Genomic DNA, 56,373 nt, shown 5'->3' with positions numbered 1-56,373 from the left:
CTGACGCTGCGTGACTATCAGCCGGGCGTCGCTGCCCGACCGCAGGCTGCCGGCACCCTGACCGTGCTGCCCGTTACCGCGCCGCAGCCGGTAAAAGCCGGCGAGCTTTGCGTCGCCAACGGGCACTACGTGCTGGATACGCTGGCTCGCGCCTGCGACGGCTGCCTTAACGGCGAATTTGCGGCGCTGGTTACCGGGCCGGTGCACAAGGGCGTGATCAACGACGCGGGTATCCCGTTCAGCGGCCATACCGAGTTTTTCGCCGAGCGCGCGGGCCGTGCCCGCGTGGTGATGATGCTGGCGACGGAAGAGCTACGGGTCGCGCTGGCGACCACGCATCTGCCGTTAAAAGACGTCTCCGCCGCTATTACCCGCGACAGCCTGCATGAGGTGATTAACATCCTGCATGCCGATCTGCAAAGCAAGTTCGGTCTGGCGCAGCCGCATATTTTTGTCTGCGGCCTGAATCCGCACGCCGGCGAAGGCGGCCATATGGGACGTGAAGAAATTGACGTTATCATTCCGGCGCTCGACGAGCTGCGGCGCAGCGGCATCCAACTGACCGGCCCGCTGCCGGCGGACACGCTGTTTCAGCCCAAATATCTTCAACATGCCGATGCGGTTCTGGCGATGTATCATGACCAGGGCCTGCCGGTACTGAAATACCAGGGCTTCGGGCGAGCGGTGAATATCACGCTTGGCCTGCCTTTTATCCGCACCTCCGTTGACCACGGCACCGCTTTAGAGCTGGCCGGCCAGGGCAACGCGGATGCGGGCAGCTTTATTACGGCGCTTAACCTCGCCATTACCATGATTAAGAGCAGTAATGAATAATCGCGTCCATCAGGGCCACTTCGCCCGCAAACGTTTTGGCCAGAACTTCCTTAACGATCAGTACATTATTGACAGCATCGTTTCCGCCATCCACCCTCAGCCCGGCGAAGCGGTGGTCGAAATCGGCCCCGGTCTGGGCGCGTTAACCGAACCGGTTGGCGACAGGCTGGAAGCGATGACGGTGATCGAACTCGACCGCGATCTGGCTGCTCGTTTGCAGACCCATCCGTTTTTAGGGCCAAAGCTGACGATTTTCCAGCAGGACGCCATGACCTTTGATTTCGCAGCCTACGCGCGTGAGAAAGGCCAGTCTCTGCGCGTCTTCGGCAATCTGCCCTATAACATCTCTACCCCGTTGATGTTCCACCTTTTCAGCTATACTGATGCGATCCGCGACATGCACTTTATGTTGCAGAAAGAGGTGGTCAACCGGCTGGTTGCCGGGCCGGGCAGCAAAGCCTACGGTCGCCTGACGGTAATGGCGCAGTATTACTGCCAGGTGATCCCGGTGCTGGAAGTACCGCCGGAATCCTTTACGCCTGCGCCGAAAGTGGAGTCCGCCGTGGTTCGTCTGGTGCCTCACGCCACGATTCTGAATCCGGTGCAGGATCTTAAAGTCCTCAGCAGGATCACCACCGAAGCGTTCGGCAAACGCCGTAAAACGTTGCGCAACAGCCTTGGCCATCTGTTTACGCTGGAAGCGCTGCAGGAGATGAATATCGATCCGACGCTGCGCGCGGAAAACATCTCCGTAGCCCAGTACTGCCAGCTGGCCAACTGGCTGTCTGCGCATCCTCAACAGACGCCGCAGGAGAGTTAAACATGGATACGCCCCGAGTTTGTGTGCATGTACAAAGCGCTTATATTGCGTCGCAATCCGCGCCGGAAGAGAACCGCTACGTTTTTGCCTACACCATTACCATTCGTAATTTGGGGCGTCATGCCGTTCAACTGCTGGGCCGCTACTGGCTGATTACCAACGGCAACGGCCGCGAAACGGAAGTCCAGGGCGAAGGCGTTATTGGCGAACAGCCGCACATCGCGCCCGCTGGCGAATTTCAGTACACCAGCGGTGCCGTGCTGGAAACCCCTATGGGCACCATGCAGGGACACTATGAGATGATCGACAGCGAAGGCGAAGCTTTCCGCGTGGCGATCCCCGTGTTCCGGTTGGCCATCCCCAGCCACATACACTAATTCTGATTGCGATCCGGGCGCTGGTCCGGCGCTGAGGTTCGGATTGTTGATGAGCACTTACCTGATTGGCGATATTCACGGCTGCTACGATGAGCTTCGTTCACTGCTGGACCAGGTAGCTTTCGATCCTGCCCGGGACAGCCTGTGGCTGACGGGCGATCTGGTTGCTCGCGGCCCCGCTTCGCTGGAAGTCCTGCGCTACGTTCGCTCATTGGGCGATGCGGTGAAAGTGGTGCTGGGCAATCACGATCTGCATTTATTGGCCGTGTTTGCCGGCATCAGCCGCAACAAGCCAAAGGACAAACTGACGCCGCTGCTGGAAGCGGAAGACGCCGACGATCTGATTAACTGGCTGCGCCGCCAGCCGCTGATCCAGGTCGATGAAGAGAAGAAGCTGGTGATGGCGCACGCGGGCATCACGCCGCAGTGGGATTTGGCTACGGCGCAAAGCTGCGCCCGCGAGGTCGAGGCGGTGCTCTCCAGCGATACCTATCCGCTGTTTCTGGATGCAATGTATGGCGATATGCCCAACAACTGGACGCCGGAGCTGACCGGGCTGGCTCGCCTGCGCTTCAGCACCAATGCGCTGACCCGGATGCGCTTCTGCTTTCCTAACGGTCAGTTGGATATGATCTGCAAAGATACGCCCGATTCGGCGCCCGCCCCGTTAAAGCCGTGGTTTGCTATTTCGGGGCCGGTATCGCGCGACTACACCATTGCGTTTGGTCACTGGGCTTCGCTGGAAGGAAAAGGCACGCCGGAAAATATTCTGGCGCTGGATACCGGCTGCTGCTGGGGCGGCGCGCTGACGATGCTGCGCTGGGAAGATAAAACCTGGTTTACTCAGCATTCCAACCGCGAGCGTGCGCTGGAACAATAACGAAAAAGGGCGGAGATTATCCGCCCTTTTTGTTAACGTCGATCCAGAATTTCAAAGCAGTAGCTGTGCGTGTTTTTCTCGTCAGCGTCGTGAAATTCGCTAAAGGTCGATTGCCACTCGTCCGGCTCGTAGTCCGGGAAAACCGTATCCCCTTCCACTTCCGCATCAATATGCGTCAGATACAGACGATCGGCCCGCGACAGCAGCTGCTCATAGACGCGGCCGCCGCCAATTACCATGATCTCTTCCACTTCACCCGCCGCTTTCAGCGCTTCCTCAATGGAAGTGACCCAGCTCACGCCTTCCGCGTCGCCCTGCTGGCTGCTGATCACAATATTCAGCCTGTCCGGCAGCGGACGGCCGATCGACTCAAAGGTGCGACGTCCCATAATGACCGGTTTGTTCAGGGTGTGCTTTTTAAACCAGGCCAAATCGGCTGGCAGATGCCACGGCATGGCATTTTCCATCCCGATAACGCGGTCGGTCGCCATGGCTGCAATCAGGCTTATCATCTGAGAATACTCACAAGGTGTAAAATTGGCGCCATCATACGGAAAGGCGAAAGTTTCGTCGATAGCAAAACCAGGCGAATTAAGTAAAGGTTTATCGACGGCGTGTTATTTATTAGCGCTTCAGGCTAAAATAGCCACGGCAAACCCTTTGGGGTTTCTCTCTTCTGCTGAATTCTGAGAACACCATGTTAGAAACCAGTTTACTTATCGTCACTATTGCGACGCTGGGCATGCTTTCGCCCGGCCCCGATTTTTTTCTGATTATCAAAAATGCCGCGCGCTATCCACGCCGTGCCGCGCTGATGACGGCGCTTGGCGTTAACTGCGCCGTGGCGACGCATATGGCCTATTGCGTCGCCGGGCTGGCGGTGGTGATCACCACCACGCCGTGGCTGTTTATGCTGCTGAAGTATGCCGGGGCGGCTTATCTGATCTACGTCGGTATTCAGGCGCTGCTTTCACGCGGCGGCGGTAAGATGGATCTCAGCAACGTTGCGGCGGAAAGCACCTCGTTAAAGAAAGCCTTTATGCAGGGCTACCTTTGCAATCTGCTGAACCCGAAGGCCACGCTGTTTTTCCTGTCGATGTTTACGCAGGTGCTGAACGTGCATTCCAGCCTGGGCGAGAAAATTTGGTATGCAGGCATTATTATCACGCTCTCTTCCATCTGGTGGCCGACGCTGGTGGCGCTGATCCAAAGCCCGCCCGTACGCCGTGGCCTGGCCCGTGCGCAGAAGTTGATCGACAGGCTGCTGGGCACCGTGCTGATCGCTTTCGGCATTAAAGTCGCGCTCTCCTGATTATCAGGAAAGAAGCAAAGGCCCGGTTGGCATTGTTGCCAACCGGGCCTTTTTACTTTGCGACTTTAGCGACAATACGGCAGCAAAAATACCCGCTTCCCACGCGTCGGACGGGCTAAGATCGCAGGCTTATTCCACGATGGGTTACCTGACGAGCTTTCCGGCCGGCGTCGCCTGACGTTTAAACTCGTCTTTCGCTTTTTGTAACTGTCGCATAAAGCTCTCATCAGCATGCAGACGCGCCACGATAGCCCCGCCGACGATGCGCGCGGCGTTAACATCGCTCTGCCAGTGATAGCCGCAAATCACCCGGCTCTGGCCCATTTCATAGCCGCGCCTGAGGATTTCATCCTGTCTGTCGGGGTTGATTTCCGTCAGCACCAGCGCCGTAGCCCAGCCAATGGTCGTATGCCCGGAAGGATAAGCGCCGTTGGTAGACAGCTCCTGCTGCTGATCGGTGCGGCAGGTCGGTTCCTGATAAAAAGCAAAGGGACGAATGCGCATATAGCGAATTTTGGCGCTGCGGGTGGCCAAATCGCCGGCGTCCTCACGCATTTTCATCACCAGCCGATAAAGCTCCGGCGTTTTGCTCTTGCTGATTTCTCGTCCGAACGCGCCGGAAAAAGCCGCGGCCACGCCATCGCCTGCCACATGCGCATCTTGCCATGCCTGCTTGCCTCGGGGCGTATCGCGCAGGCTTTTGCCCAGCTCGTATTGCGCTTTGTCGTTGAGAAACTCGATGCTGTCCGTAGCAGGCGGCGGGGGCAACAGCCTCAGGCTGTCGGGGGATTGCGCCTCCTGCAGGAAATAAAAGTCAGGTTGCGTGGTGACGTCTTTCGCCGCAAAGGCCTGCGAAAAAAAGGCCATGCAGGCCAGAGCTATTAAGCGTTTTTTCATTGTTTCATCCCTGATGTTGAGTAAAAGCGCCGACGGTTCGGCAACGGGACAAGCCTATAGCATTTTTTGACGAATCAACTTTAAAGGCGTCACAAAACGGGTTATTGGGGCGGAAACACGGCGGAAATAAAAAAATCCCCGCGGTGGCGGGGATTGGAGGAAGAGAACGCTTTAAGCCTGTTTGATCTGCGCGTGCATTTCCTGCACGGAAATCACCTGCTCGGTCGGATCGGCATTCAGCGACATAGCCGTTGCGAAACCGCCGTTCAGCGTGGTGTCGTAGTGCACCTTGTACTGCAATGCGCTGCGGCGGATCAATTTGGAATCCTCAATTGCCTGGCGTCCGGCCGTGGTGTTAACAATGTAGGCATATTCCCCGTTTTTCAGGCGATCCTGGATATGTGGACGGCCTTCATGCACCTTGTTAACCAGACGCGGATTGATGCCCGCTTCGCCCAGCACTACCGCCGTGCCGTGAGTGGCGTCCAGTTCAAAGCCCAGTTTTTGCAGCTTGGCGGCCAGATCCACAATACGCTTTTTGTCGCCTTCGCGAACGGAGAGCAGCGCGCGGCCGCTTTTCTTCATATTGCTTTGCGCGCCCAGCATCGCTTTCGAGAAAGCTTCGGCAAAGGTGCGGCCCACGCCCATGACTTCGCCGGTGGAGCGCATTTCCGGGCCAAGGATAGGATCGACGCCCTGGAATTTATTAAACGGCAGCACCACTTCTTTCACCGAGTAATAAGGCGGGATCACTTCTTCCGTTACGCCCTGCTCAGCCAGCGTTTTGCCCGCCATCACGCGCGCGGCGACTTTCGCCAGCGGCACGCCGGTGGCTTTAGAGACAAACGGCACGGTACGCGCGGCGCGAGGGTTAACCTCAATCAGATAGACTTCGTTATCTTTTACCGCGAACTGCACGTTCATCAGCCCGCGCACGCAAAGCTCAAAGGCCAGTTTTTCGACCTGCTGACGCATCACGTTCTGGATCTCTTTACTCAGCGTGTAGGCCGGCAGTGAACAGGCCGAGTCGCCGGAGTGCACGCCAGCCTGCTCGATGTGTTCCATGATGCCGCCTATCAGCACGCGCTCGCCGTCGCAGATGGCGTCAACGTCCACTTCCACCGCGTCGTCCAGGAAGCGATCCAGCAGCACCGGCGCATCGTTGGAAACGGAAACCGCCGTCTGGAAATAGCGCTTCAGGTCAACTTCGTCATAGACGATTTCCATCGCCCGGCCGCCCAGCACGTAGGAAGGACGCACCACCAGCGGATAGCCGATAGCCACCGCTTTTTCTACCGCCTGTTCCAGCGCCGTGACCGTTGCGTTGGCCGGCTGCTTCAGGCCCAGGCGATCCACCGCCTGCTGAAAACGCTCGCGGTCTTCGGCGCGGTCAATTGCATCCGGGCTGGTGCCGATAACCGGTACGCCTGCGGCTTCCAGCGCGCGCGCCAGCTTCAGCGGCGTCTGACCGCCATACTGCACGATCACGCCTTTTGGCTTCTCGATACGCACGATTTCCAGCACGTCTTCCAGCGTGACCGGCTCAAAGTAAAGACGGTCAGAGGTATCGTAATCGGTAGAGACGGTTTCCGGGTTGCAGTTAACCATAATGGTTTCATAGCCATCTTCGCGCAGCGCCAGCGCGGCGTGTACGCAGCAGTAGTCAAACTCGATGCCCTGACCGATACGGTTTGGCCCGCCGCCCAGCACCATGATCTTGTCGCGATCCTGATTGGGATTGGCTTCGCACTCTTCTTCATAGGTGGAGTACATATAGGCGGTGTCGGTAGAGAACTCTGCCGCGCAGGTATCCACGCGTTTGTAAACCGGGTGCAAATTATACTGCTGGCGCAGCTTGCGCACTTCGGATTCGGCTACGCCAGCCAGCACGGCCAGGCGCGCGTCGGCAAAGCCCTTACGCTTCAGCGTGCGCAGGAAGTCGGCAGTCAGGCCGTTGATGCCTTCGCGGGCCACCTGCTCTTCCAGGCGCACCAGCTCTTCGATCTGCACCAGGAACCAACGGTCGATGTTGGTCAGGTTGAAAACGCCGTCCACGGACATGCCCGCGCGGAACGCGTCGGCCACGTACCAGATACGGTCACAGCCGGCATCTTTCAGCTCACGGCGAATAGTGGTCAGCGCTTCCGCATCGTTCAGGTCGACTTTCGGGTCGAAACCGTGCGCGCCAACTTCCAGGCCGCGCAGCGCTTTCTGCATTGATTCCTGCAGGGTACGACCAATCGCCATCACTTCGCCCACGGACTTCATCTGCGTGGTCAGACGATCGTTGGTGCCCGCAAATTTTTCAAAGTTGAAGCGAGGGATTTTGGTGACGACATAGTCGATGGAAGGCTCAAACGAGGCCGGCGTGCGGCCGCCGGTGATATCGTTCATCAGCTCGTCCAGCGTATAGCCGACGGCCAGCTTGGCGGCGATTTTCGCAATCGGGAAGCCGGTCGCTTTAGAAGCCAGCGCTGAAGAGCGGGAAACGCGCGGGTTCATTTCGATAATGATCAGACGACCGTTTTCCGGGTTTACCGAGAACTGGACGTTGGAGCCGCCGGTTTCCACGCCGATTTCACGCAGTACCGCCATCGAGGCGTTACGCATGACCTGATACTCTTTGTCCGTCAGCGTCTGCGCAGGCGCTACGGTGATGGAGTCGCCGGTGTGGATGCCCATCGCGTCAAAGTTTTCAATCGAGCAGACAATGATGCAGTTGTCGTTTTTATCACGCACCACTTCCATTTCATACTCTTTCCAGCCGATCAGCGATTCATCAATCAGCAGCTCGTTGGTTGGCGACAGGTCCAGACCGCGCTCGCAAATCTCTTCAAATTCTTCGCGGTTGTAAGCGATACCGCCGCCGCTGCCGCCCATGGTAAAGGAGGGACGGATAATGCACGGGAAGCCGACGTCTTCAGCAACCTTCAGCGCCTCTTCCATAGTGTGGGCGATACCGGAACGCGCGGTTTCAAGGCCGATTTTCTTCATCGCCTTATCGAAACGCTGGCGGTCTTCCGCTTTATCAATGGCATCCGCCGTGGCGCCAATCATGGTGACGTTGAACTCTTCCAGCACGCCCTGACGCTCCAGCTCCAGCGCGCAGTTCAGCGCGGTCTGGCCGCCCATGGTTGGCAGTACGGCATCCGGACGCTCTTTCTCAATGATTTTGCGCACCACTTCCCAGTGAATCGGTTCGATGTAGGTGGCATCGGCCATTTCCGGGTCGGTCATGATGGTTGCCGGGTTGGAATTCACCAGGATAACGCGATAGCCCTCTTCGCGCAGCGCTTTACAGGCCTGCGCGCCAGAGTAGTCAAATTCACAGGCCTGGCCGATAACGATCGGACCCGCGCCCAGGATCAGGATACTTTTTATGTCGGTACGTTTTGGCATTCTTTCGCTCCTGATTATTTATTTGAACGGTAGGCTTCGATCAGTTCGATAAAGTGATCGAACAGCGGTGCGGCGTCGTGCGGGCCCGGGCTGGCTTCGGGATGGCCCTGGAAGCTGAACGCCGGCTTATCCGTGCGATGAATGCCCTGCACCGTGTGGTCAAACAGCGAGGTATGGGTAATACGCAGGTTCGCTGGCAGGTTGTTGTTGTCTACGGCAAAACCGTGGTTTTGCGCGGTGATCATCACGGTATTGTTATCGTGATCTTTCACCGGATGGTTACCGCCGTGATGGCCCAGCTTCATCTTCACCGTTTTCACATCGCTGGCCAGCGCCAGCAGCTGATGGCCCAGGCAGATGCCGAATACCGGGATCTCCGTGTCCAGGAAAGTTTTAATCGCGGCGATAGCGTAGTCGCAGGGTTCCGGATCGCCAGGGCCGTTAGAGAGGAAGATCCCGTCCGGGTTCATCTTCATCACTTCTTCCGCTGGCGTTTGCGCCGGGACAACCGTCAGGCGACAGCCACGATCCACCAGCATCCGCAGGATATTGCGCTTCACGCCGTAATCGTAGGCCACCACGTGGAAAGGCAACTCTTCTTCTTTCTTTGGCGCAGGCAGGCCGTCCAGCGTCCAGCTGCCCTGTAGCCACTTGTAGGTTTCCTGCGTGGTGACTTCTTTCGCCAGATCCATACCCTTCAGGCCTGGAAAAGCTTTTGCTTTTTGCAGCGCCAGCTCGGCATCCGGCGCGTCGCCTGCGATGATGCAGCCGTTCTGCGCGCCTTTTTCACGCAGCAGACGGGTCAGCTTACGCGTGTCGATATCGGCAATGGCGACGATATTCAGACGTTTCAGGTAAGCGGAAAGCCCCTCTTCATTACGGAAGTTGCTGGCGATTAACGGCAGGTCGCGGATAACCAGACCTTCGGCATGAACCTGAGCAGATTCTTCATCGGCGATATTGGTGCCGACATTACCGATATGAGGATAAGTGAGAGTAACAATCTGGCGGGAATAGGAAGGATCAGTGAGGATTTCTTGATAACCGGTCATTGAAGTGTTGAAAACAACTTCACCCACTGCCGTTCCTGTTGCCCCGATGGCCCGACCGTGGAATTGGGTTCCGTCTTCCAGAACCAATAGCGCTGACTTAATCAAAACATCCTCCAGAGAATAAACAGTCACATTATTTGCATATTAATTCAGGATACACCTTTAGATCAATGCAAAACCTGCCTGCCTGCTCGATTTTTGGCAAATTGCGCGCATTCTAATGATCGCCCCCGCTGATGTCTACCCTGAGCCGTAGTTTTTCATAGTTTTTTGCGCCACTGGTGTAAAAAGCTGATGATATCCACCAAAAACAGTAGCTATCGCGGCAATAAAAACGGTTGCCTGACGAAATGAATGGGAAAAATCCAGATAGACTGAAAAATAATGGACCAAATGGTCAAAATTAATAACGCAACCCTATAAAAATGCAGAAAACAGCATAAAATACACCTCTAACACTAAAAATAACCCAAGAAGGATTTATATACAAAAATAAAAAAGGGTAGAAAAACTACCCATTAAAAACAATAAATTATGAATGCTTCTTCATTTTTTATGATAAAGATTTATCGATATTAAGCACGCTTCTCATATCAAATAGACCCTCTTTACTCACAAAAACCCAGCAGGCAGCACGAATAGCGCCTTTAGCAAACGTCATGCGGCTTGAGGCCTTATGCGTTATCTCTACACGTTCGCCGATATCCGCAAACAGCGCCGTGTGCTCGCCAACAATATCGCCTGCCCGTACGGTAGCAAAACCAATGGTTTGTGGCTTACGTTCGCCGGTGTGCCCCTCCCGACTGTAGACCGCATGCTCTTTCAGATCCCAGTCCATGGCATCCGCTATCGCTTCGCCCATCGCCAGCGCGGTGCCGGAAGGTGCATCAACTTTATGGCGATGGTGCGCTTCAATAATTTCGATGTCCGCATAATCGCCCATCACCTGCGCGGCCTGCTCCAGCAGCTTCAGCACCAGATTGACGCCCACGCTGAAGTTGGCGGCAAAAACGATGGCTATCTCTTGCGCAGCCGCGCCGATCGCCGCTTTACCGGCCTCGTCAAAACCGGTGGTGCCGATGACCATCGCTTTTTTGTGCTGACGACAAAACGCCAGATATTCCAGCGTGCCTTCGGGACGGGTAAAGTCGATCAGCACATCAAATTCATCGGCAACCAGCCGATCGCTGACCTTCACGCCCAGCGTGCCGGTTCCGGCCAGCTCGCCCGCGTCGATGCCGACTAAAGAAGAGCCGTTACGCACCAGCGCCGCTCCCACGCAAACGCCTTCTGCTTCGTGGGCGGCCTGAATTAACTGACGCCCCATGCGTCCCGCTGCGCCAACAATAGCCAGACGGATCTGTGCCTCATTCATAATATTTCCTTTAAGTCTGTGCATACAAAACGAAGACAGGTTAACGACGCGCCAGGCTCTGCGCCACCCCAAAAGCGGTCGGATAAGAATTTTGTGCCGGGCCGGAAAGATTATCAGCGAAACCAATCATTCAGGCCCGGAAAAGAAATGAAAACCGCACCAGGGCACGCCTGTTTACCGGAAAGGGCCGTCTTTGATCCAGTCCGCTTTTTCTTTTACGGCAATCGCGGATAGGCATCGGCAATCCTGTCGCCGGTGAAATTCGCAATCCAGCCTTCCTGATTGTCGAAAATACGGATAGCGGTAAAATGCGGCGACGATCCCATATCAAACCAGTGCGGCGTCCCCGCAGGAACTGAGATGAGATCGTTCTTTTCACAAAGGATTTGATAAATATGTCCGTCCAGATGCAGACAGAACAGACCCGCGCCCTCAACGAAGAAACGGACTTCGTCTTCGCCATGCGTATGTTCGGAAAGAAACTTTTCCCGCAGCGTTTCTTTCTGCGGATTGTCCGCGCGCATACTGATCACGTCCCAGCTCTGGTAGCCTTTTTCCGCCACCAACCGATCGATAGCATGCTGATAAGCGTTAATAACCGCTTCCGGCTGCGGATCCATGCCTAAATCGCGATCCGCCTGCCAGCGCTCAAAACGCACGTTTTTGCTACTCAGTTTCTGACGGATCGCTTCTGCATCGGTACTTTGCCAGATGGGCGTTTTCGCTTCGCTGTCGGTAAAAATGGTCAGTGCACTCATACAAACGACTCCAGAGTAAGGTGATCGAACCGGTTGATCTGAGGATGATGGCTGACGTCGTCCGCTTCATCACGAATTAACTGCACGGTATACCAGCCCGCTTCCCGAGCCGCGTCCAGCTCCTGACGAATATCTGACAAAAACAACAGCTCGGCCGGCGCCAGTCCGATATCTGCGGCAATATTGCGGTAGGAGGCCGTTTCGCGCTTGGCCCCAACGTGCGTATCGAAATAGCCGCTGAATAACGAGGTAATATCACCCTCGTCGCTGTAGCCAAATAATAATTTCTGCGCGGCTACCGAGCCGGATGAATAAACATACAGCCCGATCCCGTCTTTCTGCCAGGCTTTCAGCGCAGGCAGCACGTCTGGATAGAGATGGCCGGTAAAGCTGCCGTTAAGGTAGCCGTCGCGCCAGACCATGCCCTGCAACGCTTTCAGCGCGGTGGATTTGCGATCTTCGTCCATAAAGCCGAACAGCACGGTGATTAAATCCTCTACCGTGGCCTGCGGCTGCGCAATTTCATCACGCAGATCGCTCAGCGCCTGCGCCACCTCTTCCCGGTGCTGAAAAGCGGCAATAAAGGGCGCCAGATTTTCGCGCGCATACGGGAAAAGCACGCTGTGCACGAAACGAATATCGCTGGTAGTGCCTTCAATATCGGTGACAATGGCGCGGATCATTGGGCCTCCAGAAGCCGACGTTGTAATTCACACTGGAAAAGGAACTCCAGCCCTTCAAGATGGCGACGCGCTTCATTCACGTCTCTGCCCCAGCAGGTCAGACCGTGGCCGCGCAGCAGGAAACCATAGCGCAGCGGCTGGCCTTCCGCGTAGTGCTCAATACGTTTCGCCAACGCCTCAATATCCTGATCGTTATCGAACAGCGCAATAGCCACGTCTTCCAGATGCGAGCTTTGCCCGGCCAGGGTTTTCTGCATTTCATAGCCTTGCAATACTAATGCGGCTCGTTTCTCAACTCTTGAAAGAACGGTCGCATTTACCGTATGAACGTGCAGCACCGCGCCCGCTTCGGGAAACAGACGATAGATCAGCGTATGCAGGCCCGTTTCTGCGGAAGGCCTGCGGCCGGAGGGCGCATGGTTAGTGGCGATGGCGACCTGAATAAAGTCCTCGCGGGTTAGCGAACCTTTGTCTTTGCCGGATTCACTCAGCAGGCAAAACTCGCTGTCCTGCCGCACCGACATATTGCCGCCGGTGGCCGGTGCCCAGCCCTTCGCGCCGATCCAGTGGCAGGCCGCCACCAGCTGCTCCAACTGCGATGTTGTCATAGCCTTCCTTTTCAACCGTTAAGCACGGCATAACCTTAGCGTTTAGACGTCTAAGCGTCTCGATTGCCAAATACTAGCATCGACGCTATAGTGGCGGCAACGGGCTAAAACACCTCCATAGCGTTCCGCAAGGGTTACCGATCATGAGCCAGACGTCGATTACGCCTGAGAGCAAACTCCCCGCTCTTGGCACCACTATTTTTTCGCAAATGAGCGCGCTGGCACAGCAGCATAACGCCATTAATCTTTCCCAGGGCTTCCCGGATTTCGATGGCCCGGATTATCTGAAAGCGCGTCTGGCGCACCACGTCAGCGCTGGCGCTAATCAGTATGCACCGATGACCGGCGTGCAGCCGCTGCGGCAGGCGATAGCGGTTAAAACGGCGGAGCTTTATGGATATAAACCTGATGCCGATAGCGAAATCACGGTGACGGCAGGCGCGACCGAAGCGCTCTATGCCGCCATTACCGCGCTGGTGCGGCCGGGGGATGAGGTGATCTGTTTCGATCCCAGCTACGACAGCTATGCGCCGGCGGTAACGCTGGCTGGCGGCATAATGAAGCGCATCGCTTTGCAGCCGCCGACTTTTCGCGTTGACTGGCAGGAGTTTGCTGCGCTGCTCTCGCCCCGCACCCGACTGGTTATCCTCAATACGCCGCACAATCCTTCCGCTACCGTCTGGCAAAAAAGCGATTTTTCCTCGCTGTGGCAGGCGGTGAAAGCGCAGGAAATCTATGTGCTGAGTGACGAGGTGTACGAGCATATCTGCTTTGCCAAAGAGGGCCACGCCAGCGTGCTCGCCCATCCGCAGCTGCGTGAGCGTGCGATCGCCGTTTCTTCTTTTGGCAAAACCTTTCATATGACCGGCTGGAAGGTCGGCTATAGCGTAGCGCCGCCCGCCCTGACGGCCGAACTACGCAAGGTGCATCAGTACCTGACCTTTGCCGTCAACACGCCCGCGCAGCTGGCGCTGGCCGATATGCTGAACGCCGAACCAGAGCACTACCGCGAGCTGCCGGGGTTCTATCAGGCGCGCCGTGACCGTTTTGTGCAGGCGCTGGCGAAAAGTCGCCTGGAAATCCTGCCGTGTGAGGGTACCTACTTTCTGCTGGCCAACTACAGCGCCGTTTCTGATTTGGACGACGTCGCCTTTTGCCGGTGGCTCACCAAAGAAGTGGGCGTGGCGGCGATCCCGCTGTCGGTTTTCTGCGCCGGGCCTTTCCCGCATAAACTCATCCGTCTGTGCTTCGCCAAACAGGAAGCCACGCTGGATGCGGCAGCGGAGCGACTATGTCAGCTTTAAACCTGAGCGTGCTACAGCAGCCGCTGGTCTGGATGGACGGCGAAGCCAACCTGCGTTTTTTTGACGGGCTGCTGGCGGGATTGACGGATCGCGATCTGATCGTGCTGCCGGAGATGTTTACCACCGGTTTTGCGATGGAGGCGGCAAAAAGTTCGCTGCCGGAAGCACGCGTCGTGGCCTGGCTACAGGAGAAAGCCCGTGCGGCGGACGCCATGATTGGCGGCAGCGTCGCTGTTCAGACGCCTTCGGGCGCGGTCAATCGCTTCCTGCTGGCGGAGCCGGACGGCACGCTGTATCGCTACGACAAGCGGCATCTGTTCCGCATGGCGGGCGAGCACCAGCATTACCTGGCGGGCGAAAAGCGAGAAATCATAGCGTTTCGCGGCTGGCGCATTCTGCCGCAGATTTGCTATGACCTGCGCTTCCCTGTGTTTTCCCGCAACCGCAATGATTACGATCTGGCGCTGTATGTCGCCAACTGGCCGGCAGCGCGCGCGACGCACTGGCAGGCGCTGCTGCTGGCGCGGGCCATTGAAAATCAGGCCTACGTAGCCGGCTGCAATCGCATCGGCAGCGATGCCAACGGCCATAGCTACAGCGGCGACAGCCGGATTATCAGCCCTCAGGGCGAAATCCTGGCGGCTGGCGAGCCACATCAGCCAGCTATCGTTAACGCGCAGCTGTCGCTGGAAACCCTGCGTGAATACCGGGAGCGTTTTCCGGCCTGGCGCGATGCGGACAAGTTCAGTTTTTAGTTGAGCCGTGCAAAAAGTGCAGGATTTAACCCGCTTTGCTCTGCTGGTAACGGTGCTGTTTGCAGCATACTGGCTATTATATTTTCCGATGTAGTTAACACAGGATATTTAAATAAATACCCCTGCGGTTATTCAGAAAGATAGCGGGTATCACCGATTTTTTTAAGCGTGTATATCCCGTTATCGTAATGCACCACGGTTAAACTGGCGTTGCCAATGCTTTCTCCATGATAAGCCTGCGGCGTCAGAAAAGTTAACAGCGTTGGAATAGCACTGCCGTGAGAAACCACCAAAGCGTTGCCGCCCCCTTTTGCCTCCGTCTCTTTAATTACTTGTTTTACGGCTGATTTTAATCTTGCCACGATGGCGTCATAATCTTCCGCCATGCCGCTTTTGTCATTTTTAGCAATGGCGTCAGCTATTTCCCGATCGCGCATTTTCTGCGTAAAAGCGTCCCAGGTTGACCAGTCCTTTTTAAATTCAATACCCGCTGCGGCAAACAGCGGCTGCCAGAGTTCAGCATCATCCCGGCCTTCGTAACCGCCGTAGCCCCACTCTCTGAGCGTTTTTAGTTCGGTTAAAGCGGGCCGGACGTTTTGATTTTCTTCAAGTATTAGCTTTGCGGTTTCGCGCGCCCTTCCGGCATCGCTGCTAAACGCCGTGGTAAAACGGAGTGTTTGCAATCCCTTTCCGGCCTGTCTGGCCTGTAGAATACCCTGTTCCGTCAGGGGAGAATCACTCCATCCCTGTACCTGCCCCGTGGTGTTAAATAGCGTTTTGCCATGACGAACCAGGTAAATGTCGATCTCTTTTGCTGTTGCCTGTGTTGAAAAAACTGCGCATAACAGCGGTAAAATCAGTAAATTCCTTTTCATGATACTATCCCTCAGGTTGAATATAAGAATATTGCCAGCGCTGTCAGACCACAGATTAACGCAACGGCCGATGATGCGTTTTCAGTATATTTTCCAGCCGGTGATATATTTCGATAAATTCTTCGCTTAATATTTTAAAGTTTTCAGCGCTCATTAACTGATCCTCAGCGTGTACAAGGATTAGCGAAAGCGCCTCGCTGGCACCGTTCATCTCAGCCTTAACCAGCCCAGCATGAACCCGATGTCCGAGGTTGTAGCTCTTTTTACCGCTTTCTATTAGCGCCTGAGCCTGGCGATAATCGCCTTTTTTCGCTGCCTGAACAGCCTCAATAAATGACGATCGCGCCTCACCAACGTGGCAAATCATCTCAAAACAGAGTTCTTCCATTTCCATCTTATTTTTCTTCCAGAATAGCTAATGCCTGTAACAGTATTTTTTCGCCGTTCATCGTGCCGTAATCCATCGTATCAATCACGCGTACGGGAATATCCCTGGCGACGGCCTGTACTTTATCCAGTAAAAAGCGGATCTGCGGGCCAAGCAGGATAATATCGGCGGCGGCCATATTTTCGCCTAGCGCCTGTTCGGGAATGGCTTTAATCGTGACCTCAGACTGCAATTTCTGCGCGGCTTCGGTCATCTTTTTTACCATGATACTGGTGGACATCCCGGCCGAACACATCAGAAGAATGTTTTTCATTTGTGGCTCCTTTTTATTTAGTCCAGAATTTTACCGTTACTTTTAATCACCCGCTGGTACCAATAAAAACTGGCTTTTTTATAGCGCGAGAGCGACGCTTCATTACGGTTAACATAAACAAAACCATAACGTTTTTTATAGCCATTGCTGGTACTCATTAAGTCTATAAAAGACCAGGGGTAATAGCCGATAACCGGAACGCCATCACCCATGGCCAACCGCAGCTGCTGTAAATGTTTTTGCAGATAATCAATACGGTAGTTATCGGCTATTTCACCTGCCACCAGGCTGTCGCAGGCGCCCAGGCCGTTTTCAGTAATCATCAACGGCAGCTGATAACGGTCATACAATTTACGACAGGCAATCCGTAAGCCAACTGGATCGATCTCCCAGTCCCAGTCATTACGCTCCAGATAAGGGTTGCGGTCGCCGGCATAAAGGCCGGGAAAACGAGGGTAGGTAAAACCGCCTTTTTTTCCGTCAGGATTAAAGCCCGGCTGGGCCTCTTCGCTCTCTTCGGGACAATATTTTGCGACATCGCTTTGGTAATAGTTAAAGGCGATAAAATCGGGGCGGGCCGCACTGATGGTCGCCAGCTCGTCTGCCGATAGCCGTATATCAATTCCTCGCCGCGCCATAAAGCTGACTACCGCCGGGTTTTGTCTGCCCAGGCACAGGAGATCGAGTGGATAAAAAGTTCTGAATTCATCTTCATTCAGCGCGGCCAGCACATCCTGAGGCGCGCAGGTCGCCGGATAAGCCACGGCATAACCGATGCAGGGGCCGATTTTTGCCGTTGCCAGCAGCTGACGGCAGCGCGTTATCACGCTGGCATTCGCCAGTGCCATAATGCGGCTGACCTGAAAACGCCAGGCCTCTACCTTGACGCCATCCGGTACACCGCCGATTAAATCGGGATAGAGCACCACATTGTTGGATTCACAAAGGGTCATAAAGGAGCTGACCCTGTCGCCAAAAGCAGTAAAGCAGATTTCGGCAAACCGGGTGAAATCCTCAATCATCTGCTCGCCATACCAGCCGCCGTAAGCCTCCTGTAACGCCTGGGGATGATCAAAATGGTAGAGCGTAACCAGCGGCTCAATCTCATTTTTCTTTAGCTCATCAATGAGCCGATTGTAAAAATCTATACCCGCCGGATTAAGCGTGTGCCCGTCGGGATAAATACGCGTCCAGGCGATGGAAAAACGGTAGGATTTCAGACCCAGCTCCCGCATCAGCGCAATATCTTCGCGGAAGCGATGGTAATGATCGGAGGTCACGGTCGTATCGTGATAGCTGTTAGAAAAGTTTTTTCTGTCCTGAATGGATTCGCCTTTGCCATCCTCATCAAAAGCGCCTTCAACCTGATAAGCAGCCGTGGCGGCTCCCCAAAGAAAATCTGTGGGAAAGTTTTTCATTGCGCTATGTCCTTATTTTGTTGCTGCTGCTCCTGTTGATAAAACTGCTTATCGGCAATGCGGAAGAAGGGATAATAGATAAGCATGGAGAGGAGAATAATCATAAGCGACCATAGCGTGGTGGAAAGGCTGCCGCCGGTCATTAAAAAACCAACAATAAAAGTTGGCGTGGTCCAGGGAAGATTCGCCACGTGCGGCATAGCAATAATGCCGTGCTGCATAAAGAAATAGGTCAGGCCGGCAATCAGGCCAGGCGTCAGTATAAAGGGCAGCATAAACAGCGGATTAAAGCAGACTGGCGTACCGAAAATAACGGGCTCGTTGATATTAAAAATGCCCGGCCCTACCGCCATTCTGCCCAGTTTTTTAAAATACTGGCTCTTCGCCGTCAGCGCCATTAGCAATACCAGACCCAGCGTTGCGCCGGTGCCGCCGGCCCAAATCATCGCATCGGTGGCGTTGGTCGCCGCAAACATCACCTCTTCTCCGGCCTGAAACGCTTTTTCATTCAGTGCGCCGTTTTGCATCAGAAAAGGCATGGCAACGCCAATCACCACCTGCGAGTTAATACCGCAGAAGAACACCAGCGCACAGAGCATATGGTAACAGGCATAGCCGGGCGCTGAATTCAGCACCCAGGTGACGGGTGTCATTACACGGGAAATAATGGCGTTAATATTAAAGTGAAAAATCACCACCAGCAGGCTGAAAATGGCCAGCAGAAACAGTGCGGGCAGCAAAGACGTGAAAGATTCGCTGACTGCATCAGGTACGCCGTTCGGCATCCGTATCGCCAGTTTTTTGTCTTTAAAAAAGGCCAACGTTTTTAAGGTAATAAAGCCAATCAGAATAGCGCTGATTAAACCTGGCGTGCCCAGGCCTTCGATGTTTAGCAGATAATCCCCGCTTGCCGCCTGCTGATACTGACTGACGATAAACAGGCTGACCGAGGTGGCAATGCTGACAAAGATATCCTGCTTATATTCCAGCGCGCCGTAATAAGCTATGCTGGCCGCCGTCAACAGTCCCATGATCCCCGTAGTGGCATTAAAGATGGTGTTAAAAAAAGGTGCGGCCGGGGCCATAAAATTTGCCAGCGGTGCATAGGGAATATTGGATAACAATACAGAAGTGCTGCCTATGATCAGCAGCGCCATACAGGCACACATCGCATTACGGATAACGGTTAGCGCGCGATTACTGCCCACCTTTGCAACCGTGGGCATCAGATGTTTTTCAAGAAAATGATTCAACTGGCTCATTGCTGTTTTCCCTTTTAGCATGAGTGATTGCGCGGGACGGTTACAACCCAACCCTGCTGACCCGCAATCCGCCGAGTATAGCGACGGCCCTGCCGCTTCCCTATACGGAGAACTGCCGTAGCCAATGCGGCAAAATAACCAGGCGCGCTGCTCCGCCACTGTTCAGCGGCATTACGCTTCCCCTGTCCGGTATTGCCACCGTTTCATTTTTCCTCGGGCGAGGCTGCCTGGAGCAGACCCAGCAGCGTTGAAAAGGTGGGCTTTTCACCCAACCGTTTTAACTTTTCTTCATCACACATTAATGTCACCAGGCTTTCATGCAGCGCCTGTAGAGGATCCTTTTCACCTTTACGCAGGCAGAGCATAAAAACGTAGCGTATGCTCTGCTTTTCCCATTTAATCGGCTTTGGCAACACCGCTACCGCCACAAAAGTCTGCTCGCCACAGGGATAAAGTGGATGAGGAAAAGCAACAGCATTGCCAAATTCAGTGGCAGAAAGCGCTTCCCTTTCTATTACCCGCTGAAGAAAATGCTCTTTGTCTGCCAGGTAACCACTCAGCCGCTGGCAAAGTTCCTCAATAAGCGCATAGCGTTCCGTACTTTGTAAATCGGTAAAGAAAAGCGCCGGATGAAAATAGCGTCGGATTGGCGTACGCGGCAGGCGCAAATCTTTTAGCTGGTTTTCCAGTTGATTAAGCTCGCGATCGCCGAGAAAACAGCTCACGCGCAGCAGAGGCACGGGGACGGCGAAAGGAATGTCGATAGTAGAAAGAACGATGTCGTAGCCCGTGAAATCGATCTGATTTAATTCATACAGCTGCACAACTTTAACCTTGCCTGATTCGTCCCGAAAACGCTGCCTGAGGGTGTAAAGTAACAGCTGCGAACTTCCCTGGCCGCTGGCACAGACAAGAATAATATTATATTGCCGCTGTCTGCCACAGCGCTCCAGCGCCAGCGCGAAATGTACGGCCAGATAGCCGGTCTCCGCCTCGTTTACCGCCAGCCCGGTTTCCTGCTGGATAATTTTCCCCGCCAGCACGGCAATTTCAAAAGCGCTCAGGTTCTCCTGTTTGATCTGCTCAAGCAAAGGATTATGGATTTTAAGATCCCAGCACAGGCGATCCAGCATGGGGATAAAATGCAGCAACAGCAAACTGCGCAGCTCGCTGTCGTCGGCCAGATTGATGCCAAACCGGGCTGCTATGCCGGCGGTAATTTTTTCGTATAGCCTGCTGATATCCGGTGAGGTAAAAACGGGCGCGTCCGGCTGTAGATGCCGCTTACCAGCCAGATGAATGGCCGTGAAATAGCGTTCTTCACAAGGCAAAGAAAGTGAAAATTCCTGCTCAATCGCCGCGATCAGCTGTTCCGCGAGCCGATATTCTTCACGCCCCTCCAGCGCGGCGAGATTTTCCGTCGATAACGGTTTATAACGGCACAGTTTGACGCGCATCAGCGCGATTTCAAGATGGATAACTAAATTTTGAAAGCCGGTTTCGGTCAGCGTTATGCCATGCTTTTCCAATATCCGATGCAAAATAGCAACGATTTTTTCACGGCTGCCGTTTTTTTGTAAAGGGTGAGAAGCCGGTACGCCATCCTGTTGAAATAAAGCGGCATCGTCATAATATAAATAACGCGCCATCGCCTGACGCAGGTTTAATTCGCTTCCTTCTACCCTTATCCCGCAGCCTGAACGTCCTTTGAGCGTCAGATTAAACGGCTTTAGTGCCAGGCGAACCTCTTTCATAGCGTCATTCAGCGCAGAGCGGCTTATATAAATTTTGTCGGCCAGCTCATCCAGTTTGATATAGCCCTCGACAGAAAGTAAGGTGCGAATAAGATAACGGACTCTTTGCGCATAGCGCACCGGCACGTCAAAATAATGGCGATATTCGGCCTGGCGGAACGCTGTTTTCAGCTGCTGATATTTTTTTTCATCTTCTATTTGCAGCCGATACCCGACGCCAGGCCGGGAGAGTAACGTGATGCCGTTTTCTGCCAAATCCTTTCTGTAATTGAGCAAATCGCTTCTGAGCGTCCTGGGCTTAATTGCTAACGCACGGCAAATTTCCACGCTGCTTAACGGTTTTTCCGCACGCTGCAACAATGCCAGCAGCTGAAAAATTCGCGAAGGGTAATGTTTCATCATCCTTGAAGCCAGCATTTCAACTGGCCGATCCCTGAATTATATAGCTGAAATATCGACCGCCAAGGTTAGTGCATATCGCCTCGATAAACGCCGCATCGGGTCACATAATTTATCAGCCCGATCGACTTTCCTGCACGCTTACCGTTCCTTTAACACTGTTAAACACAATATTCAGCAGCACGGCGACCACACAGGCAGCGCTGATGCCAGAATGGAAAATCGTTCTGACCCAGTCAGGGAAGCGGTCGTAAAAGGTCGGCATCACGATAGGGATCATGCCAAACGCAATGGCCGTCGCCACCACCACCAGGTTCATATTCTCTTTATAATCGACCTTTGCCAGCGTACGGATACCGGATGCCGCAACGGTACCGAATAATACCACCCCCGCGCCGCCCAACACCGGAGCCGGAACGGCCGCGACTATCCGCCCCAGCACCGGCAGACAGCCAAGCAGTACCAGGATCGCGCCGCCCGCCGCCACCACATAGCGGCTTTTGATGCCGGTAATGGCCACCAGGCCAATGTTCTGGGCGAAGGCGCTCTGCGGAAAGGAGTTAAACAACGGCGCGAGCGCGCTGGTCAGCATATCGGCCCGCAGGCCGCTGGCGATGCGGCTACTGTCCACCTCCGTGCCGACGATATCGCCAATAGCAATTAGCCCGGCGGTGGTTTCGGTGAGCAGCACCAGTACGATCAGCGTCATCGACAGAATGGCCGCCATGTCGAAAACCGGCAGCCCAAAGCTGAGGATGCCGGGCAGCGCCATCACGTCGCCATGCAGCACGCCTGCGAACTGCGTTTTACCGCCAGCCACGGCAAACAGCGTGCCCAATACCATAGCCGCCAGCACGGCCAGCCTTTTTATCGCGGCGTTGCCTACGCGATGAAACAGCAGCACCATCCCCAGCGTCAGCGCGGCCAGCCCGATATTGCCCGGCGAGCCCCATTCCGGCGCGTGAGGATTACCGCCCATTGCCCAGCGGGCGGCGACCGGCATCAGCGATAAACCGATCACCGTAATCACCGTGCCGGTCACCACCGGGGGAAAGAAGCGAATGATATGGGCAAACAAAGGGGCAATCAGCAGGCCAATCAGCGAAGAAGCGATGACAGCGCCGAACACCACCGGCAGTCCGCCGCCGCCGGTCACTAACGTCACCATCGTCGCCACGCCCGCAAAAGAAACGCCCTGCACCAGCGGCAGACGCGAGCCGAAACCGGGCACGCCCAGCGCCTGGAGCAGCGTGGCGCAGCCGCTGACAAACAACGCTGCCGTCACCAGCATCCCCAGTTCGGCGGCGTGCAGCCCGGCCGCCGAGCCGATGATCAACGGCGGCGCGATAATGCCGCCGTACATCGTCAATACATGCTGCAATCCCCAGGCAAAAGATTTGCCTGCCGGGTAACGCATATCTTCTGGCCTGACGCTCATGTTGACCCCTCGCTGCTGCGCTCACCGCAAAGGCGGTGCTGGTTATTAATCTCTCCTCAACATCATTCAGGCTGCGGCCCGCAGGATAAAAGGATCAGCTGCCGCGATAGGTAGACCACGACCACGGCGAAATCAGAAAAGGAAGATGGTAATGGCTGCCCGCTTCCGGCAGCACGAAATCGATTTGGGCGCTGACGTAGAGCGCGTCGCGGCCATCAGCGGCAAAATAGTCGCCGATCTCAGCAGTTAAGCGGTAATGGCCCGGAGCCAGCGGCTCGGGCGTTAAGTTTTTGATGCGGCCATCCGCATCGGTATCGCCCTGCGCCACCGGCAGCCAGCCCTGGCTACTGTTCTGCTCCAGCGAAACGGCGACGCCAATCGCCGGTTTACCCAGCGCGGTATCCAGGATATGCGTGGTGATGGTGCTCATTGAACTCTCCTGTGCAAATGTAGCTGGGTTAGCGAAACGTCTCTTTTAAACGCAGCAGGGTGATTTCCCGCAGCTGATCGAGCGCTTCCTGCTGCTCCTGTTGCGGGTCGTTGGCGAGGCGTCGATGCAGCTCGGCCAGCATCTCTCCGGCGCTTCGTCCTTTGGCGCGGATCAGGAAAACCCGGCCGAAACGCCGTTCGTAAGCGGCGTTTCCTGCCCGCAGCGCTTCTTTCAGATCGGCATCGGCCTCCTTAACGCTGCCCTGCTCGCCGCTGGAAAGCGCGGCCTCTTTGCCGCTGCCCTGCGCCTTCTCACCGATGCGTGGATGCGCGGAAAGCGCCTTGTCCAGCGCCTGAGCGTCCCAGCCGCTCGCCAGCCGCTCGCCGGTTTTCAGCAGCTCGTCCAGCGATGCGAAAGGCCGCGCGGCCACCAATTCGTCCACCCAGCCGGCCAGCGCGACGCAGTGGGCAATCTGCTTTCTGGCCTCGGTGACCGGGGCCTGATTAAATTGTTCAGGCGACACGCTGACCTCCCGTGCTGTCCGCTGCCAGCGCTATCTCGCTTACCGCTTTAGTCCAGGCGCGAACCGCCTGCGCCACGTCTTCCACCCTGACCGACTCCGCCGGATGATGGCTGATGCCGCGATCGCAGCGGACAAACAACATGCCGACCGGCCAGTGCTCCGCCATAGCAATGGCGTCGTGACCAGCACCGCTGGGCAGCGAAAGCGAGCGGCCCTGCACCGCCGTTACCGCCTGGCTCAGCGCCGCCTGAAGCTTTTCGTCGCAGCGCGTCGCCGGGATCTGGTAATACTCTTCGGCGCTGAAGCTTAAGCCGCGGCGCAGCGCTATCGCTTCCGCCTGGGTCAGCAGCACCGACAGCAGTTCCGCCAGCGCCCGATCTTCCGGCCCCCGCACGTCCAGACTCAGCGCCACCTCGCCAGGGATCACGTTGACCGCGCCGGGCTGGCACTGGAGCGTCCCAACCGTTGCCACCAGCTGCGGCCCATGCTTTGGCGCCGTCTGTTCGATAAACACCATCCATTCCGCCGCCGCGGCCAGCGCGTCCTTACGGTGCGTCATCGGTACCGTGCCCGCATGACCTGCCTCACCGACAAAGCAGCAGTTCAGACGACGCGCACCGTTAATTGCCGTAACCACGCCCAGCGCCAGGTCTTCCTGCTCCAGACAGGGGCCTTGCTCTATATGCAGCTCCAGATAGGCGACGATATCTTTTACCTCACGTGCCGCCTCGCCAATAGCCTGTGCATCCAGCCCAACGTCGGCCATCGCCTGCGCCACGGTAATACTGTTGCCGTCGGGGTGGCTGACCCAGCTTTCCGGCCAGCTGCCGGTCAGGCCACGACTGCCCAGCAGCGTGATGCCGAAGCGCGTTCCTTCTTCGTCGCCGAAGCCGACGATTTCCACCGCCAGCGGCAGCCGCAGATTTTGCCGGTGCAGCGCCTGCACGGCTTCAATCGCGGTCAGCACGCCAAGCATCCCGTCGTAGCGGCCCGCATTGCGCACGGTATCCAGATGCGATCCCAGCAGCAGCGCGGGCGCATCGGGCTGCTGCCCCTCATAACGCCCGCAGATATTGCCGACGCCGTCCTGCCAGACGCGCATCCCCGCCGCCGCCATCCATTCTCCTACCAGCCGGTTGGCCCGGAGGTGTTCAGGCGACAGATAGACGCGGGTGAGCGCGTCCGGCGTTTCGCTGATCGCCGCCAGGCGATCGCAGCGTGCCATCACCCTGGCCGCCGCCTGCTGCGCGGCGGCAAGATCCATCAGTTCCATCAGCGGCTCCCGGCGGCGTAACGATCCCAGGCCGCCTGCATTGCCGCGCCCTGAGGCGTTTTATAACCCAGCCAGGTCAACACCGATTCCAGCGCGCTCAGCGTCTGCATCACGCAGTCTTTACGGGCGTTATAGCCCATGGTGCCGATACGCCACACCTTGCCGTGCAGCGGGCCGAACGAGGTGCCGATTTCAATGCCGAAGTCCTCAAGCATCAGCTTGCGCACCTGGTCGCCGTTAATGCCCTGCGGGATCACCACGCCCAGCACGTTGTTCATCTTGTGTTGCAGATCGCCGAAGGTTTCCAGCCCCATCCCCTGAATGCCTTTCAGCAGCGCGTCGCCGTGCAGCTCGTGGCGGGCGATGCCGTTATCCAGCCCCTCCTGCATAATCAGCCGCGCGCATTCACGCGCGCCGAACAGCGCCGACGTCGCTTCGGTATGGTGGTTAAGCCGCTCCGGCCCCCAGTAATCCATGATCATCCCAAGATCGAAATAGTTGGAATAGATCATCTCGTCATCGCCATCCTGATGCGCCGAGGTACGGATCCCTTCCTCCACGCATTTGCGTTTGCGGATCACCGCTTCCATTTCGGGGCTTAGCGTGACTGGCGAGGTGCCGGACGGCCCGCCAAGGCATTTCTGCATGCCGGCAGAGACCGCGTCCAGCCCCCAGGCATCGGTTTCCAGCGCGTTGCCGGCCAGCGAGGCCGTGGCGTCGGTGTAGAACAGCACGCCATATTTTTTACAGATACCGCCCAGATCGGCCAGCGGCTGCAGCATGGTGGTGGAAGTATCGCCCTGCACGGTCAGCAGCAAACGGGGACGCACGGTTTTGATCGCATCTTCAATCCGATCCGGCGTAAACACTTCGCCCCACGGCGCTTCGATAGTGTGAACCTCTGCGCGACAGCGGCGGGCAATTTCGCACAGCAGATGACCAAAGCGACCAAAAACGGGCACCAGCACCTTATCGCCGGGGCGGATCGCCGACAGCAGCACGGCTTCGATGCCCGCGCGGGAAGTGCCGTCAATCAACAGCGTCCAGCGGTTCTGCGTGCGAAACACGCCGCGATACAGTTCCATCACCTCGTTCATATAGTGCGTCATGGCCGGATCGTACTGCCCAAGCAGCTGGCTGGACATGGCGCGCAGTACACGAGGATCGGCGTTGATCGGCCCAGGCCCCATCAACAGGCGCTGTGGCGGATTAATTTGCGGATAGCGGGTTACATCCATTTCGTTTCCTTCTCTTGCAGATCCGGTACTCAGCTCAGGCCGCGCACCGATGAGATAAATTGTTTCAGCTCCGCCGTCTGCGGGCTGGCGAACACGCTTTTGCTATCGCCCTGCTCCCAGACGCGGCCCTGATGCATAAACACCACGCGATCGCCCACTTCCCGGGCGAAATTCATTTCGTGCGTGACTAAAATCAACGTCATGCCTTCACGGGCCAGCTGCTCAAGTACTTTCAGCACTTCACCCACCAGTTCCGGATCGAGCGCCGAGGTGATTTCATCGCACAGTAAGACTTTGGGCGTCATCGCCAGCGCCCGCGCAATCGCCACGCGCTGCTGCTGGCCGCCGGAAAGGCTGGACGGGTAGTAATCCATACGCTCGCCTAGGCCCACCTTCTCCAGCATTTGCGCCGCCAGCGCCCGGCATTCCGCCTCTTTTTTTTTCAGCACGCGCCTGGGCGCCAGCATGACGTTTTCCAGCGCCGTCATATGCGGAAACAGATTGAAGTTCTGAAACACCATGCCGACGGAACGGCTGATTTCCCGCGCCTGCGAATCGCGATCGGTGATGGTCATGCCGCCCAGCTTGATGCTGCCTTCCTGATAGCCTTCCAGCCCGTTGATGCAGCGCAGCAGCGTGCTTTTCCCCGAGCCGCTGCGGCCGATAATCGAGATGACTTCGCCCATATCAATGTCCAGATCCACGCCTTTCAGCACGTGGTTGGCGCCGTAATATTTCTGTACCTGATTAATGGTGATGAGCGGCATTGAATTTTTTCTCCAGGTACTGGCTGTAGCGCGACAGCGGATAGCAGATCAGGAAGTAGCCCAGCGCCACCAGCCCGAAAACTTTAAAAGGTTGGTAGGTCACGTTATTCAGGATGGTGCCCGCTTTGGTCAGCTCGACAAAGCCGATAATCGACGCCAGCGCGGTGCCTTTGACCACCTGTACGGCAAAGCCCACGGTCGGCGCGATGCCGATACGCAGCGCCTGCGGCAGCACCACGCGATACAGCGTCTGGCCTTTGGCAAGCCCCAGGCAGCGCGACGCTTCCCACTGCCCTTTCGGCAACGCGTTAATGCTGCCCACCCAGATATCAATCAGAAAGGCGCTGGTATAGAGCGTCAGCGCCAGCGAGGCGGCCGTCCACGGCGAGACGTCGATGCCAAACAGCGCCACGCCGAAAAAGGCCAGAAACAGCTGCATCAGCAGCGGCGTGCCCTGAAAAAGCTCGATACAGGCGCTAATTGCCCGGTTGGGCCAGCGGCGACGCGTCAGACGCACCATCACCAGCGGCATCGCTACCAGCGTGCCACCGAAGAATGCGGTCAGCGACAGCAGCAGCGTCCAGCGCGCTGCCAGCAGCAGATTGCGCAGAATGTCCCAGTCGGTAAATGTCGTCATCAGGCCGTTCCTCCCAGCCATTTACGTCCGGCCGCCAGCAGCAGCTGACGCATGGCGATCGACAGCGCCAGATAAATCAGCGTGGTGACCAGATAGACTTCAAAACTTAAAAACGTGCGTGACTGGATCAGGTTGGCGGCAAAGGTCAGCTCTTCATACGAAACCTGCGAGACCACGGACGAGCCCAGCATCACGATAATGCACTGGCTGACCAGCGCCGGATAAATGCGCTTTAATGAAGGTGGCAGAACCACGCGCAGGAAAGTCTGCGACCGCGTCAGGCCCAGCACCCGGCCCGCTTCCCACTGGCCTTTCGGCGTGACCTGGATGCCCGCGCGAATAATTTCCGTGCTGTAGGCGCCCAGGTTGATCAGCATCGCCAGCAGCGCCGCTTCGCCAGCGGTCAGCTTCAGCCCCAGGTTCGGCAGGCCAAACACGATAAAGAACAGCTGCACCACAAACGGCGTGTTGCGGATCAGCTCAACGTAGCAGCCCCACAGGCGGCTGAGCGCCGAAGGCCGTCCGCTACGCAGCGCCGCGCCCAGGATCCCGAGCGCCACGCCGCCCATGGTTGCCATCACGGTCAGCTGAACAGTGACCCAGAGTCCGGCCAGCAGCTGCGGCCAGTAAGGCAGCAGCGCCGGAAAGTCGAGTTGCTCCGTCATTGACCGGCCCTTACGCGCTGAAGTCAGCCGGCAACGGCGCTTTCAGCCACTGCTGCGACAGCCCGTTCAGCGTTTTATCTTTGATCGCCTGTTCGATAAGGCCATCCACCTTCGTCTTCAGCGCCGGTTCGCCTTTGCGCATCCCGATAAAACAGGGCGAGTCTTTCAGCATAAACTTAGCCACCGGTGCTTTGTCCGCGTTCTGACGCGCAATTGCTGCGACCACCAGGTTGCCGGTCGCGACATACTGCACCTGGCCCGACAGATAGGCCGACAGCGTGGTGTTGTTATCCTCATAGCGTTTCAGCTGCGCGTCTTTAGGCGCAATATCGCTTAATGCCATATCCTCTACCGCGCCGCGAGTCACGCCAATTGACTTGCCGCTCAGCCCGGCCGCCGCTTTCAGCTCGGCTTCTTTCGGCCCGAAAACGCCCAGGAAGAAAGGCGCATAAGCGCGGCTGAAGGCGATAACTTTTTCCCGCTCGGGGTTTTTACCCAGGCTGGAGATCACCAGATCCACTTTATCCGTCTGTAAATAGGGTACGCGATTGGCACTGGTGACCGGCACCAGCTGTAACTTAAGTTTCATCTGGCTGGCCAGGTAGCGGGCCATATCAATATCGTAACCCTGCGGCTGTAGCTCGGTACCGACCGAACCAAACGGCGGAAAGTCCTGCGGCACGGCGACGCGAAGCACGCCGCGTTTCTCTATATCCTGCAGCTGATCCGCTTGTGCGGCCTGGGTGAACAGCAATACTGCGCCCGCGATCGCCAGTAACGTTTTTTTCATTTTCTCTTCCCCGGTTAAGCCAACATGAAACGAAAGATTCCTGAAATAATCATTTGCAACTAATGTGCCAGCCACGGAAAAAGGGACCGCCGAACGTGAAACAGCACCTAAAGAAAGGAAAAAGCGGTGTTAAACCAGCCAGAAAGAGAGAGAAAAGGCAGAAAAAGAAGCATGTCGGCAAGCTCAAAAAACGGTTTCCCAACGCCTGCAGTGCTGCCCTGAAATAAAGCAAAGCACCAAAATGGTGCCCTGTCAGCGTTGTTCCAGCTCGTCCAGCTGGCCGTAAAGATTAGCGATATGATGAATGCGCTGACGCCCCTTACTTAACAGCTCATGCAGCAGCGCATTGGTCAGCAGGTTAACCAGGCTGTTGGCGCAGGCATAGCTGTCGAAAGCGGACACGCTGTCCAGCGGCGCACAAAGCTGCCATGTCGCCAGCGCCAGGATCGCCTGCGCCTGCGGCTCACAAATCACCAGCGTGGGCACACCAGCCTGCTGAAGCTGTTGCAGCAAGGGCTTAATGATGCGCGGGCGACGGCGAAAGGCAATCACCACCACTATATCGTCCGGCGTCATATCCGGCAGCTCTTCCGCCAGCGTCTGCCCGGGCTGCGGCACGACGGATACCTCACCGCGCGCCTGCAACAGCTGCTGCCGAAGGTGCAGCGCCACCGGCCAGGAGTTGCGCATACCGACAATAAAGATGCGCCTGCCGGAGGCCAGTCTTTGCACTACCTCGCCGAACTGCGCGGCGTCCAGCTGGCTTACCCACTGCGTCAGGTTCGCCATCTCCTGCTTGTAATGGCGCGCCAGCAGCGTGTTGCCCTGCACCGCGTCGCGATTGTCGGTCAGCGGCATCCCGCTCTGACGTAGCGTACGCAGCTCGTCGCGCATATCGCGATATTTCTCGTAGCCAAGACGCCTGAATAACCGGCTGACGGTCGCTTTAGAAACGCCGCTGAGCCGCGCCAGCTCGGCGCTGTTATAGCTGATCAGATCGTCGAAATGATCGAAGATGAAATCCGCCGCACGCTGCTCCTGCGGGGAAAGCTGGGGGTAATGGTTTCTCAGGCGCTCATCAAGCTGCTTCATGATATGAACCTTGTAACTTTTGTTTCAGAGAAGATAACGTATACAAATAACGTGCCTGGCCGAAAGGTTTATCTTCCACGCCGGCCGCGTTTTTCACCACCCTGCCGTTCCGGCTGTACCAAACTGGAACAGCTCTTGCTTGCCTTTCTGCTCCGTCCCTGAAAATGAGAACGTGATGATACAAAGTAATCTCGCTCCGCTTGGCATGGCCGTAACGCCTCATCATCTCGCCAGTGAAAGCGCACTGGCCATTCTGCGCGAAGGCGGCAACGCTATAGAGGCGATGGTCGCGGCGGCGGCCACGATCGCCGTGGTCTATCCGCATATGAACGGGCTGGGCGGCGACGGCTTCTGGCTGATTATGCCGCCGCAGGGCGATCCCATAGCCATCGACGCCAGCGGCGCGGCCGGATCGCTGGCCGATTTCGCTTTTTATGACGGCGCGTCGGCTATCCCCCATCGCGGGCCAAAATCGGCGTTAACGGTAGCCGGGACGGTCAGCGGCTGGTCAGAAGCGCTGACCATAGCCAACGAGCTTAGCGGCGCCGTGATGCCCGTTTCGCGCCTGCTGGCGGATGCGATCCGCTATGCGGCGGACGGCATTCCTGTCACCCGGTCGCAGTCGACCGCAACCGCCGACAAATACCACGAGCTGGCGGCGCAGCCGGGCTTCGCGGCCGCTTTCCTGCCGGATGGCGAGGTGCCGCGCGCTGGTAGCCGCTTTACCCAACCGGCGCTGGCAAACACGCTGGGCATCCTGACGGAACAGGGTCTGGACAGCTTTTATCGCGGCTCGCTGGCTAATCGGCTGGCGGCAGAGATGTCGGCGCTGGGCATGCCGATTACGCTGGAAGATCTTAATAAGCATCGGGCGAGGCGCCGTAAGCCGTTGAGCATCCGCCACGAGTACGGCGAGATCTTTAATATGACGCCGCCGACCCAGGGCCTGGTGTCGCTGGCGATTTTAGGCATCACTAATCATCTGAATATGGCGGAAGCGGACGAGGTACAGACCGTGCACCGCATCGTGGAGGCGACCAAGCTGGCTTTCGGCCTGCGCGACCGCTATATCACCGATCCGCTGCATATGCGCGAAGAGATGCAGGCGCTGCTTGATTCCGACCAGCTCGAAACGCTGGCGGGACAAATCAGCGACAGCCGCGCGGCCGGCTGGGGAACCGGCAAAGGGCCGGGCGATACCGTGTGGATGGGCGTGATGGACAGTAGCGGCCTGGCCGTCTCTTTTATTCAGAGTATCTATCACGAATTTGGCAGCGGCGTGGTGCTGCCCGGCACCGGCATCACCTGGCAAAACCGCGGCGCGGCGTTCAGCCTGGATCCCGGGCATCTGCTGGCTTTAGCTCCGGGAAAACAGCCTTTTCATACGCTTAATCCCGCCGCCGCACGGCTCAATGACGGCCGCACCATGGTCTACGGCTCGATGGGCGGCGACGGCCAGCCGCAAACCCAGGCCGCCATTTTTACCCGTCACGTGGTGCAGGGAATGCCGCTACAGCAGTGCGTCAGCGCGCCGCGCTGGCTGCTCGGCCGCACCTGGGGCCAGGCTTCCGACTCGCTGAAGCTGGAGGGCCGTTTTTCCGCCGCGACCTTTACCCGCCTGCGCGAGCTGGGGCATGAAGTCGAAGCGCTGGAGGATTTCAGCGAAGCGGTGGGTCACGCAGGCGCGATTGTCCGCCATACCAACGGCATGCTGGAAGGCGCCAGCGATCCCCGCAGCAACGGCAGCGCGGCCGGTTTTTAACAGGAGAACATCATGAACACCGAAATTGACTGGACGGTTTATCTGGCCCACATGGAGCAGGTGCTGGGCGTGCCGATGGACGATCGCCGTCGCGCCGAGCTGCTGGTGCAGTTTTCACGTATTGCTGAGATGGCCGGGCCGCTGATGGCGTTCCCGCTGGATGAACGTCAGGAAATCGCGGGAGTATATAAAGCATGACGCTTAGCTCCCTTTCCATTGCCGAACTAAAAAACGCGCTGCTTAAAGGCGAGCTGAGCGCCAGAGAAATCGCGCAGCAAACGCTGGACGGGATCGAGCGGCTGGATCCGACGATCAATGCCTGGACGAGCGTAACGCGGGATCGCATGCTGAGCGAGGCCGATCGCCTCGATCGCCAGCGTAAAGAGGATCGTCCGTTACCCGCGCTGGCGGCCATTCCCTGCGCGGTAAAAAATCTTTTTGACGTTGCCGGCCATACCACCCTGGCGGGTGCCAGCCTGTTCAGCGATCGCCCGGCGGCCAAAAAAGACAGCTGGGCAGTGAGCAAGCTCAGCGAGGCGGGCGCGCTGCTGTCCGGCATGGTAAATATGGATGCCTATGCCTACGGTTTTACGACGGAAAACAGCCACTACGGCGCCACGCGTAACCCTCACGATAGCCAACGTATCGCCGGAGGATCCTCTGGCGGATCGGCGGCAGCCGTCGCCGCTGGCCTGGTGCATTTTTCACTGGGCACGGATACCAACGGCTCAATCCGCGTACCGGCTTCGCTGTGCGGTATTTTTGGCCTGAAGCCGACGTTTGGCCGCCTGTCGCGCAGCGGCAGCCAGCCCTTTGTCGCCAGCCTCGATCATATTGGGCCTTTCGCCCGCAGCACCGAAGATCTGGCGTTGGTTTACGATGCGTTGCAGGGCCGCGATCTGCAGGATGATTTTCAGGCGGAAAAAGCGTTCCAGCCGGTTCATCGCCTGTTGGAGCATGGCGCGCAGGGCCTGCGGTGCGCCGTGCTGGGCGGCTATTTTCAGACCTGGTGTGATGACCATGCCCGCGCGGCCGTCACGCAGGCTGCAAAAGCGCTCGATGCGCAGGAAGAGGTGCTGATGCCGGAGGCCGCGCTGGCCCGTACCGCCGCGTTTATTCTTACCGCTGCCGAAGGCGGCAACGCCTGGCTGCCCGCTTTGCGCACGCAGCCGGAGCGTTTTGAGCCGCTGTCGCGCGAGCGCCTGCTGGCCGGCGCGATGACGCCTTCCGCCTGGTACGTGCAGGCGCAGCGCTTCCGCCACTATTTTCGTGAGCGGGTGCTGCCTCTGTTCGAGCAGTTTGACGTGCTGATTGCGCCTGCCACGCCCACCAGCGCCACGCTGATTGGACAGGAAACGATGCATATCAACGGCAGCGATTTGCCCATCCGCGCCAGCATGGGCATGTTGACGCAGCCCATCTCCTTTCTGGGGCTGCCCGTGACGACCGTGCCGCTGCATACGCCGGGCGGCATGCCGATCGGCCTACAGCTTATCGCCGCGCCGTTTAAAGAAGAAGCCTGCCTGCGCGTGGCATGGACGCTGGAGAAAATGGGCATCGCTAAAGCACCTGTAGCAGGAGGATTAACAGAATGATGGATAAAATTAATCGCCCATCGGTGCTGGCAGAGGTTACCGACGCTTTCTATCGCTACGAGCAGGCGCTGACCGGCAACGATATCAACGTGCTCGACGAGCTGTTCTGGCATGACGAGCGCACCGTGCGGCTGGGCGCCGGGGAAAATTTGTACGGGATTGAGGCAATCCGCGCTTTCCGCGCCGCGCGTCCTGCACAGGGCCTGGCGCGTCAGCTGCGTAATACGGTAATCACCACGTTTGGCGATGATTACGCGGTATGCAGCACGGAGTTTACCCGTGAGGGAACGGAAAAGATTGGTCGTCAGCAGCAGACATGGGTGAAGCTGCCGCAAGGCTGGCGGATTGTCGCCGCGCAGGTCAGCCTGATAACGTGCGGCGGATAATGCCGTTTCACCAGGAGTGGATCCGCAAATCCGGCAGAAGCCCGATCGGCTATTTTCTGGCCTGAAAATGCTTTTACCAGGGTCTGGCTCTTTTCTGTCACCTGTTGGCGGAAGAGAGCCAGGCCTTAAGGTCGTTTAATCCGTAACCGGATACGCATTAAAAAATGGACCGCATCAGTTTATTTAAGCGCTTAATTATCAACCAGCCTCTATCGATTTACCGTCGCCCTTAAAAATCCTGTTTAATTTCTGTGCGCAGAATAAAGCAGCGTGACGAAGCCCCAAAAAAAGCAGGCCCGATAAAATATATGGCATAAATTACGATAAACATATGATTAGCTACCATGCATATTTGCAGTACCTTCTGTACGTCATGAGCAAGGTTATTTTTTGTTCAATAATTAATAGCGCACCTCCGCGTATTGATTGAAAATTACACACAATCTTTCCTTATTTTCCTTCCTGTCAGCACCATATTTTATAAAAAAAAGATCGTTTTAGCTTACCAACAGCATATGTCAGCTGTTTAAAATAGATGCAAAGCATAAATATATATTACAAGAAAGAGTCTACCAACCAGGCTAAAGATAAAAAAGACTAAAGTATAGTTATGTTAATAATTGTTAACAAAGAACGAATCATGATAAAAATTACATTTAAAACAATAATTTACATACAACCTCAAAACCATTGATATTAACAATGATCCAATTTAGATTATGTGACTGCAAATTAAACATAAAGCAGTACGAATGAATTAACCGGCTACGACTAATGCTTAATGGGGATAACAATCCCAGCATACGGCCAATGCAACCAGTTTATATACAGGCTGGAATGTATAAAAAATCTACAGCCTGTAAAACAAATCGTATAGGGAGAATCATCATGTCTAAGCCGAACCTTTCCTACCAGGAAACCTATGCCTGGAGCGGACGCGTTTTAAATGGCCTGAGAAAATCAGCCGCAGAAAACAACTTTACCGAAATCCTGCCCAGCATTGTTTCTTCCAGCTTTGAACCCGGAGCCAGACATTCAATTGCAGTGCTGGGCGATAAAGATCTGCCAGAAATCGTTGCCGATGGGCCTGGAAACGTACAGGTAAAAGGAAAAGAAAAATATTATCTTCCTGTAAGCCACGTCGTTGAAAAACAAATGTCATTAGAATTTCTGGATAAAGTGTACTGCGTTGCGCCTTGCCTCAGATTAGTGATGGAGGGTGAAGAAAACTCAGGAAAGCACCTTTATAACTTTTTCCAGTTTGAAATCGAGTGGCGCACCAGCAGTATGAGCGACGTATTCAAACAGGGTGAAACAATACTGACCTCAATGGCAAAATCGATTTTGGAAGACCCTACGCTGCAGCACTCAGAAACGGGTTTACGCAATATCAAGGCATTAGCAAAATCAGGTTACCCCACTATTACTTTTGCGGAAGGTCACCGGCTGATTGGCAATTCACCCGATCTCAAAAGAGATTTCACCGCAGAAGAAGATGAAAAATTAACGCAGCTTTTTGATATTCCATTCTGGATTTATGACTATCCGGAAGGTGTCCGCGATTCTATTTACCATCAAAATGAAAAAGGAAGCTATGACACTTACGATCTTATGCTGCCTTTCGGTTATGGTGAATTAACAACGGGTGGTATCCGGCCTAAAACCGCACAAGATATTCATCAGCAATCACAAAAACTCGGTAAGTCGTACAGTAATGAATACGCGGCATGGAAAGATAAGTCGCAAATTCAGACCGCAGGTTTTGGTATCGGACTCGAACGTATTATCAGGTTTATGAGCGGCTGCGAATCCATTCTCGATATCGTGCAGTATCACGATTTAGGGCCGAACCGCACTATTAACGAAACTTTCTTTAAAGAAAAAGAATCGGTTTAACCATTTTCCCGAGGGCTATATGATTACGGAAAAGCTCAAGAGAGATGAGTCCTTATATGCTGTCCCAACCAGGGATAGCGCGGCGATCGCAATGCCAACAGCATGTCGGGAACGATTCAGGCAAGATTATGCTGATAAAAACCTGACAACCAACGATGCTATTATTGCGCTTCACAGAGAAATTAAAAGCATCATCGATCCCAAAGATGAAATATCGAGTCAAATACGTGAGTGCGTAGCCCGTCAGGGCTACGCCATAGTCTCGGGGTTTCCAACAGACGACAGCAAACCAGACACGCCGCTGAAAAAAGTAGTAGATATTCCAACAGGGAATTCGATTACAGAAAAAACGCTGGTATATTTATCCTCCTTATTGGGTATGCCTCACTCTTACGAACAGGAAAACAGCGGTCGTTATATACACAATCTTTATCCTGTAAAAGGTGACGAAACGGTCGCTTCAGGTACAGGTTCGGAAGTGGATCTTGAATTTCATACGGAAATAGCCTTCGACGATAATAAACCAGACTATCTGCTGTTAACGGCAGTCAGAAGCCGCACTGAGCAAAACGTGCCCACGACGTTAGTCAACGTGCCAGAGGTGCTCGCACAATTATCTGAAAAAGAGATAAAGCTGCTTCAGGAGAGAATATACTTTGTAAGAGCGCCTTATTCCTTTTCAGGTGGCGATGATATTTATTACCGTAGATCCTTAGCCGATTTCAGCAAAGGCGGAAGTTTCTGCTTCAACTTTAATCGCGGCGTGGTTCATTGCGGCACGCCGGAAGCCAAATCGCTGTTTGAGAAACTAAGAGCCCTGTTTAATGAATATGCTTTTGAAGCTCTGCTTTCACCCGGTTCCGCATTAATTATTGATAATAACCAAATGCTACACGGCCGTTCGCTGTTTAAACCGGTATTTGATGGTAAAGATCGCTGGCTACAAAGACTTTACGTAAAGAAAATTCAGGAAGCCGTATGAAAAAACATATTATGGTTGTAGAAGCGTCTTTTCTTGGCGTTTCCTATATCGCTCGTGCGATCAGAAATCTTGGCTATGAGCCAATTTTCCTGACTAATTACTGGAACCAGGAAGGCGATGCCCTGATCCAGCTGGCGCAGGAAAGGGCTATTTTTTGCGAAACCACAGAGATCGAAGATATTAAACGCGTGGTTAACGCGTTCGGCAGAGAGAAAATTGCGGGACTGACTACGCTTCTGGACAGCCGCCTGGCCATTATCGCCACAGCAAACAAAGAGCTTGGTCTTCCTGGGGTTTCAGCCAGCGTGCTTAATCTGAAAGATAAAGCCTGGGTTAATGAAATTATTCCTGAATATATTCCCGCCTCCCTGGGCATTGAGTGGCAGGTCACGCCTGAAAAAACTATCGAAGACTTTATTGCTGCTTCAGGTGCAGCAAAATACATTGCTAAACCCGGCCTGACGGCGGGCGCAATAGGCACCTTTACCTTCCAAAGCTTTGATGAATTCAAGGAAAAAATCTCTCTCGCTATTGAGAAGATCCCGGATTACCTCAATCCTAATCAATATATTATTCAGGAATTCTTTGACGGTGAACTGGTCAGTATAGAGGGTTATGCCTGTCAGAATAAGGTCGATTTTATCGGCGCTACAAAGCGTTTTAAGTATGGAAATACAGAAGTACAGCATAAATTCCCCTACCAGAACGACATGGGCGTTACGGCTTACAACAAATGTAAAAAAGTTGTCAGTACGCTAATCGACCGAGCCGATTTTAACTATGGCTTTTTCCATATTGAGTTTATGGTCAACGGCGATGAAGTCAGGCTTATTGATGCCAATATGGGCAGGCCCGGTGGCACGAATGTGATGGAGCTGATTGCATTTGCCTATGATGTCAGTCCGGTAAAAATCTTTGAGCATGCTATCAGCGTTGCTGTCTTGCAAAAGCCTGTTATTGAGAACAGCTTTTTTGACAGCCCGGTTCGCAAGGACGTTACGGGGATCCTTTATGGCCTGGCGGAAAGCGCAAGACTGTTGCGATTTGATCTTCCTGACCCCGCTTCTTCACATCATCTGGCTGTCAATATGGGCACGGTCATTCCCGCGTTAGGGGAAAGCAACTGGTCTGCTATAGGGACGCTGACAGGAAAATCTGAAGATGTTTTTGATGATTTAGCAAAAATAAAGATGATTACTGATAAAGGTGAATATGGTGCCGTCATTACCAAATAAGCAGTCGGGCAGCCTTTCAATTGGAATAATTATCGTTTTACTGGTCGCTATGGGCCAGTTTAACAACACGCTATTTATTCCTTCCTTACCCCATATGCGTTCTCCACTGGGCACTACCGATGCCCTTTTACAACTTTCAGTGACGTTAACGCTGGTGTCTTTTGGTCTGTCGCAGCTTTTTTATGGCCCGCTCTCGGACTATTATGGCCGCCGCCCTGTTGCCCTGATCGGCTTATCGATTTTTTTCCTTGGTAATCTTGCCTGTTTTCTGGCCACGTCCGGCCCTGCTTTCCTGGCCGGCAAGATCGTTACTGGTCTGGGAGTAGGCTGTGTCGGCCCGGTCGCTCGCGCCATCGCTCGGGATATGTCACACGGTAAAAAATTACTGAAACTTATGGGCATATTGGTCATGTTTATGTCCGTAACGCCCGCGATTTCACCTATGGCAGGCGGAGCCATTCAAGGTTTTTTAGGCTGGCGGATTAATTTCGCCATACTGTGTGTGATGGCCTTCTGCTTTATTGCTTATCTCTACTTTTCGCTTCCTGAAACCAACGAAAATGTCGGAGACGAAGCAAACAAGTTTACGCTGGTCCGACTGGGAAAAAACTACCGTGATATTTTTAGCCACGGTGAGTTTATGAGAATGGCATTGTTTAATATGTTGGGTTATGCCGCAGAGCTGGTTTTCCTGCTTTCTGCTTCTTATATCCTTCAGGATAACTTCCATCTTTCTCCACAGGAGTTTGGTTTGGTTCCGCTGGCTATTGTGCCCTGTGTAATGGCCGGAAATTTTATCGTCTCGAAACTCTCTGCCCGCTTTGAGGTGACGACAATTTGCACTGTCGGCGTGTTACTCATCCTTACCGGCTCTGCATCCATGCTGATCCTCAGTAAGATGTTACCCAACGCTATTATTTCCTTCATTATTCCCATGACCATCGTCGCGCTTGGCGAAGGAATCGTGACGCCCAGCTCGACGGCCAGATGCATGGATCTGTATGGCAAGAAAGCAGGTTATGCAGGCGCAGCCGTAGGCGCTATCGCGATGACGGGCGCAGGATGCGTGATTGCCCTTTCTACGCTGAATCCTCTTCGCAGCGCGCTTGATATCTCTGTTGAGCTGTTAATAATTTCTTTTTTACTGCTGGCGCTATGTATGATGAATTTTGTCCGTTATCAAAGGGAGAGAGCGTAATGCCTTATAGTCTTGGGGTGCTGGCCGGTATGGGGCCGCGCTCCACCGCGCCTTTTATCGATATGTTGGTGGATGAGTGCCAAAAGCAATACGGGGCCAGGTTCGATATCGACTATCCCAAAATGCATATTATTTCCTTGCCTACGCCTTTTTTCCCTGACCGGGCGGTTGAAGATGCCGCAATGTCAGCGGCACTGCGCGATGGCATTAGCGATCTGGTAAAAGTCGGGGTTAATTTGATCGTGGTACCCTGCAATGTAGCCCATTGCTACTTTGCTGAAATGCAGGAGGCCAGCGCCGGCATTCCTGTCCTGCATATTGCCGACTGCGCGCTTGAACGCCTTGCCGCAGCGGAGAACATCGCCGTGATTGCTACTGAGGCTACGCTTGATGCGGGTTTTTATCAGCAGCGTCTGCATCTGACAGGAAAGCGCTGTGTCTCTTCTGAGCCATTACGCGCGAGCACCACGCGTTTGATAGCGCTGATTAAGCAAAACGGATTTACCGATCCTGAAGTGATAACGCAGTGGCGGGCGCTGATTGCTCTGGCGCAGGAAGCTGGCGCCCAGGCGCTGCTTATTGCCTGTACGGACATCAGCCCCTTACTTAAAAGCCATCCTCAGCAGTTGCTGCCGATTGTTGATACGGCAGCAAGCCTGGCTGAAGCGGCTATTCGTGGCTTTGCCAGCTCCAGGTCGATCCGTTAGCTAACTTTTCCTCTGCTGGCGATCCTGTCAGGATGGCACATCATGCCTTCCTGACAGGTTTACTTACGCCTCCGGCGCCGGGTGCGTCTTTATCCAGTGGTCAGCAATCTGCTGACGCGTGCAGATCCAGACCTTATCATGCTGCTGCACATGATCCAGAAAGCGCTGCAATGCGCGGAAGCGGCCAGGCCTGCCCAGCAAACGGCAGTGCATGCCGATGGAAAGCATTTTCGGCGCGGTTTCACCCTCTTCGTACAGCACGTCAAAGCTGTCTTTCAGATAGGTGTAAAACTGCTCCGCCGTGTTAAAACCCTGCGGCGTGGCGAAACGCATGTCGTTGGTTTCCAGCGTATAAGGTACGATCAGGTGCGGCTTGACCGTCCCGTCCTGACAGGTCACCTTTGTCCAGAACGGCAGATCGTCGCCGTAATAGTCGCTGTCGTAGGTAAAGCCGCCCTGCTCCACCACCAGCCTGCGCGTATTCGGGCTGTCGCGTCCCGTATACCAGCCGGTTGGCGCTTTGCCGAAAAGATCGGTCAGCGTATCCACCGCCTGCTGCATATGCTGCCGCTCGGTTTTTGCATCCATCCCCTGATAGTGGATCCAGCGCCAGCCGTGGCTGACCACGTCGTAATCGGCGTTTTTAATCGCCTCGACGATTTCCGGATGACGTGCCAGCGCCATCGCCACGCCAAAAACGCTTAGCGGCAGGCCGCGCTTCTGGAACTCGCTGTGGATGCGCCAGAAACCGGCGCGCGAGCCGTATTCATACAGCGATTCCATCGACATATGGCGCTCGGGATAGCTGGCCGCACCGATAATATCCGATAAAAACTGCTCGGAGCCGGTATCGCCATGCAGCACGCTGTTTTCCGCGCCCTCTTCATAGTTCAGAACAAACTGCACGGCGATACGTGCATTATCCGGCCAGGCCGCATGGGGCGGCTTTCCGGCGTAGCCGATCAGATCGCGGGGATAGTTTTTATTGAAGCTGTACTCTTTCTTTTCATCAGCATCGGTCATGATCGTAGTCCTGTTCCAGAGCAAGATAACTTAGTTTAGGCGCTTAAACTGACCCGACAGGTTTTTTCGCAGCGGATAGTCCAGATCGCCATGCTTACTGGTCGACAGCCCCAGCGCCACCAGCGATTCCACCATTTTTACCGCCGCGCCCACGCCGTCAATAACCGGCATATTCAGCTCCTGCGTCAGTTCCCGCGCCAGCCGGGCCATACCGCCGCAGCCCAGGACAATGGCGCCGCTGCCGTCCTCTTTTTTTGCCCGGATGCAGCGCTCGCGCACTTTTTCCTGCGCCAGCCCTGTGCCATCCTCCAGCGCCAGTACCGGCAGATCGATAGCATGCAGTGCGGCGCAATGCGGTTCAAAGCCGTACTGCTGTAAAAGATGACGCGCGATAATAACGGTGCGCGGCAGCGTGGTGACGATGGAAAAGCGCGTGGCAACCATCGTAGCCATATGCATAGCGGCTTCCGCAATGCCGATAACCGGTCCCGCGGCCAGTTCGCGCGCCGCCAGCAGCCCCGGATCGCCAAAGCAGGCGATGACGTGACCGCACACGTTCTGCTCGCGTCCGGCTTTTATTTGCTCCAGCACGCCGATAGCGGCGACGGCCTCGTCAAAATGTCCTTCGATTGAGGGAACCCCCTCGGAGGGACAAACCGCCAGGATCTCCGTCGTCGGCGACGCTACGGCGCGCGCCGCTTCGCCAATCGTTTCGGTCATCGCCAGGCTGGTATTAGGATTGATAACCTGAATAAGCTGTTTAACGGTCATTTGCGCCTCCAAAACCGGGGAACAGACTGGCAAAATCCGGCAGCGTTTCGCCGCCGCGCTCGAAATGCAGGCTCGCTACTATATGCGCGAAATGTTGCCGCATTGCTTCAGTAAGCGGCACCAGCGCTTTTTGTCTGAGCAGGCCGATCAGCCTGTCGTGGTCGTCACAGCGGCAACCCTGCTGCCACGGCGCGCCCCAGGCCGCAATCACCAGCGACGAACGCTGGGTCAGCCGGGTCACCATCTCGGTCAGCACCTGGTTACCGGAGATCGCCTGAAGCTGAATATGGAACGCGGCGGAAAGCCGGATCGCCGCCGGGCCGTCGCGCTCGTCATGCGCCTGCTGTTCCTGCTGGATCAGTTTTTCCAGTGCGGCCAGATGCGGGGACTGACAGTGCGCCAGCACGGCGGGAAGATTGGCGCATTCGATGAGTTCACGCGTACGGAAGATGTCCTGCGCTTCTTCTGTCGAAGGCGTGGCAACTTGTGCACCACGCTTGGGCGTTAATACCACCATCTGCACCGCGGCGAGGCGAGTCAGCACTTTACGGATGCCGGTTCGGCTGACGCCGAAGACGTCGGCAAGCGCTTCTTCCGGCAGTTTGCTGCCCGGCGGCAGCTGGCGCTCCACCATCGCCTTCATCAGCGCCTGAAAGATAGCTTCGTCTTTGTCATTCAGGTCGGTAGCCCTTTTCAGGCCGCTTTCACTTTTCATTTCCTGGTCCGCTCAGGTTTATCCTGCTTAAAATCGTACACACGATTGACTTATTTTGTATACATGAATTCAACTTTTGGCCTGGATCCTGCAATACCTCTCTCAACCGTTTGCTATTTCGTTGAATTGTTGAGGAGCAGATTTCATGCCAAAGCGTCTACATGTTACTCCGGCGTCCGCAGAGGAAGCGCATGCCAGCTACAGCCCGCGGCTGTGCAACGAGGATCTGGCCCCAACGCGCGAGCAGAACTGGAGCTGGTACAACATCTTTTCTTTCTGGATGTCGGACGTGCACAGCATGGGCGGCTACGTGGTGGCGGCCAGTTTCTTCACGCTGGGTCTGGCGAGCTGGCAGGTGCTGATTTGTCTGCTGGCGGGGATTTGCATCGTGCAGCTGTGCGCTAATTTGATCGCTAAGCCCAGTCAGATGACCGGCGTGCCTTATGCGGTCGTCTGCCGTCAGGCCTTTGGCGTATTCGGTGCCAATATTCCGGCAGTGATCCGGGGTCTGATCGCGTTCGCCTGGTATGGTATTCAGACCTGGCTGGCCGCTAACGCGCTGATGCTGGTAACGCTGAAGTTTTGGCCTTCGCTGACGCCGATGACGCAGGTTTCCTGGCTGGGCCTGTCGCAGCTCGGCTGGCTCTGCTTTGGTTTTATGTGGCTTGCTCAGGCGCTGGTGTTCTGGCATGGCATGCAGGCGATCAAGCGTTTTATCGATGTGGCCGGCCCGGCGGTCTATGTGGTAATGGTGCTGCTGGCGGTCTGGATTGTATACAGAACGGGTTTTGAAAGTATTTCCTTTACGCTCTCCACGAAACAGCTCAGCGGCAGCCAGCAGCTCTGGCAGATGGTGACCGCGACGGCGCTGGTCGTCTCTTATTTCTCCGGGCCACTGCTTAATTTTGGCGACTTCGCGCGCTATGGCAAAAGCATGAAGGCGATCCGCCGCGGCAATCGCTGGGGCCTGCCGTTTAATTTTTTGCTTTTTTCCGTGGTGACGGTGGTGATAGTTTCCGGCACACAGTCGCTGTTCGGCCATATGATCACCGACCCCATTGAAACGGTCAGCCGCGTGGGCAGCGATTTGGCGGTGGCCGTTGGCCTGCTGACGATGATTACCGCGACGATCGGCATCAATATCGTCGCCAACTTCGTTTCGCCCGCGTTCGATTTTTCCAACTGCTCGCCGCAGAAGATCAGCTTCCGCACCGGCGGCATGATTGCTGCCGTAGGATCGGTGCTGCTGACGCCGTGGAACCTGTTTCAGTCGCCCGAGCTTATCCACTATACGCTGGACGTGCTGGGCGCCTTTATCGGCCCGCTGTTTGGCATCCTGCTGTGCGATTTTTACCTGGTCAAACGCGGACAAATCTCGACGGACGATCTTTTTAACGCTACGCCGCAGGGAAAATACTGGTATCGCGGCGGCTTCAATCCTAAGGCGATTGCCGCGCTGCTGCCTTCGGTACTGATTGGGCTGGCGATTAGCTTTTCGCCTTCGCTGCACGAGGTGGCCAACTTCAGCTGGTTTATCGGCGTTGCCCTGGCGGCAGGCTGCTATCGCTGGATGGCACGCGAAGAGTGCGTAAGCGCTGTGCCGCGTTACGCGGCGGTAGAAAAAAGACGAGCCTGAATGATAAGGGCAGAAAGCCTGTTACCGGCAGGCTTTCGCTTTAAAACGTTCAGCTTTGCGCGCCTTCCTCTGATTTGATAGCTTCTGTTTTTAGCGCTGCTTTAAACCCGTCAGCGTAGTGGCTCGCCATTTTTGAAGTTAGTTTCTGTCTGCTAAGAGTACAGATCGGCTCACAATCAAGCCTGACCTGTACTCTGCGATGCCCCGTCAAAGGCTATGTTCGGTACGGGCAATAATATCGTCCTGCGCGTCGGGAGAAAGCGCGGTAAAGAAGGCGGAATATCCCGCAACGCGTACCACCAAATCGCGATAATTATCGGGCTGCGCCTTCGCGGCCAGCAGCGTTTCCCGCGAGACGATGTTGTACTGAATATGCCAGCCTTTGTGCGCCTCAAAGAAAGTGCGCAGCAGCAGCAGCAGTTTCTGCCTGTCGCCCGGACTATCCAGCGCGGCGGGATTCAGCTTCTGGTTAAGCAAAACGCCGCCCAGAATCGATTCGGTGGGCAGCTTGCTGACTGAACCGATCACCGCCGTCGGCCCCAGGCGATCGGTGCCTGACGCCGGGCTGGCCCCTTCCGCCAGCGGCGTTCCCGCCTTACGACCATCCGGCGTCGCCATGGTCTGCGCGCCAAAAGGCACGTTGGCAGAGATAGACGAGGTGCCAGCATAGTAACCGCCACCGATGGGGCCACGGCCATGGCGCGGATTAACGTAATTTTTCAGCTCGTCAATATAGGTTTGATAAGCGCGCGTCAGCAGGGCATCAACATAATCATCATCGTTGCCATATTTGGGCGCGCCGTTGATCAGACGCTGGCGTAGCTGCTCGCCGCTCAGACCGTCAAAATCGGTAGCCAGCGCCTCGCTTAACGCCTGCTGCGCTACCGCTCCCTGCTCAAACACCAGTTTTTTCACCGCAGCCAGGCTGTTGCCCAGGTTGGCGATGCCCACCTGCAATCCCGATACCCAGTCATATTTTGCGCCGCCCTGCTTGATGCTTTTTGCCCGCTCAATACAGTCATCCACCAGCGCCGAACAGAGAATATCGTGCGCGTTCTCTTCCAGTACCGTATCCACCACGTACTCTATTTCTATCGATTTGCGGGTGTAATAGCGGATCTGCTCATCCCAGGCGCTTATAACCCGATCGAAGCTGTCGAAATTGCCTGCGGAAAGCGCTTCGTCCTGCGGCAGAAACGTTTTGCCGCTGGTGGCGTCGCGTCCGCCTTCCAGCGACGCCAGCATGACGCGGGCGAAATTAATAAAGCTCATCCCGGTACAGCGATAGCCCCACTTGCCGCCCACGGCCGTTTCGATGCAGCCGATAGCCGCATACTGATAAGCGTCGGCCGCTGAGACGCCCAGCCGGATAAATTGTGGAATAACGATTTCATCATTGTTAAACGCCGGCATCCCAAACCCGCAGCGGATAACCTCCACGCAGGCTTCCAGGAAATCATCGCTCATTCCGGCATGGTAGCGCACGCTCAGATTCGGCTGCGTCGAACGCAGACGGCCGCAGGATTCCAGTATCGCCCACGAAAGCGGGTTGACGGCATCCACCGCCTTGCCCGCCAGCAGATCCTGTCCGCCGATAGTAACATTCTGGTAAAGCGGGCTGCCGGCCGAAGCTTTGGAGTGCGAACCGGATCGGATTTTATTGACCTCCAGCAGCTTCAGCCAGCAGCTTTGCAGCAGCTCGATCGCCTGCTCGCGATCCGTATGCTGTTCCAGCTCCACGTCGCGGCGATACCAGGGATAAAGGTATTGATCCATGCGGCCAAAAGAGACCGAATGACCGTTAGACTCAATTTGCAGGATCAGCTGAATAAAATAGCAAAGCTGGAGCGCCTGCCAGAAGGTCTGCGGCGGCCGATGGGCGATCACGTCACAATTTTCCGCGATGGTCAGCAGCTCCGTACGGCGCGCGGCACTCTTCTCTCCCTGCGCCATTTCGCGGGCCAGAGTGGCATAGCGCTTGATATGCTCAGTTACGGCCTGAAGAACGATATCAATGGCTTTCAAAAACTGTTCGCCATGCAGATCTTCCAGATGCGTCAGATCGATGCGGCTGCGGCGTTCCGCCACTTTCTCACGCAGGCCATCCAGTCCTTTCTCCAGCAGCAGCGGGAAGTTGACGGCCAGATGGGCATCGCCGGAGGTCATATTCCCCTCCGCTTTGATAATACCGGTTGCCAGCAGCGCCTTTTGTTCATCAGTAAACATGCCGTAGCAGCGATCCTGTACCGTCTGGCCGCGCCACCAGGGGCAGATTTCATGCAGCACCCGCTTGTCCTCTTCAGAAACAGAAAAGCCAGCGCCGGGACGATCCGCAAGATCGTCAATCTCTTTTTCGATCCACGCTACGGTATATTCCGGGAAAATGGGCGCGGCGCGCACTTTGCTGGCCTGGTTGCCTACAATCAGCTCATCGTGCCTGATCCAGATCGTTCGCTCCGCCAGATGATGTGCCAGCGCCAGCGCGCGGCGAACCGGTACGGGTTTATCCTGATGCTGCTGATAGATTTCGCTATAGTGCCGCGCGCGTTCGGTACAGACCGGAGGCTTGCTGATAGCGATCAGGGCTTCTTTATGCGTTTTTATACGGCTGCTTAAAACATTGAGATTGAGTCTGGTCATCATTTTATCCTCTTAGCGTGGTCATCAGGCCTTTTTGCCGCGCGTACGACTGCGCAAAGGCAAAGATTTCCGGATTATCGAGCGGCCTGGCTGGCGCAAGATAAGGCTGATTAAGCAAGGCATATTTGCTTTTACCCAGCGTGTGATAGGGAAGGAAATGGATCGCTTTAGCCCGTAATCGATCGGCGGTAAAATCTACTATGCTGCGGATCGACTGCCGATCGGCGTTAAAACCCGGAATAAGCGGTACGCGGATGACGATCTCCTTGCCCGTTTCCGCCAGCTTGCACAAATTAGCCAGCACCCGCTTCGCCGAACCGTTCGTCCATGCCTGAAAACGCGCTTCGTCAGTGTGTTTAAGGTCGGCCAGGAACAGGTCGATCCAGGGCAGCGAGGGCTGGATATAACGCCACGGCACATGCAGACAGGTTTCCACGGCCGTATGGATCCCCTCCTGATGGCTGAGGCGTAAGAGCGCTTCGGTGAGTGTTGGCGTCATAAAAGGCTCGCCGCCGGAAAGCGTTATACCGCCCGCGCTGCGCTGATAAAAAGGCTTATCCCGCCTGACTACGGCCAGAATTTCCTCTGCGCTTTTTTCTTCACCGCAGATCGTCAGCGCCTGGGTGGGGCAGCAGTTTTCCAGTGCGGTAAAATGGCTGGAACGCATCTTCTCCCGGAAAATGACAAGGTGCCCGTGTTGACGGACGATGGCGTCCGGCACGGCCAGCTGGCATAACTCGCAGCCCGACAGGCAGGCTCTTTTATCAAACAGCATTTCCCGCTCGCGCGAGCAGCTTTCCGGATTCTGGCACCAGCGACATTTCAGCGAGCAGCCTTTTATAAACACCACGGTGCGAATACCGGGCCCGTCATGTGTGGAATAGCGCTGAATATTAAAAATCATAAACCGCCTCCGCCATGTTACGTACGAAGAGTTAAATACTTTCAAGCGAAACCAACTTTGATCCCGGGCAATAAACAAGTACACGCAGCGGGTAATATTCCGGAACTGCGATCGTCGACAGGCTTAAGGAGCTATATGGAACTCTATCTTGATACTGCGGATGTGGCAGCGGTAAAACGTTTAGCGAGGATACTGCCGCTGGCGGGCGTGACCACCAATCCGGCTATTGTCGCCGGCGGGAAAACGCCGTTATCCATTCTGTTACCTGAGTTGCAGGCGGCGCTGGGCGGCCAGGGAAAAATTTTTGCTCAGGTTATTGCCGCCCGGGCGGAAGAGATGGTGACGGAAGCGTTGCAGCTGCGCGCGATCCTTCCTGATGTGGTAGTAAAAATTCCGGCTACGTCAGAAGGCCTGGCGGCAATCAGGCAGCTGAAAAAAGAGGCTGTTCCAACGTTGGGCACCGCAGTTTATGGCGCAGCGCAGGGATTGTTTTCGGCGCTGGCTGGCGCGGAGTATGTCGCGCCTTACGTTAACCGTATTGACGCCCAGGGCGGAAATGGCATTCAGACAGTAGAAGCACTTCAACAGCTTCTTGCGCTGCATGCGCCGGGGGCTAAAGTGCTGGCGGCCAGCTTCAAAACGCCTCGCCAGGCGCTGGAGTGTATGCTGGCTGGCTGCGAAGCGATAACATTACCGCTGGATGTGGCCGAACAGATCCTCTCTGCGCCAGCGGTTACCGCCGCGGTCAATCAGTTTGAACAGCAATGGATAAAGGCTTTTGGAACGGCGAGGCTGATTCAGGAAGAGAAAAGCAGAAAGGAATAAAAAATCACGGGCCGTATGCCGAAATGACGAAAGCCCGATGCATTGCTGCATCGGGCTTTCCGGATACTTGGCGGAACGGACGGGGCTCGAACCCGCGACCCCCTGCGTGACAGGCAGGTATTCTAACCAACTGAACTACCGCTCCGCGCTTTGTTCCCCGTCGGGAACGGGGCGAATATTACGGTGCGGCCCGCATCCCGTCAATGCTTTTTCTTAAGCCTGCCGATCGACTGCCTGTTTTTTCGACTTTTGCGACATTTCAGCGTCTTCAGGCACGCCAGAGGCAGCTTCCGCCCTTCTTCATCACCAGATCGAGGCGGGATTCGTGTTCGGCAATCTCTTCGTCCGTCGCCGCTATCACGCACAGGCCGGAAGCCGGACGCGTAATGCGATAGATGGTTTCGTCGTTGCTCTGCTCCTGCCTGTCGCCCTCCATCGAAAACTTCAGCGACGTCTGCCCGCCGGTCATGGTCAGGAAGACCTCGGCCAGAATTTCGGAGTCAAGCAGAGCGCCGTGTAGCGTTCGCTTACTGTTATCTATTTCATAACGCGAGCAGAGCGCATCCAGGCTGTTGCGCTTGCCGGGAAACAGCCTGCGCGCCATCGCCAGGCTATCGGTAATCTGGCAGAAGGTTTCGGTTTTGGGAATATTGCGGCCAAGCTTGCCGAATTCGTAGTCCATAAAGCCGATATCAAACGAGGCGTTATGGATCACCAGCTCGGCGCCTTCTATATAGGCCAGGAAATCGTCGGCAATATCGGCGAAGGTCGGCTTATCCGCCAGAAATTCGTCGGCGATACCGTGTACGCCGAACGCTTCCGGATCGACAAGGCGATCGGGCTTGAGATAAACATGGAAGTTGTTGCCGGTGAGACGACGGTTTACCACCTCAACGGCGCCGATTTCAATAATGCGGTGCCCTTCATAGTGCACCCCGATCATATTCATACCGGTGGTTTCAGTATCGAGGACGATCTGACGCGTTGTATTTACTGTGCTCATAGGACCCGTTTATGTCAGACTTGGCTTTTTTTCACAGGGAGTCTACCAGAGATGCCTAAACAGGTAGAAATTTTCACCGACGGTTCTTGTCTTGGCAATCCTGGCCCGGGCGGATACGGCGCAATTTTACGTTACGGCCAGCACGAGAAAACGTTCAGCGCCGGCTATCAGCTGACCACCAATAATCGTATGGAGCTGATGGCGGCTATCGTCGCGCTGGAAGCGCTGACCAAACCATGCGACGTTGTGCTCAGTACCGACAGCCAATACGTGCGTCAGGGCATTACCAGCTGGATCCATAACTGGAAAAAGCGCGGCTGGAAAACGGCGGACAGGAAGCCGGTTAAAAACGTCGATCTCTGGAAACGGCTGGATACGGCGCTGGGCCAGCATCAAATTACCTGGGAATGGGTAAAAGGCCATGCCGGCCACCCGGAAAACGAACGCTGTGATGAACTGGCGCGTGCGGCGGCCGGCAATCCGTCACTTGAAGACATCGGCTATCAGTCAGCATCCTGATGGCGTCGACGCACCCGGCTGGTTGCGCCAACGGCGGGTGCAAGCCTTCTTTGGGCCGCGGCCTTTTTGGCCGGATTCATCGTTAACGGGAAAGTCCGCTTGCGCGCAACGATAATGCTCAGGCAGCCCAGCGCCGGAAGATGCGTGCTGATGACCTTACCGCCCTGACGATTCCACGGCAGCACCTGAAAGCGCGAGCGCTGCACCACCTCGTAGTTTAACAGACTGAGCCAGTCCATAAGCCTGGTCTGGGTAAACATTCGACTGTTCCACGGCACGCGTTGGCGCAGACCGGGCACCAGTTTGCCCGTCCCCAGCACGCTGAACAGATTGAAGCCGCTGATAATCATCCAGCCGTCATCGATCAAAACGCGATCTACCTCGCGCAGAATACGATGCGGATCGCTGCTCCAGGCCAGGCTGTGCGCCAGTAAACAGGCATCAACCGATTTTGATTCAAAAGGCAGGCTGCCGGCGTCGGCCAGAACCTGCAAATTGTCGCCCTGTAAGCCGACGTTGACCTGATGCGAAATGGCGCAGCTTGCCGTGTCGATTTCCGCACTCAGCGAGCCGATTTTCAGCAAATGAAAACCGTATAGCCTGTCCAGACAGGGTTGCAGATGCCGGGTCAGCGCGTCACGATAGTAGTCTCCCCAGGGGATGTCCGCCCAGGAATACGGCACGTGACGAATATGGCGTGTTTTAGCGGGCTTCATGCTTTACCATCTTCTTTCCATTGCGGCCAGTCAACGAGGCGATAATGAATCTTACCAGCATTCCGGCTTTTCAGGATAACTACATCTGGACATTAAATAACGATCGGGGCGACTGCCTGATTGTCGATCCGGGCGAAGCGGCGCCGGTACTGACGGCCATGGCAAAAAACCAGTGGCGACCAGCGGCGATCCTGCTGACACACCATCATCACGATCACGTTGGCGGCGTGAAAGAACTTCTGCAACATTTTCCCGATCTGGTGGTGTACGGTCCGCAAGAGACACAAGATAAGGGAAGCAATCGTCTGGTTGCTGAGGGTGATAAGGTCGCTATTTTGGGCCTCGAATTTAGTGTTATTGCCACACCGGGACATACTTTAGGACATATCTCATACTATAGCGCGCCTTATCTTTTCTGCGGTGACACGCTGTTTTCCGGCGGCTGTGGACGTCTGTTTGAAGGCACTCCTCAACAGATGTTCAATTCTTTTCAAAAGCTTAATCAACTTCCGGAAGAGACGCTGGTGTGCTGCGCGCACGAATATACGTTATCAAATATGAAGTTTGCCTACTCGCTGCTGCCCCAGGATACGAAAATAGCGGGCTATTATCGCGAAATTAAGGAGTTACGTGCAAAAAATGCGGTTTCATTGCCCGTAACGCTCGCTTTTGAGCGGCAAATAAATGTTTTTCTGCGCACACAAGACACTGATTTACAAAAATTTATTGGCGTAGAAACACCTCCGCAACAAGAATGGCAAGTTTTTGCAACTCTACGCGAGAAGAAAGACCACTTTTGATTTTTCGGGTTGTGTTGCGCAGCCCGAGCACGTATAGTTGCTCGTCTTTTAAGCGAACAATGACACACACATGAAGGCTAAAGCGATATTACTACTCGCCTCGGTCCTGCTGGTGGGGTGCCAGGCGCCTAAGCACGACGCCCCCGAACAGCATGCACAGAGTTTGTCTTCAGCCCAGAGCAGTCAGAACGCAGATCGGTTGTTATCGCCACGCTGGCAGGACGATGGAACCAGCCTGACGAAAGATCAGGATCTGTGGAATTTCATTAGCGACGAGCTGAAGATGAAGGTTCCGGAAAACCCCCGGATACGCGAACAAAAACAAAAGTATTTAAGAAACAAGAGCTATCTCCACGATGTAACGTTACGGGCTGAGCCGTATATGTACTGGATTGTCGAGCAGATTAAGCAACGTAAGATGCCGATGGAACTGGTACTATTACCCATAGTGGAGAGCGCTTTTGATCCTCATGCGACCTCTTCTGCCAATGCCGCAGGCATCTGGCAGATCGTGCCGCAGACGGGGCGTAATTATGGCCTTAAGCAGAACCAGTGGTATGACGGTCGCCGCGATATTGTCGCCTCTACCAAAGTCGCACTGGATATGATGCAGCGGCTGAACGGGATGTTCGGCGGTGACTGGCTGCTGACCGTGGCCGCGTATAACAGCGGTGAAGGTCGCGTGCTGAAAGCGATAAAAAGCAACAAGGCTCGCGGTAAGGCAACGGATTTCTGGTCGCTGTCGCTTCCGCATGAAACCACGGTTTATGTGCCGAAGATGCTGGCGTTAAGCGAGCTGTTGAAAAACAACAAGCGTTACGGTATCCGTCTTCCGGAGCCTAACGAAACTCGTGCGCTGGCGCGTGTTGAAGTGGGGCAGCAGATTGAGCTGACGCAGGCGGCTGAAATGGCCGGCATGTCGCTAAACAAGCTGAAGAGCTTTAATACAGGCTACAAGCGCGGTATGACGGCGCCTAACGGCCCGCACTATATCATGGTGCCGAAGTCGCACGTGGCGCAGCTACGCAACTCCCTGGCAACAGGTGATATCGCGGCGGTGCAGCCGACGGCGCTGGCCAGTACCAGCACCTCTTATAAGGTGCGTAATGGTGATACCCTGTCAGGCATTGCAAAACGCCTGAACGTGTCGGTGAAGACGCTACAGCAGGCCAATAACCTGCGCGGCGTGAACATCAAACCGGGGCAGACGCTCAGCCTGGGCGGCGGCGAAAGCGCAGCCAGACTGGCCGATAATGGCAACAGCATCACCTATAAGGTTCGTAAAGGTGATTCTCTGGCCAGCATCGCAAAACGTCACGGCGTGAACACGAAAGATCTGCTGCGCTGGAACAGCGGCGGCTCGGCGAATATTCAGCCCGGCGACAGGCTGACGCTGTTTGTCACCAACAACGCTACGCCTGACAGCTAAAGCTCAGTTTAAAAACCAGTCTTCGGACTGGTTTTTTTATGCCCGTCATTTCTCGATCTCCTCCCTGTGCTTTACTGCCCTTCAGTCCGACGCTCCTGAGGACGCCACGACGAATGATTTGATTGTGCTGCTGAACCAGCATCGACTGATTAACTCAGCCACGTTTATGAAGAAGTCATGCCGGTCTGGCCCGGCGACGGGCGTTTTTTCATGAACCGTGCAGAAACATTTACCGCAGGCGACGATAATTAAAACTGTCAGCTGAGCTTCGGCGATCGTTGCGGTATGCATACAGCACGCCGGTACATTTTATACCGGACGGAAAAGGCATTGATAAGGTTGATATTCGCCAGCTGACCGGGCGCAATTGCTGTCTGGATATGACTCATTTGCCGCAAAACAGCGCGATTACTCTTGCGACAATCGCGCACCGGGAAGCCAGAGACGGCGAAATAGCGGCGAAAGATATCGTCCTGTTTCGTACCGGCCACGATAAAAGTGGCGTTGCCGTCCCGATCGTACCGCGTTTATGAGCGGCTGGCCGGGGCCGTCAGCCGGATGCGCCGTGGCTCTGTGCCAAATTAAGGCTTGAACTCAACCAGCAAAGGATTATGGTCGGAAGCACGCGTCACCAGCACGGAGGCCTCCGCTACGCCCATATCGCGGTAGAAAACGAAGTCCAGCGGCCTGCCAAAGGCTTTACGGCGATGGTCGTCGGTAAAGTTGACTTCGTGCAGCCCCATATTATGAGCAAAGGAATAAAGCGCATTGATCCGCTGGCGGCTCCAGGCGTTAAAATCCCCGGCCATAATCACCGGCCCTTTATGGTGAATAATCTGTTCGCCTATAGGGCCAAGCTGCTTGCTGTATACGTCGATCCCCAGGCTAAAGTTGACCGCATGGATATTCACCACCATCAGCATCTTACCGTCCGGTAACGGATAGGCGGTGACAAGGGCTGATTTAGCCAGCCGCAGCAGCGGTTCACGTTCGCGCAGCGGATAACAGTAGACGGGATGCGCAGCGGCCAGCGTCATCACGCCGGAAGGATGCTGCGGCAGGACGAATGCCGGTACCTGATCCGCCGCCAGATAGTTACTGGTGGCAAAACGGATCAGCTCTGGCGTCGTCTGTGCTTCCTGTAGCAGTACCAGCTGAGCGTCTTTACCGAAGTTTTGTAATACCGAAAGCCACTCGGCGCGCTGCTGTTTAAATATATTCCATACCAGCACCCGGAGCGTAGCGTGCTCTGTCAGCGGCGCGCCGGGCGGTAACGCTTTGCCCATATGCAGCATGGCGCCCGGCGGAAAAATACGTTCCGCTGGCTGCCCTGCTACATATCTCATGGCATAAGTTTTTTTCCGCACGTTAGCGTCTGACCTCTGCGTGTTGATCAATGATCCTGCATTCAGTTATAGGGACTTTATGGCCGGGTTTCAATCGGAGGCGCCTAATAAGTGCCAGCCAAAGGTAAGCAAATACAAACTTTTGTCTGCCCGCCGCCTGTAACTGTAGTCGATTTAACGCACCGGCTCCGGTTATGTACCTGATAGCGTTCATAACAGTGCCGAGATCTGACTTTTTACAGGCCAGACGAGCACCGGGCGTTTTCAGACAACGCCGTCGGACTGCTTTATTGCTCTCACCCCATCTGGTGGGCCAGTCAGCTTCACCGGCTGTCTGGCTTCCCCTGCTTCCTCATGCTTTAATTACCGCCTGCAGGCTCCAAAAAAAGCATTTCGTTCAGGAAGTAGTCATGAAGGCAAACTCAGAGGAACTGGCGATTTTTGTCGCCGTGGTGGAAAGCGGCAGTTTCAGCAAGGCCGCCGAGCGGCTGAAAATGGCAAATTCTGCCGTTAGCCGTGCGGTAAAAAAGCTGGAAAACAAGCTTGAGGTAGAGCTACTGACCCGCACCACCCGACAGATTAAATTAACCCAGGAAGGCGAAGCCTACTTCAAGCGGGTTCAGGCGATCCTTCAGGAGATGTCCGCAGCGGAAAACGAGCTGGCAGAACGGAAAAGGCTGCCAAAAGGATCGCTGCGTATTGATGCTGCTACGCCGGTGGTTCTGCACCTGTTAATGCCGATGATTAAACCTTTTCGGGAGCGCTTTCCTGAAGTTACCCTCTCTCTGGTTTCATCCGAAACCTTTATCAACCTGATTGAACGTAAGGTAGATATCGCTATCCGGGCCGGTAATCTCACTGATTCCAGCCTTCGCGCACGCCTGCTGTTTAACAGCCGACGTAAAATAGTCGCCAGCCCTGGCTGGCTGCAACAGTTCGGCACGCCGCAAACCGTAGAGGATCTGGCACAGCACGACTGTCTGGGCTTCGTCGAGCCTCTGAGCCTGAACCGTTGGCCCATCGCTAATGCAGAAGGGCAGCTTTATGACATTACGCCGGCCAGTACCTCAAACAGCGGCGAGACGCTCAGACAGCTGTGCCTGGCCGGCAACGGCATTGCCTGCCTGTCGGACTTTATGATCAATAAAGATTTAAACGATGGCTCGCTGATTGAGGTGATGGCCGACAAGCTTGTGCCGGTAGATATGCCTTTTAACGCGGTTTACTATGGGGATCGCTCGGCTAACTCACGCGTTCGCTCTTTTATCGATTTTGTCAGCGAATGGCTCAGGCAACATCCGCTTTAAAGAAAAAAGATAGCCAAAGGCGTACCCTGTCCCGGGAGGGATAAGGACAGAACACAGGCAGCACGGTTACCAATGCCTACACGCAAAAAAAAGCCCTGAGCGTTAGCTCAGGGCCTTATATAAAGTGGCGGAACGGACGGGGCTCGAACCCGCGACCCCCTGCGTGACAGGCAGGTATTCTAACCAACTGAACTACCGCTCCACCGATTCTGTACTGAACTCAGAATGTTTTCCGATCTCAGGTGTTTCGCCCTTTCCACGTCACCGGAAGGTCTGAGCGCAAACGGTTTACTCACGTTTACTGCTCTTAATTGATGCCTGGCAGTTCCCTACTCTCGCATGGGGAGACCCCACACTACCATCGGCGCTACGGCGTTTCACTTCTGAGTTCGGCATGGGGTCAGGTGGGACCACCGCGCTAAAGCCGCCAGGCAAATTCTTTTACCGCACTCAAGCCATATTAGTGGTGCTGATACCCAGAGTCGAACTGGGGACCTCACCCTTACCAAGGGTGCGCTCTACCAACTGAGCCATATCAGCACGCTTATTACTTACAGTAAGCGGGATAGTCACGCTTAATGCTTAAATTGATGCCTGGCAGTTCCCTACTCTCGCATGGGGAGACCCCACACTACCATCGGCGCTACGGCGTTTCACTTCTG

General features: G+C 55.3%; 54 protein-coding genes, 3 tRNA genes, 1 rRNA gene and 1 pseudogene (1 of these 59 only partly in view). 23 read left to right on the top strand and 36 right to left on the bottom strand.

The features are described 5' to 3' along the window. The 4 genes in view from pdxA to apaH are tightly spaced (at most 49 nt apart) and all read left to right on the top strand, a layout consistent with a single transcriptional unit that may run on beyond the window. A protein-coding gene (gene pdxA / locus EGK14_RS10040) for a 4-hydroxythreonine-4-phosphate dehydrogenase PdxA (RefSeq protein ID WP_125288958.1) crosses the window boundary here: on the top strand, positions 1–834 show its 3' portion. Its footprint begins 159 nt before the window's first position; only the last 834 of its 993 coding nucleotides appear in the window; its start codon lies off the left edge, out of view; it ends in the stop codon at positions 832–834. Then, positions 827–1,654, top strand: coding sequence for a 16S rRNA (adenine(1518)-N(6)/adenine(1519)-N(6))-dimethyltransferase RsmA (rsmA, locus tag EGK14_RS10035; protein WP_125288957.1), 828 nt, complete (start codon positions 827–829; stop codon positions 1,652–1,654). Before pdxA ends, rsmA begins: the two co-directional genes overlap by 8 nt. 2 nt (positions 1,655–1,656) lie before the next feature. Continuing rightward, positions 1,657–2,031 carry a Co2+/Mg2+ efflux protein ApaG gene (gene apaG / locus EGK14_RS10030; RefSeq protein ID WP_125288956.1) on the top strand — a complete coding sequence of 125 codons (375 nt, stop codon included), beginning with the start codon at positions 1,657–1,659 and terminating at the stop codon, positions 2,029–2,031. Between the two features lie 49 nt (positions 2,032–2,080). Next, a complete protein-coding gene (gene apaH, locus EGK14_RS10025; RefSeq protein WP_125288955.1) occupies positions 2,081–2,911 on the top strand; it encodes a bis(5'-nucleosyl)-tetraphosphatase (symmetrical) ApaH in 831 nt (276 codons plus the stop codon). A gap of 32 nt (positions 2,912–2,943) precedes the next feature. On the opposite strand, the gene folA is transcribed toward apaH, so the two are convergent. Then, complete coding sequence (gene folA / locus EGK14_RS10020) at positions 2,944–3,423, bottom strand: type 3 dihydrofolate reductase (RefSeq protein ID WP_125288954.1); 480 nt, start codon at positions 3,421–3,423, stop codon at positions 2,944–2,946. A 185-nt stretch (positions 3,424–3,608) separates the two neighbouring features. On the opposite strand from folA, the gene EGK14_RS10015 reads away from it, so the two are divergent. Next, on the top strand, positions 3,609–4,223 hold the full coding sequence (locus EGK14_RS10015; protein WP_125288953.1) for a LysE family transporter: 615 nt from the start codon (positions 3,609–3,611) through the stop codon (positions 4,221–4,223). 144 nt (positions 4,224–4,367) lie between these two features. Here the strand turns inward: EGK14_RS10015 and EGK14_RS10010 are convergent, their stop codons facing one another. From EGK14_RS10010 to EGK14_RS09980, 7 genes are all read right to left on the bottom strand, one after another. Continuing rightward, positions 4,368–5,120, bottom strand: coding sequence for a phosphatase PAP2 family protein (locus EGK14_RS10010; protein WP_125288952.1), 753 nt, complete (start codon positions 5,118–5,120; stop codon positions 4,368–4,370). Positions 5,121–5,291: 171 nt separating this feature from the next. Continuing rightward, a complete protein-coding gene (gene carB / locus EGK14_RS10005) occupies positions 5,292–8,519 on the bottom strand; it encodes a carbamoyl-phosphate synthase large subunit (RefSeq protein ID WP_125288951.1) in 3,228 nt (1,075 codons plus the stop codon). A 14-nt stretch (positions 8,520–8,533) separates the two neighbouring features. Beyond that, positions 8,534–9,676, bottom strand: a complete 1,143-nt coding sequence (carA, locus tag EGK14_RS10000) for a glutamine-hydrolyzing carbamoyl-phosphate synthase small subunit (protein ID WP_199746418.1) — start codon at positions 9,674–9,676, stop codon at positions 8,534–8,536. Positions 9,677–10,124: 448 nt separating this feature from the next. Beyond that, on the bottom strand, positions 10,125–10,946 hold the full coding sequence (dapB, locus tag EGK14_RS09995) for a 4-hydroxy-tetrahydrodipicolinate reductase (protein ID WP_125288949.1): 822 nt from the start codon (positions 10,944–10,946) through the stop codon (positions 10,125–10,127). 215 nt (positions 10,947–11,161) lie between these two features. Beyond that, positions 11,162–11,704 carry an acireductone dioxygenase gene (locus tag EGK14_RS09990; protein WP_125288948.1) on the bottom strand — a complete coding sequence of 181 codons (543 nt, stop codon included), beginning with the start codon at positions 11,702–11,704 and terminating at the stop codon, positions 11,162–11,164. Then, the gene (gene mtnC, locus EGK14_RS09985) at positions 11,701–12,387 is read right to left on the bottom strand and encodes an acireductone synthase (RefSeq protein WP_125288947.1); all 687 of its coding nucleotides are present in this window, start codon (positions 12,385–12,387) and stop codon (positions 11,701–11,703) included. The genes EGK14_RS09990 and mtnC overlap by 4 nt, the downstream gene beginning before the upstream one ends. Beyond that, complete coding sequence (locus EGK14_RS09980) at positions 12,384–12,995, bottom strand: methylthioribulose 1-phosphate dehydratase (protein ID WP_125288946.1); 612 nt, start codon at positions 12,993–12,995, stop codon at positions 12,384–12,386. The genes mtnC and EGK14_RS09980 overlap by 4 nt, the downstream gene beginning before the upstream one ends. A 143-nt stretch (positions 12,996–13,138) precedes the next feature. Here EGK14_RS09980 and EGK14_RS09975 point away from each other — a divergent pair, with 143 nt between their 5' ends. After that, on the top strand, positions 13,139–14,299 hold the full coding sequence (locus tag EGK14_RS09975; RefSeq protein WP_125288945.1) for a pyridoxal phosphate-dependent aminotransferase: 1,161 nt from the start codon (positions 13,139–13,141) through the stop codon (positions 14,297–14,299). Continuing rightward, positions 14,287–15,054 carry an amidohydrolase gene (locus tag EGK14_RS09970; protein ID WP_125288944.1) on the top strand — a complete coding sequence of 256 codons (768 nt, stop codon included), beginning with the start codon at positions 14,287–14,289 and terminating at the stop codon, positions 15,052–15,054. The genes EGK14_RS09975 and EGK14_RS09970 overlap by 13 nt, the downstream gene beginning before the upstream one ends. 128 nt (positions 15,055–15,182) lie before the next feature. Here EGK14_RS09970 and EGK14_RS09965 read toward each other — a convergent pair whose 3' ends face one another. The 16 genes from EGK14_RS09965 to EGK14_RS09890 form a co-directional block, all read right to left on the bottom strand. Next, positions 15,183–15,929, bottom strand: coding sequence for a histidine phosphatase family protein (locus EGK14_RS09965; RefSeq protein ID WP_125288943.1), 747 nt, complete (start codon positions 15,927–15,929; stop codon positions 15,183–15,185). A gap of 55 nt (positions 15,930–15,984) precedes the next feature. Then, positions 15,985–16,323 carry a PTS lactose/cellobiose transporter subunit IIA gene (locus tag EGK14_RS09960; RefSeq protein ID WP_125288942.1) on the bottom strand — a complete coding sequence of 113 codons (339 nt, stop codon included), beginning with the start codon at positions 16,321–16,323 and terminating at the stop codon, positions 15,985–15,987. 1 nt (position 16,324) lies between these two features. Further along, on the bottom strand, positions 16,325–16,630 hold the full coding sequence (locus EGK14_RS09955) for a PTS sugar transporter subunit IIB (protein WP_125288941.1): 306 nt from the start codon (positions 16,628–16,630) through the stop codon (positions 16,325–16,327). A 17-nt stretch (positions 16,631–16,647) separates the two neighbouring features. After that, a complete protein-coding gene (locus tag EGK14_RS09950; RefSeq protein ID WP_125288940.1) occupies positions 16,648–18,048 on the bottom strand; it encodes a glycoside hydrolase family 1 protein in 1,401 nt (466 codons plus the stop codon). Continuing rightward, positions 18,045–19,310 (bottom strand): PTS sugar transporter subunit IIC, encoded by a 1,266-nt coding sequence (locus tag EGK14_RS09945; protein WP_158616042.1) that lies wholly within the window; start codon positions 19,308–19,310, stop codon positions 18,045–18,047. The genes EGK14_RS09950 and EGK14_RS09945 overlap by 4 nt, the downstream gene beginning before the upstream one ends. Before the next feature lie 203 nt (positions 19,311–19,513). Further along, on the bottom strand, positions 19,514–21,466 hold the full coding sequence (locus EGK14_RS09940; protein ID WP_158616041.1) for a BglG family transcription antiterminator: 1,953 nt from the start codon (positions 21,464–21,466) through the stop codon (positions 19,514–19,516). Positions 21,467–21,578: 112 nt separating this feature from the next. Beyond that, a complete protein-coding gene (locus EGK14_RS09935; RefSeq protein ID WP_125288937.1) occupies positions 21,579–22,901 on the bottom strand; it encodes a nucleobase:cation symporter-2 family protein in 1,323 nt (440 codons plus the stop codon). A gap of 94 nt (positions 22,902–22,995) precedes the next feature. After that, positions 22,996–23,331 carry a hydroxyisourate hydrolase gene (gene uraH, locus EGK14_RS09930; RefSeq protein ID WP_125288936.1) on the bottom strand — a complete coding sequence of 112 codons (336 nt, stop codon included), beginning with the start codon at positions 23,329–23,331 and terminating at the stop codon, positions 22,996–22,998. 28 nt (positions 23,332–23,359) lie between these two features. Continuing rightward, on the bottom strand, positions 23,360–23,854 hold the full coding sequence (gene uraD / locus EGK14_RS09925; RefSeq protein ID WP_125288935.1) for a 2-oxo-4-hydroxy-4-carboxy-5-ureidoimidazoline decarboxylase: 495 nt from the start codon (positions 23,852–23,854) through the stop codon (positions 23,360–23,362). Next, entirely contained in the window at positions 23,844–25,127 is a 1,284-nt protein-coding gene (hpxK, locus tag EGK14_RS09920; protein WP_125288934.1) for an allantoate amidohydrolase, read from the bottom strand. Before hpxK ends, uraD begins: the two co-directional genes overlap by 11 nt. Next, positions 25,127–26,365 (bottom strand): alanine--glyoxylate aminotransferase family protein, encoded by a 1,239-nt coding sequence (locus EGK14_RS09915; RefSeq protein ID WP_125288933.1) that lies wholly within the window; start codon positions 26,363–26,365, stop codon positions 25,127–25,129. Before EGK14_RS09915 ends, hpxK begins: the two co-directional genes overlap by 1 nt. Positions 26,366–26,394: 29 nt before the next feature. Further along, positions 26,395–27,132, bottom strand: coding sequence for an amino acid ABC transporter ATP-binding protein (locus tag EGK14_RS09910; RefSeq protein ID WP_125288932.1), 738 nt, complete (start codon positions 27,130–27,132; stop codon positions 26,395–26,397). Beyond that, the gene (locus EGK14_RS09905; protein ID WP_125288931.1) at positions 27,113–27,769 is read right to left on the bottom strand and encodes an amino acid ABC transporter permease; all 657 of its coding nucleotides are present in this window, start codon (positions 27,767–27,769) and stop codon (positions 27,113–27,115) included. The genes EGK14_RS09910 and EGK14_RS09905 overlap by 20 nt, the downstream gene beginning before the upstream one ends. Further along, the gene (locus tag EGK14_RS09900) at positions 27,769–28,434 is read right to left on the bottom strand and encodes an amino acid ABC transporter permease (protein WP_125288930.1); all 666 of its coding nucleotides are present in this window, start codon (positions 28,432–28,434) and stop codon (positions 27,769–27,771) included. Before EGK14_RS09900 ends, EGK14_RS09905 begins: the two co-directional genes overlap by 1 nt. Positions 28,435–28,444: 10 nt before the next feature. Further along, the gene (locus EGK14_RS09895) at positions 28,445–29,224 is read right to left on the bottom strand and encodes a transporter substrate-binding domain-containing protein (RefSeq protein WP_125288929.1); all 780 of its coding nucleotides are present in this window, start codon (positions 29,222–29,224) and stop codon (positions 28,445–28,447) included. Between the two features lie 252 nt (positions 29,225–29,476). Continuing rightward, positions 29,477–30,316 carry a MurR/RpiR family transcriptional regulator gene (locus tag EGK14_RS09890; protein ID WP_125288928.1) on the bottom strand — a complete coding sequence of 280 codons (840 nt, stop codon included), beginning with the start codon at positions 30,314–30,316 and terminating at the stop codon, positions 29,477–29,479. Between the two features lie 175 nt (positions 30,317–30,491). On the opposite strand from EGK14_RS09890, the gene EGK14_RS09885 reads away from it, so the two are divergent. From EGK14_RS09885 to EGK14_RS09845, 9 genes are all read left to right on the top strand, one after another. After that, complete coding sequence (locus EGK14_RS09885) at positions 30,492–32,078, top strand: gamma-glutamyltransferase family protein (protein ID WP_125288927.1); 1,587 nt, start codon at positions 30,492–30,494, stop codon at positions 32,076–32,078. Positions 32,079–32,090: 12 nt separating this feature from the next. Next, on the top strand, positions 32,091–32,276 hold the full coding sequence (hpxX, locus tag EGK14_RS09880) for an oxalurate catabolism protein HpxX (protein ID WP_125288926.1): 186 nt from the start codon (positions 32,091–32,093) through the stop codon (positions 32,274–32,276). Further along, entirely contained in the window at positions 32,273–33,673 is a 1,401-nt protein-coding gene (locus EGK14_RS09875) for an AtzE family amidohydrolase (protein WP_125288925.1), read from the top strand. Before hpxX ends, EGK14_RS09875 begins: the two co-directional genes overlap by 4 nt. Next, positions 33,670–34,059 carry an oxalurate catabolism protein HpxZ gene (gene hpxZ, locus EGK14_RS09870; protein ID WP_125288924.1) on the top strand — a complete coding sequence of 130 codons (390 nt, stop codon included), beginning with the start codon at positions 33,670–33,672 and terminating at the stop codon, positions 34,057–34,059. The genes EGK14_RS09875 and hpxZ overlap by 4 nt, the downstream gene beginning before the upstream one ends. Before the next feature lie 888 nt (positions 34,060–34,947). Then, positions 34,948–35,955, top strand: coding sequence for an amino acid--tRNA ligase-related protein (locus EGK14_RS09865; RefSeq protein ID WP_125288923.1), 1,008 nt, complete (start codon positions 34,948–34,950; stop codon positions 35,953–35,955). Between the two features lie 19 nt (positions 35,956–35,974). Further along, positions 35,975–36,937: a TauD/TfdA family dioxygenase gene (locus tag EGK14_RS09860; protein ID WP_125288922.1), complete on the top strand. Its 963-nt coding sequence runs from the start codon at positions 35,975–35,977 to the stop codon at positions 36,935–36,937. Continuing rightward, complete coding sequence (locus EGK14_RS09855) at positions 36,934–38,172, top strand: acetyl-CoA carboxylase biotin carboxylase subunit family protein (protein WP_125288921.1); 1,239 nt, start codon at positions 36,934–36,936, stop codon at positions 38,170–38,172. Before EGK14_RS09860 ends, EGK14_RS09855 begins: the two co-directional genes overlap by 4 nt. Continuing rightward, positions 38,150–39,370: a multidrug effflux MFS transporter gene (locus tag EGK14_RS09850; protein ID WP_125288920.1), complete on the top strand. Its 1,221-nt coding sequence runs from the start codon at positions 38,150–38,152 to the stop codon at positions 39,368–39,370. Before EGK14_RS09855 ends, EGK14_RS09850 begins: the two co-directional genes overlap by 23 nt. Then, a complete protein-coding gene (locus EGK14_RS09845; protein WP_125288919.1) occupies positions 39,370–40,077 on the top strand; it encodes an aspartate/glutamate racemase family protein in 708 nt (235 codons plus the stop codon). Before EGK14_RS09850 ends, EGK14_RS09845 begins: the two co-directional genes overlap by 1 nt. 63 nt (positions 40,078–40,140) lie before the next feature. On the opposite strand, the gene puuE is transcribed toward EGK14_RS09845, so the two are convergent. From puuE to EGK14_RS09830, 3 genes are read right to left on the bottom strand one after another with little or no spacing between them, the layout of a single operon-like run. Further along, positions 40,141–41,100 carry an allantoinase PuuE gene (gene puuE, locus EGK14_RS09840; RefSeq protein WP_125288918.1) on the bottom strand — a complete coding sequence of 320 codons (960 nt, stop codon included), beginning with the start codon at positions 41,098–41,100 and terminating at the stop codon, positions 40,141–40,143. Positions 41,101–41,130: 30 nt separating this feature from the next. Beyond that, a complete protein-coding gene (gene hpxA / locus EGK14_RS09835) occupies positions 41,131–41,871 on the bottom strand; it encodes an allantoin racemase (RefSeq protein WP_125288917.1) in 741 nt (246 codons plus the stop codon). After that, a complete protein-coding gene (locus EGK14_RS09830; RefSeq protein ID WP_125288916.1) occupies positions 41,861–42,586 on the bottom strand; it encodes a GntR family transcriptional regulator in 726 nt (241 codons plus the stop codon). The genes hpxA and EGK14_RS09830 overlap by 11 nt, the downstream gene beginning before the upstream one ends. Positions 42,587–42,731: 145 nt before the next feature. Between EGK14_RS09830 and EGK14_RS09825 the strand changes: the two genes are divergently transcribed. Next, a complete protein-coding gene (locus tag EGK14_RS09825) occupies positions 42,732–44,222 on the top strand; it encodes an NCS1 family nucleobase:cation symporter-1 (protein ID WP_125288915.1) in 1,491 nt (496 codons plus the stop codon). Between the two features lie 207 nt (positions 44,223–44,429). Here the strand turns inward: EGK14_RS09825 and EGK14_RS09820 are convergent, their stop codons facing one another. Then, positions 44,430–46,862, bottom strand: coding sequence for a formate C-acetyltransferase/glycerol dehydratase family glycyl radical enzyme (locus tag EGK14_RS09820; RefSeq protein ID WP_125289145.1), 2,433 nt, complete (start codon positions 46,860–46,862; stop codon positions 44,430–44,432). A gap of 4 nt (positions 46,863–46,866) precedes the next feature. Further along, positions 46,867–47,766, bottom strand: a complete 900-nt coding sequence (locus EGK14_RS09815; protein WP_125288914.1) for a glycyl-radical enzyme activating protein — start codon at positions 47,764–47,766, stop codon at positions 46,867–46,869. 135 nt (positions 47,767–47,901) lie between these two features. Between EGK14_RS09815 and fsa the strand changes: the two genes are divergently transcribed. Beyond that, positions 47,902–48,591 carry a fructose-6-phosphate aldolase gene (gene fsa / locus EGK14_RS09810; protein WP_125288913.1) on the top strand — a complete coding sequence of 230 codons (690 nt, stop codon included), beginning with the start codon at positions 47,902–47,904 and terminating at the stop codon, positions 48,589–48,591. Between the two features lie 68 nt (positions 48,592–48,659). Here fsa and EGK14_RS09805 read toward each other — a convergent pair. Both EGK14_RS09805 and dnaQ read right to left on the bottom strand, forming a co-directional pair. Continuing rightward, positions 48,660–48,736 (bottom strand) — tRNA-Asp (locus EGK14_RS09805). 123 nt (positions 48,737–48,859) lie between these two features. Continuing rightward, the gene (gene dnaQ / locus EGK14_RS09800; RefSeq protein WP_125288912.1) at positions 48,860–49,594 is read right to left on the bottom strand and encodes a DNA polymerase III subunit epsilon; all 735 of its coding nucleotides are present in this window, start codon (positions 49,592–49,594) and stop codon (positions 48,860–48,862) included. On the opposite strand from dnaQ, the pseudogene rnhA reads away from it, so the two are divergent. Further along, positions 49,587–50,113: pseudogene (gene rnhA / locus EGK14_RS09795) on the top strand (ribonuclease HI). The gene dnaQ and the pseudogene rnhA overlap by 8 nt on opposite strands. Here rnhA and EGK14_RS09790 read toward each other — a convergent pair. Beyond that, positions 50,098–50,829 (bottom strand): class I SAM-dependent methyltransferase, encoded by a 732-nt coding sequence (locus EGK14_RS09790; protein WP_125288910.1) that lies wholly within the window; start codon positions 50,827–50,829, stop codon positions 50,098–50,100. The pseudogene rnhA and the gene EGK14_RS09790 sit on opposite strands and share 16 nt — an antisense overlap. A 44-nt stretch (positions 50,830–50,873) precedes the next feature. Between EGK14_RS09790 and gloB the strand changes: the two genes are divergently transcribed. The 3 genes from gloB (at position 50,874) to EGK14_RS09775 (ending at position 53,591) form a co-directional block, all read left to right on the top strand. After that, a complete protein-coding gene (gene gloB, locus EGK14_RS09785) occupies positions 50,874–51,629 on the top strand; it encodes a hydroxyacylglutathione hydrolase (RefSeq protein ID WP_125288909.1) in 756 nt (251 codons plus the stop codon). Positions 51,630–51,699: 70 nt separating this feature from the next. After that, the gene (gene mltD / locus EGK14_RS09780; RefSeq protein WP_125288908.1) at positions 51,700–53,058 is read left to right on the top strand and encodes a murein transglycosylase D; all 1,359 of its coding nucleotides are present in this window, start codon (positions 51,700–51,702) and stop codon (positions 53,056–53,058) included. Between the two features lie 278 nt (positions 53,059–53,336). Beyond that, positions 53,337–53,591, top strand: a complete 255-nt coding sequence (locus EGK14_RS09775; RefSeq protein WP_158616040.1) for a cyclase family protein — start codon at positions 53,337–53,339, stop codon at positions 53,589–53,591. Between the two features lie 48 nt (positions 53,592–53,639). On the opposite strand, the gene EGK14_RS09770 is transcribed toward EGK14_RS09775, so the two are convergent. Continuing rightward, the gene (locus EGK14_RS09770; protein WP_125288906.1) at positions 53,640–54,425 is read right to left on the bottom strand and encodes an endonuclease/exonuclease/phosphatase family protein; all 786 of its coding nucleotides are present in this window, start codon (positions 54,423–54,425) and stop codon (positions 53,640–53,642) included. A 389-nt stretch (positions 54,426–54,814) separates the two neighbouring features. On the opposite strand from EGK14_RS09770, the gene yafC reads away from it, so the two are divergent. Continuing rightward, positions 54,815–55,711 (top strand): DNA-binding transcriptional regulator YafC, encoded by an 897-nt coding sequence (gene yafC / locus EGK14_RS09765; protein ID WP_125288905.1) that lies wholly within the window; start codon positions 54,815–54,817, stop codon positions 55,709–55,711. A gap of 125 nt (positions 55,712–55,836) precedes the next feature. Here the strand turns inward: yafC and EGK14_RS09760 are convergent. The 3 genes from EGK14_RS09760 to EGK14_RS09750 form a co-directional block, all read right to left on the bottom strand. Further along, a tRNA-Asp gene (locus EGK14_RS09760) sits at positions 55,837–55,913 on the bottom strand. A 114-nt stretch (positions 55,914–56,027) separates the two neighbouring features. Continuing rightward, a 5S ribosomal RNA gene (rrf, locus tag EGK14_RS09755) occupies positions 56,028–56,143 on the bottom strand. 32 nt (positions 56,144–56,175) lie between these two features. Then, positions 56,176–56,251 (bottom strand) — tRNA-Thr (locus EGK14_RS09750). Positions 56,252–56,373: the final 122 nt, after the last annotated feature.

The sequence above is a fragment of the Erwinia sp. 198 genome (assembly GCF_003937915.1).
GTDB classification, from domain to species: Bacteria; Pseudomonadota; Gammaproteobacteria; order Enterobacterales; family Enterobacteriaceae; genus Erwinia; species Erwinia aeris.
The sequence above is the reverse complement of the archived record's forward strand: the minus strand, read 5'-3'. Positions and strand labels throughout refer to the sequence as shown.

Excerpts from the sequence above, each read along its gene's own strand:
- rsmA (WP_125288957.1), top strand. The coding sequence starts at position 827 with ATGAATAATCGCGTCCATCAGGGCCACTTCGCCCGCAAACGTTTTGGC.
- apaG (WP_125288956.1), top strand. The coding sequence starts at position 1,657 with ATGGATACGCCCCGAGTTTGTGTGCATGTACAAAGCGCTTATATTGCG.
- apaH (WP_125288955.1), top strand. The coding sequence starts at position 2,081 with ATGAGCACTTACCTGATTGGCGATATTCACGGCTGCTACGATGAGCTT.
- folA (WP_125288954.1), bottom strand. The coding sequence starts at position 3,423 with ATGATAAGCCTGATTGCAGCCATGGCGACCGACCGCGTTATCGGGATG.
- EGK14_RS10015 (WP_125288953.1), top strand. The coding sequence starts at position 3,609 with ATGTTAGAAACCAGTTTACTTATCGTCACTATTGCGACGCTGGGCATG.
- EGK14_RS10010 (WP_125288952.1), bottom strand. The coding sequence starts at position 5,120 with ATGAAAAAACGCTTAATAGCTCTGGCCTGCATGGCCTTTTTTTCGCAG.
- carB (WP_125288951.1), bottom strand. The coding sequence starts at position 8,519 with ATGCCAAAACGTACCGACATAAAAAGTATCCTGATCCTGGGCGCGGGT.
- dapB (WP_125288949.1), bottom strand. The coding sequence starts at position 10,946 with ATGAATGAGGCACAGATCCGTCTGGCTATTGTTGGCGCAGCGGGACGC.
- EGK14_RS09990 (WP_125288948.1), bottom strand. The coding sequence starts at position 11,704 with ATGAGTGCACTGACCATTTTTACCGACAGCGAAGCGAAAACGCCCATC.
- mtnC (WP_125288947.1), bottom strand. The coding sequence starts at position 12,387 with ATGATCCGCGCCATTGTCACCGATATTGAAGGCACTACCAGCGATATT.
- EGK14_RS09980 (WP_125288946.1), bottom strand. The coding sequence starts at position 12,995 with ATGACAACATCGCAGTTGGAGCAGCTGGTGGCGGCCTGCCACTGGATC.
- EGK14_RS09975 (WP_125288945.1), top strand. The coding sequence starts at position 13,139 with ATGAGCCAGACGTCGATTACGCCTGAGAGCAAACTCCCCGCTCTTGGC.
- EGK14_RS09970 (WP_125288944.1), top strand. The coding sequence starts at position 14,287 with ATGTCAGCTTTAAACCTGAGCGTGCTACAGCAGCCGCTGGTCTGGATG.
- EGK14_RS09965 (WP_125288943.1), bottom strand. The coding sequence starts at position 15,929 with ATGAAAAGGAATTTACTGATTTTACCGCTGTTATGCGCAGTTTTTTCA.
- EGK14_RS09960 (WP_125288942.1), bottom strand. The coding sequence starts at position 16,323 with ATGGAAATGGAAGAACTCTGTTTTGAGATGATTTGCCACGTTGGTGAG.
- EGK14_RS09955 (WP_125288941.1), bottom strand. The coding sequence starts at position 16,630 with ATGAAAAACATTCTTCTGATGTGTTCGGCCGGGATGTCCACCAGTATC.
- EGK14_RS09950 (WP_125288940.1), bottom strand. The coding sequence starts at position 18,048 with ATGAAAAACTTTCCCACAGATTTTCTTTGGGGAGCCGCCACGGCTGCT.
- EGK14_RS09945 (WP_158616042.1), bottom strand. The coding sequence starts at position 19,310 with ATGAGCCAGTTGAATCATTTTCTTGAAAAACATCTGATGCCCACGGTT.
- EGK14_RS09940 (WP_158616041.1), bottom strand. The coding sequence starts at position 21,466 with ATGATGAAACATTACCCTTCGCGAATTTTTCAGCTGCTGGCATTGTTG.
- EGK14_RS09935 (WP_125288937.1), bottom strand. The coding sequence starts at position 22,901 with ATGAGCGTCAGGCCAGAAGATATGCGTTACCCGGCAGGCAAATCTTTT.
- uraH (WP_125288936.1), bottom strand. The coding sequence starts at position 23,331 with ATGAGCACCATCACCACGCATATCCTGGATACCGCGCTGGGTAAACCG.
- hpxK (WP_125288934.1), bottom strand. The coding sequence starts at position 25,127 with ATGGAACTGATGGATCTTGCCGCCGCGCAGCAGGCGGCGGCCAGGGTG.
- EGK14_RS09915 (WP_125288933.1), bottom strand. The coding sequence starts at position 26,365 with ATGGATGTAACCCGCTATCCGCAAATTAATCCGCCACAGCGCCTGTTG.
- EGK14_RS09910 (WP_125288932.1), bottom strand. The coding sequence starts at position 27,132 with ATGCCGCTCATCACCATTAATCAGGTACAGAAATATTACGGCGCCAAC.
- EGK14_RS09905 (WP_125288931.1), bottom strand. The coding sequence starts at position 27,769 with ATGACGACATTTACCGACTGGGACATTCTGCGCAATCTGCTGCTGGCA.
- EGK14_RS09900 (WP_125288930.1), bottom strand. The coding sequence starts at position 28,434 with ATGACGGAGCAACTCGACTTTCCGGCGCTGCTGCCTTACTGGCCGCAG.
- EGK14_RS09895 (WP_125288929.1), bottom strand. The coding sequence starts at position 29,224 with ATGAAAAAAACGTTACTGGCGATCGCGGGCGCAGTATTGCTGTTCACC.
- EGK14_RS09890 (WP_125288928.1), bottom strand. The coding sequence starts at position 30,316 with ATGAAGCAGCTTGATGAGCGCCTGAGAAACCATTACCCCCAGCTTTCC.
- EGK14_RS09885 (WP_125288927.1), top strand. The coding sequence starts at position 30,492 with ATGATACAAAGTAATCTCGCTCCGCTTGGCATGGCCGTAACGCCTCAT.
- hpxX (WP_125288926.1), top strand. The coding sequence starts at position 32,091 with ATGAACACCGAAATTGACTGGACGGTTTATCTGGCCCACATGGAGCAG.
- EGK14_RS09875 (WP_125288925.1), top strand. The coding sequence starts at position 32,273 with ATGACGCTTAGCTCCCTTTCCATTGCCGAACTAAAAAACGCGCTGCTT.
- hpxZ (WP_125288924.1), top strand. The coding sequence starts at position 33,670 with ATGATGGATAAAATTAATCGCCCATCGGTGCTGGCAGAGGTTACCGAC.
- EGK14_RS09865 (WP_125288923.1), top strand. The coding sequence starts at position 34,948 with ATGTCTAAGCCGAACCTTTCCTACCAGGAAACCTATGCCTGGAGCGGA.
- EGK14_RS09860 (WP_125288922.1), top strand. The coding sequence starts at position 35,975 with ATGATTACGGAAAAGCTCAAGAGAGATGAGTCCTTATATGCTGTCCCA.
- EGK14_RS09855 (WP_125288921.1), top strand. The coding sequence starts at position 36,934 with ATGAAAAAACATATTATGGTTGTAGAAGCGTCTTTTCTTGGCGTTTCC.
- EGK14_RS09850 (WP_125288920.1), top strand. The coding sequence starts at position 38,150 with ATGGTGCCGTCATTACCAAATAAGCAGTCGGGCAGCCTTTCAATTGGA.
- EGK14_RS09845 (WP_125288919.1), top strand. The coding sequence starts at position 39,370 with ATGCCTTATAGTCTTGGGGTGCTGGCCGGTATGGGGCCGCGCTCCACC.
- puuE (WP_125288918.1), bottom strand. The coding sequence starts at position 41,100 with ATGACCGATGCTGATGAAAAGAAAGAGTACAGCTTCAATAAAAACTAT.
- hpxA (WP_125288917.1), bottom strand. The coding sequence starts at position 41,871 with ATGACCGTTAAACAGCTTATTCAGGTTATCAATCCTAATACCAGCCTG.
- EGK14_RS09830 (WP_125288916.1), bottom strand. The coding sequence starts at position 42,586 with ATGAAAAGTGAAAGCGGCCTGAAAAGGGCTACCGACCTGAATGACAAA.
- EGK14_RS09825 (WP_125288915.1), top strand. The coding sequence starts at position 42,732 with ATGCCAAAGCGTCTACATGTTACTCCGGCGTCCGCAGAGGAAGCGCAT.
- EGK14_RS09820 (WP_125289145.1), bottom strand. The coding sequence starts at position 46,862 with ATGACCAGACTCAATCTCAATGTTTTAAGCAGCCGTATAAAAACGCAT.
- EGK14_RS09815 (WP_125288914.1), bottom strand. The coding sequence starts at position 47,766 with ATGATTTTTAATATTCAGCGCTATTCCACACATGACGGGCCCGGTATT.
- fsa (WP_125288913.1), top strand. The coding sequence starts at position 47,902 with ATGGAACTCTATCTTGATACTGCGGATGTGGCAGCGGTAAAACGTTTA.
- dnaQ (WP_125288912.1), bottom strand. The coding sequence starts at position 49,594 with ATGAGCACAGTAAATACAACGCGTCAGATCGTCCTCGATACTGAAACC.
- EGK14_RS09790 (WP_125288910.1), bottom strand. The coding sequence starts at position 50,829 with ATGAAGCCCGCTAAAACACGCCATATTCGTCACGTGCCGTATTCCTGG.
- gloB (WP_125288909.1), top strand. The coding sequence starts at position 50,874 with ATGAATCTTACCAGCATTCCGGCTTTTCAGGATAACTACATCTGGACA.
- mltD (WP_125288908.1), top strand. The coding sequence starts at position 51,700 with ATGAAGGCTAAAGCGATATTACTACTCGCCTCGGTCCTGCTGGTGGGG.
- yafC (WP_125288905.1), top strand. The coding sequence starts at position 54,815 with ATGAAGGCAAACTCAGAGGAACTGGCGATTTTTGTCGCCGTGGTGGAA.